Origin of the sequence: Paraburkholderia strydomiana (assembly GCF_046030495.1) — a bacterium.
GTDB lineage: Bacteria > Pseudomonadota > Gammaproteobacteria > Burkholderiales > Burkholderiaceae > Paraburkholderia > Paraburkholderia strydomiana_A.
The window spans coordinates 1-57,299 of sequence record NZ_JAQQCJ010000024.1 but is presented as its reverse complement, the minus strand read 5'-3'; the positions used below and the strand labels follow the sequence as shown (position 1 = coordinate 57,299).

Below are 57,299 nucleotides of genomic sequence, written 5' to 3'. Positions count from 1 at the left end.
TTGCGCGAGCCGGTCGGCGTGGTCGCCGCGATCGTGCCGTGGAATTTCCCGCTGATGATCGGCATGTGGAAGATCGCGCCGGCGCTCGCGTGCGGTTGCACGCTGATCGTCAAGCCCGCGGAGATCACGCCGCTCACCGCGTTACGCATCGGCGAGCTGGCGCTCGAAGCGGGCGTGCCGCCCGGCGTGCTGAATATCGTCACCGGCAAAGGACGGGTGGTCGGCGATGCGCTGGTGGCACACCCGGGTGTCGACAAGGTGACCTTCACGGGCTCGCCGTCAGTCGGGCGCGGCATTTTGCAAGGCGCGGCCGGCAATTTCAAGCGTGTCACGCTCGAACTCGGCGGCAAGTCGGCGAACCTGATTTTCCCCGATGCAAATCTCGACAATGCGGTGCGCGCCGCAGCATCGGGGATTTTCTTCAATACCGGTCAGGTGTGTTCGGCGGGCTCGCGCATTCTCGCCCATCGCGACGTGTACGACGAAGTGGTCGAGCGTCTCGCCGCGCGTGCGAAGTCGATCAAGGTCGGCGATCCGTCGGCGCGCGAAACGTCGATGGGCCCGCTCATCTCCGCCGCGCAGATGAAGACCGTGTTGGGCTATGTCGACGCGGGACGAGCCGAAGGCGCGTCGCTCGTGACCGGCGGTGCGAGAATCGGCGAGCGCGGCTTCTTCGTCGAACCGACGGTGTTCGCCAACGTCGAGCACGAAATGCGCATTTCGCAGGAGGAGATTTTCGGGCCGGTCGCCAGCGTGATTCGCTTCAACGACGAGGCCGATGCGTTAAGGATTGCCAATGGTACGGCGTATAGCCTCGCGGCCGGTGTATGGAGCGCAGACATTGGCCGGGTGCATCGGGTGGCGCGGGATCTGAAAGCGGGCACCGTGTGGATCAATACCTACGGCTATACCGACGTGCGGCTGCCGTGGGGTGGGTCCGGCGATTCAGGCTTCGGCCGCGAACACGGCGACGTCGCGATTGAGAACTTCACCGAGCCGAAGGCGGTGTGGCTGGCAATCGATCAATAGCGGCATAGTAAAAAAGAAGGATCGAACGCGCCAGGCGTTCGATCCTTTTTTATTGCAGCGGCAACAGGAATAGCCGAAAAGCCCGCGACGTTCGATCAGTTGCCCTGCAATGCCATGCGCTCGCGCAGTTTGATCAGCGCCAGCACCACGTCGATAGTGGGCGTGGGTTCGGCGACGAGACGTCCCATCTCCTGCACGACCGTCAACAATGGATCGATCTCCATCGGACGGCGATTCTCCAGATCGACCAGCGTCGACGTCTTATGCGCGCCGACCGCGCCCGCACCGTCGATCCGCGTTTCCACATCGACGCGAAAGTGCACGCCGAACTGATCGGCAATCCGCTTGGCTTCGAGCATCATCGTGCGGGATACCGCGCGCGTGCCCGGGTCGCTGGTGAGCACGTCGAGCGTGGCGTGCGTCAATGCGCTGATCGGATTGAAGCACAGATTGCCCCACAGCTTGAGCCAGATTTCGTCGCGGATGTTGTCGCGAATCGGCGCCTCGAAACCCGCCGCCTGCATGATGTCGTGCAGTTGCTGAATGCGCGGCGTGCGCTCGCCGCTTGGCTCGCCGATCGGGAATTTCTTGCCGTACACATGTTTGATCACGCCCGATTCGACGATCTCCGCAGCGGGATACAGCACGCAACCGATCGCGCGTTCGGGGCCGAGCTTCGTCCATTGACCGCCGTCCGGGTCGACGCTCGCGAGGCGCGTGCCGGCGAAGCGCCCGCCATGTTGATAGAAGTACCAGTAGGGAATGCCGTTGACGCCGGTGACGATCGCCGTGTGTTTGCCGAGCAGAGGCTGCATGGCGTCGACCACGCCAGGCAGCGAATGTGCCTTTAGCGTGACGATCACGAAGTCTTGCACGCCGAGTTCGCGCGGGTCGGACGTACAGCGAACCGGTGCGCTGTATGTCTCGCCGTCCATGATCAGACGCGCGCCATGCTCGCGCATGGCCGCCAGATGCGCGCCGCGCGCGATGAAACTCACGTCCGCGCCTGCACGGGCGAGTTGCACGCCCATCAGGCCGCCAATCGCCCCCGCTCCAAAGATGCAGATCTTCATGATGCCGCTCCAATGACTGTGAGAAGTCGGTCGCCCGTAGCGTAGCCAACGGGTCACTGTTCGAGGATAAGGGGGGGCGACGAAAGCAGATAGTTAAAGTTTCTGGTCCGATGCATTAGGTATCGGTTATGGAAGGACGATGCGCATCGGCGCAGCATGGCGAGTTTGCCGGACGCAGGCTTTCGTGCGGTGGCGACGTTCAACACGCGAGGCACGACGCAGCCGGGCGTGCATGATTTGCCTTATTCGCAGGTCTGCGCGAATTCGACGAATTCAGCGGCGACCTCGTCAATGTGCTCTGCATGTCCGATGTGCGCGGTCTCGCGATGTTCGATTGGAATGTGGCCGATCCTGAAAGGCTGGGGCTTTGCGCCTTCCCTCCCATATTCACCTTCAACCCCGCCTCACCAACAAAAAACTCACCCCGATCGCCGCCAGAAACCCGCCGCAAAAGCGATTAAACCACCGCCTGACCCGCGCCCGCACCAACCATTTCCCGAGATACATCCCGGCCCACGAATAGAGCGCAATCGCTACCCATTCGAGCACCAGAAAACTCGCGCCGAGCACCGAGAACTGCGGCACGATTGGCCTCGCAACATCGACGAACTGCGGCAGAAACGCGGTAAAGACCAGAATCGCCTTCGGATTGCCGGCCGCGACGAGGAACTCACGCCACGCAATTCGACCGAGTGACGTGTCCTGCGGTTGCGACGTATCGATGGTGGGCGCATCGCTGCGCCACAGTTGAATGGCAAGCCAGATCAGATACGCTGCGCCAGCCAGTTTGATCGCAAGAAAGAACCACTCCGACGCGTGCAGCACGACTGCAAGACCGGTTGCGGCGAGTACCAGCATCATCGCGAATGCAACCAGACGCCCGGTGCCGCCGACGAACGCCTTCAGGAATCCATGACGCGCGGCCACATTGATCGACAACAGGTTGTTGGGCCCGGGCGCGAGGTTGATAGCAAAACAGGCGGGCAAAAAGAAAAGCCAGGCGGTGATGGACATGATGGCTCGCGCGATGAACGGCAGATTGCAGGGGGAATCGCGCGGCGCGATGGCCGTCATGGCCGTCGGGGCCGGCGCGCCACCCGTGGTCATGCAATTGTAGCGAAACGCGCGTGCACCCCACGCCGACGGGTTCAATTCACCGCTTTGACAAATCCGGGATCGCTAATCAACGAATCGACGCTCAGCTTGACGGTATCTTCGATCGCGATCGTACTACTGGTAAATTTCGGCGACTTCTGTTTGACCGTCTTGACGGTCGTGAACACGATTTGACGGGTAGCGGAGTCGGTAACCACGTAGCGCATCTTCAGCGTCCAGAACGCCGGCGAGCGCGCATCGTCGACGGTGAACATCTCGATGCTGCCGCTCAGCACCCGCTTGCGATCGTTGAGACGAAACCCCGCGACCTGCAAACTGTTCGCCACGCCGTTGCGCACGGTTTCGTTAATGTCGTCCTTAAGTACGATGCCGGTCATCGCGGTGTTCTCGATGCGGTTCGGCGAAACACGTCCGCTGCGAGCGGGCACGTAGGCGAACTCGTGGGCAGGGGCGACGCTGAGCGATCCGGTGGAATGCGCGGCCGCGCGCGGTGCACTGCTATTCAGGCCGAACCACGACCATGAGCACGCCGACAGCATCAACGGCAACGCAATGAGGCCGCAACCCCTGAGCAGGGTAGTGCTCAACGTTGAATCCATGGCACTGGCCGGGCGCGGCAGAGACGGGCTCCGTCGCGGCGATTCAGGCGTTGTGCTGGAGAAAGCGGCGGTCGAGGTCAGAGGCGTTGCCCTTTTTAATGGAGACATCCGGTAGAGAACAGCATGGTAACAGTGAGCCGACGTCGGAGCCCTTCTGGGTGACACGGTTCGCGCTCCCTGTCGTATCGGCGCGAATCGCTTCATCATACAGAGCCGTTTTTTCAATAGACACCGCGTCATTAAAGCGTTGTCATATTTTTACCATTTACGTACCGTGCAGTCCTGCTCCCTGCTTCCTACTTGCGGTCTCGCAAAGGAGAGCAACACCGGTGGACCATCAAAAGAAACCCGCTTTTCCCTGAGTCATATCCACCAGCACTCGCTGAGCCTCTTCGAGCTTATTGACGGGTAACCGGATCGTCATCTTCACCAGCATGCCATATGCGCTATCCACAAGCGTATATTCCTCGGCTTCGATCCATCGGCGAACCTTGGCTTCATCGGCATAACTCACTTCGACGATTAACGAAACCTGAGCAATCCTCTCGATTCGAGGCGCATCCAGCAGGGCGGAGGCGATTGCATCCGTGTAGGCGCGCACGAGACCGCCGGCGCCGAGTTTCACGCCGCCGTAGTAGCGCACGACGGCGGCCAGCACGCCGTCCAGATCATGATGACGCAATACTTCGAGAATCGGCCGTCCCGCGGTACCGGACGGTTCGCCGTCGTCGGACATACCGGACTGGCCGCCGGCCAGCAACGCCCAGCACACATGCGTCGCGGCAGGATGTTCGTCGCGCAGCCGACGCAGCTCGGCCATTGCTGCATCACGGTCGGCAACCGGTATTGCATAGGCAATGAATCGGCTCTTGCGAATCTCGAGTTCCGCGCTCAGCGCTGCGGGCAAGGTATAGGTGGGCAAGGCAAAGACTTCAGTAAATGAACGAGTACGAGCCGCAGGCGGCTCTGTGCTCGCCATGGTAACGGATCGCCGGCGCATTACCCACGAGGACCTTCGGCTTGGCCGCGGCACGGCACGTCCGCGCCGCACAAAGATCGAATTCACGCATTCGTCTACAATTGCCGGCTGAACGCGCGTCAGTTCGCTGAATCCAGCGCGTCGACAAGGAGACGACATGCTTGACCTATCCACGTTGGGGACTTTCGTTGCAGTCGTGCTCGGGCTCTTCCTGATTCCGGGCCCGGCGGTGCTGCTGGTGTTGACGCGCACCGTGCATGGCGGGCGCAAAGCCGGCATTCTCACGGGCCTCGGTATCGCGGCCGGGGATTTCATTCACACGCTGGGCGCAGCGGTCGGCCTCTCTGCATTGCTGATGACTTCCGCGCTCGCGTTCAATGCGGTGAAATACGTCGGCGCAGCGTATCTCGTCTATCTGGGCATTCGCGCGTTGCGCGAGAAGCAGGCGAGCGCGCATTTGCCGGTGGTCGCGCCGGTATCGGGATCGAAAGCGTTCCTTCAGGCGATTCCCGCTGAAGTGTTGAATCCCAAGACCGCGCTGTTTTTTCTCGCGTTTCTGCCGCAGTTCGTGCGCCCCGAACACGGTTCCACGTTTCTGCAGTTCACCACGCTGGGACTGATCTTCGTCGGCATGAGCGCGTTGTATACGACACTGATCGTATTGACCATTCGGCCGCTGGGCAAATTCGTCAAGCGTTTGACGTGGCTGGCGCGCTGGCAGAACAAGATCATCGGGTTGCTGTTCATTTCGCTCGGCCTGCGCGTGGCTGCGCAGACGCGCTGATCGATCCGCGCGTCTGTTTCGTCTCGTTGTGCACTAGGTGCGTTTGCGCTAGATGTTGCGGCGTTGCCGTTGCAGACGGCCTTCGCGGGCGTATTCCATCTGGCTTTGCGTGCGAACGGCGACCTTGTCCCGTTCGGCGCGGCTTGCTTGCTGCGTATCGTCGATGTCGCCGACCCGCAGCACTTCCTGCGCGATCCTGATGCGTAGCGTCATCAACGGTTCGCCGCGTTCGACCAGTGTGCGATCCGTGGCGCGTGCCTGCTGAACGCCGCTATCGATCAGATTGCGCAACTCCAGCAGCGTGAGCCGCTGCCGCTGAATCTCGAGGATGAGCCGTTGGACGGCCCGCTCGTCGCGCGTTCGCCACCAGGCGCGCAACTCGGCGAGCGTGGGAGATTCGAAGGGAGGAAGACGCATTGCTCAGACGAAAAATACTGTATATATGTACAGTATAGCTCGTCTTATTTCGAAGCCGTGCGGCGTGCGTCAACGGCTTCTCGCCAAACCGTGCGAGTGGCTTCAGTGAGGTCAGGACAGCGCGAGCAGAATCGATGACGACACGGCGATGATGAAAAGACAGACGGCGGTGAGCATGTCGTACGGATAGTTCATTGCGGACCGTCAACGTGGCATGTGCGGGAGGTTCATCATAGGGAGAACCGTCACACGCGACTGTTAAGCATTGCAAGGCATAGTCCATCGGCGGCAACGAGTGGGCATGCTTGATATAGGAGGCAACATGAATGGCGCCGCGTCTTCTTCAACGCCTTCCTTCGCACCGGGGGTCGAGTTCTGGTTCGACTTCGGCAGCAATTACAGTTACCTCAGCGTCATGCGAATCGAGGCGCTGGCAGCCGCGCATGGCGTGCGGATTCAATGGCGACCGTTCTTGCTCGGGCCTGTGTTTCGCGATCTCGGCTTCACCAACTCACCATTCGTACTGCAGAAGGAAAAGGGCGCATACGTCTGGAAGGACATGGAGCGGCAATGTCGCAAATACGATATTCCGTTCGTGCGGCCCAGCACCTTCCCGCGTGCGGCGCTGCTGGCGATGCGCGTGGCGCTGCTGGGCGCGGATCAGCAATGGATGGCTGGCTACTGCCGCAAGATCATGCAACTGAATTTTGCCGATGACCGCGACATCGGCTCGACGGAGGTAGTGAGCGACGCGCTTGCCGAACTCGGCTTACCCGCTCGGCAAATCATCGCCGACTCGCAAAGCGACGCCAACAAACTGCGCCTGCGCGAACAGACGGAAACGGCTGCGGCCAGAGGGATATTCGGTGCACCGACGTTCTTCGTCGGAAACGAAATGTTCTGGGGCAACGACAGGCTGGATGACGCGTTGGCGTACTGCGATTCGACGCGTGCAGCCCAATGAGTGGGGAGCGCGGCAGCGCTTATTCGTTACCTTGCTGGCAGAAGCGGCGGCCGGGAACGTGTGAGACGACGGCCTGAGCGATTTCGAGCGGTGTACTTTCGGCGGGCACGACCCGGCGGCTCGATTCGGGCGTGTGTTTCATGGTCCATTCGACGAGACGGTACGAACGTCCCCAAGGCGGTTGCAACGGGTCGGAGACTCTGCAGGTGTGGATCTGGCTGACCCATTCAATGCCGGGCATGGCGCGCAAATGCTCGAATACTGTCTTTTCAACCATGATTTGACTCCTTCTCGCGGGCCTGCAGCCCGTCTTTTGGCGCGTCGTCGACACCCTTAAGAAAAAAGACCGCCGATGTTCTGGCGGCTTAACAGGGGATGGTGTGCGCATGGTTGCAGGGAAGAATTAAGCGAAACTTAAGAGGCGCATCGGCGTCCGCGCCGTATTCTCACCCTCAAGACCGCGCGGGATAGGCCGTTATTAGAGCGGTTGGGGCCGCCATCCCCGCTTCGCCTTCGGGCTCGCATCCTGATAACGTGACGAATCTCGCCCAAACGCCGCTCTCCGACCGCCTTCGCTCGCTAGTCGATACCGTGCAACATAACGAGCGCACGTTGCGCCGTTTCCAGAATGTCGAGTTGCGATTGATCGGCGCGCAGGATTTCGCCTCGTTTCTCGACACCCTGTTCAGCCATTTGCCGCAGGAATTCTCGCTGGCGAGCGTGACGCTATGGCTCGACGACCGCGCTCCGATGCTGCTCGACCTGCTCGAGCCCGTCGCGTTGCGCGCGCTCGATCAGGCGAATCTGAAGACCTCGCGCGAAGGCGGACTCGCCGCGCGAGACCTGTGCGAGGAGGGCCGGCCGTGGCTCGGCAAGCCAGGCGAACTGAGCGACACCGTGCGTCACGCGTTCTTCGGCGCCGCGCCACCGCCGGCGAGCGCGATTCTGTTGCCGCTTGCCGCGGGCGACACCGTCAGCGGTTATCTATGCCTCGGCAGCGACGACCCCGCGCGTTTCGGCGACGGCATGGCCACGGACATTCTGGAGCGCTTCGCGAGTGTCGTGACGGCGAGTCTCGACAATGTCGCGCATCGCGAGCGACTCAAGCAGCTCGGTATGACCGACTCGCTGACCGGCCTCGCCAATCGCCGCTATTTCGACGAGCGGCTGCGCGAGGAACTCATGCGCGCGGTCCGTTATGGTGTACCGGTGGCATGTCTGTTCATCGATATCGACGGTTTCAAACGCATCAACGACACCTACGGCCATCAGACCGGCGACCGCGCGTTGGCGGTGGTGGCGGCCTGCGTGCGGCAACAGGTGCGGTTGGGCGATACTGTCGCGCGTTATGGCGGCGAAGAGTTCGCCGCGCTGCTGCAAGGCGACCGGGATGATGCGCTCACCGTCGCCGAGCGCGTGCGGCTGGCGGTCGAACGGCTGGATCTGCAGGATGATCATGGCCAACGCATCGCATTGACCGTGTCGATCGGCGTGGCGGCGCGCAGGGTCGGCGGGACGGCGGCCGGGGCCGTGTCGCTCGGGCGCGAGATGATCGAGGAAGCCGATCGTGCGATGTACCAGGCCAAACGCAATGGCCGCAATCGCATCGAGGCGCTGGTGAAGCCGGGCGACGATCAGGCGGAACACTGAGTTTGCCGGTCAGGCATGGGTGGTGCTGGCGAGGCGTCAAATGCCCGGCGCATCCGGCGGCACGCCCAGCAACTGCAATGCGCCGCCGGTCACCTCGCTGAACACCGGCCCAGCCACCGTTCCGCCATAGAACGCCTTGCCCGCCGGGTCGTCGATCATGACCGCGACGATCAGCCGTGGGTCGCTCATCGGCGCCATGCCGACGAACAGCGCGCGATAGCGGTTCTTCGCATACGTTGCGCCGACCTGTTTGCGGGCCGTGCCGGTCTTGCCGCCGATCCGGTAGCCGGGCACCACCGCCGCCCGTCCCGTGCCGCCTTCGCCGGTGGCCATCTCCAGCATCGCGCGGATCGCCCGCGCGGTGGCCGGCTTCGTCACGGCGAGGTCGGTGTCCACGGAGGGCGCGGCGGCATGCGCCCCGTTGCGCAGCAGACTGACGCGTTGCATCGTGCCGTCGCCCGCATAGGCGGTGTAGATCTGCGCCATCTGCAGCAGCGAGGCGGACAGCCCGTAGCCATACGCCATGGTCGCCTGCTCGATCGGACGCCAGCGTTTGTACGGGCGAACCTTGCCGGACGCCACGCCCGGAAAGGTCAGCTCGGGTCTCAGTCCGAGCCCGTATTGCTGATACTTGGTCCAGATCGTCTCTGCCGGCAGATTCAGCGCGAGCTTGGCGAGCGCGATATTGCTCGACTTCTGCACCGCTTCGGAGACCGTCATCACGCCGTGATTCGAGGTGTCGTGAATCACGGCCGGCCCGATCTTGTACCAGCCGGGGGCCGTGTCGATCACGCTTTGCGGCCGCACCTTGCCCTCGTCGATCGAGAGGGCGACGACCAGCGGCTTGATCGTCGATCCGGGTTCGAAGGTGTCGACCACCGCGCGGTTGCGCAGTTGCCGGCCGGTCAGGCGGGCGCGGTCGTTCGGATCGAAGCTCGGATAGTTGGCGAGCGCGAGAATCTCGCCGTTGCGCGCGTCGAGCACCACGACGCTGCCGGCTTCGGCGTGATGCTTCGCAATCGCTTCCTTCAGTTGCCCATAGGCAAGTTGCTGGATGCGCCGGTCGATCGTCAGATGGATGGTCTCGCCGTTGCGCGCCGGCACCAGCGGCCGGGTCTCGGACACCACGCGGCCGAGCCGGTCGCGGATCACTTCGCGCTGCCCGGGCACGCCGAGCAGGTGCTCGTTGGCGGCCAGCTCGACGCCTTCCTGGCCGTTGTCCTCGATATCCGTGAAGCCGACCACGTGCGCCGCCGATTCGCCTTCGGGATAAAAGCGCTTCGAATCGGCAATCTGCGTGATGCCGGCGAGGCCGAGGCGGGACAGTTGGGCGGCGGTGTCGGCATCCACCTGGCGCTTGAGCAGGACGAAGCTCTTGTCGCCGTTCAGACGCCGGCGCAATTCCGCGAGCGGCAGGTCGAGCAGCTTCGCCAGCGGCACGGCGGCGGTTTCATCGACCTGTCTGGGGGTGGCCCAGATTTCGTACGTGGCGAGGCTCACGGCAAGCATCGAGCCGTTGCGATCGACGATCCGTCCGCGCGTCGCGTCGAGTTCGATGGTGCGCTGATAGCGCTTTTGTCCCTGGTCGATATAGAAATCCCGGTTCACCACCTGCACCCACAGCGCGCGGCCCGCCAGCGCCGCGAACGCGCCGAACACCAGCAGGACGATGAACTTCGAGCGCCAGGTGGGCAGGCGAGCGGCCAGCAAGGGGTTCTTCGCGACGGACGCGTAGGGATCATGCGACTGCGATTTTTTCTGCTGGATCATTGGTTGCGGGTAATGAACTCGAGAACGCGATTAACTTGCGCCGTCCGGATCGGCGGCGCTCGACATTTTGAGATGCCAATGGGCGCGCACGACCGGCATGTGTATCGCGAAGCCTGCGGCCGACATCACGATCGACGCCGGTCCTCGCGCGATGCCGCACGCCTGTCACGACCTTGGCCGCCTCGATTGTAATGAGAACGTAATCTGTATGCGAGATCCACGCAAGTGGAGAGTGACCGGGCAAGACGTCTCGCACCGTGCCGCCGCCCAGCGTGGCAACGGTGCCGACGGGGCGCAAACCCAGGCGTTCCATACTGCGGCGCATGCCCATCAGCACGCCGGACACGGCTTCGCGGCGATGGCGAGCAGGGAGGGGACGGTGCAGCAGCATGACGGCCAGTCTTGACGGAGCGCGCTCATGAGCGGCTTCGTCGGCGAAGACCGCTGTGGGGCTCGCGTTGTAAAACGGCGATTATCGTAAGCGTGTTGTTGGTTTGAAAACGGTTAAGCCGAATCCGGTGATACCCAATTCGGCTCAAGTTCGTTGCGTTGTCGAGCGGGGTGGACGTCGGCAGAATGCGAGGCAACTAGACCGCAATGCGCCACGCGAGGCAGCCACTCATATGGCCGTAAAAAAGCCGCGTGGATTTGAAAAATCCGCGCGGCTGGCTCGTTCGATTGATGCGTCGACTCCGACGCGGCGTGTTAAAGGGGCGCTCTCCGCCTGTCGAGCGCCTTCTTTTTTATGGGCTTCCGATCCTGCTTGCACGTGGCGAGCGCCGGGCAAGCCACCCACGCCAGCCACGCCGGCCCCAACACCCTCAACCCGGCAACGCGAAGCTGGAAATCGCCTCGCGCAGCACACCCACCTGATCCTTCAGCGAATGAGCCGCGGCCGCGGCCTGCTCGACGAGCGCCGCGTTCTGTTGTGTGACCTGATCCATCTCGCCCACCGCGCGATTGACCTGCTCGATGCCCGCGCTCTGCTCGCGCGAAGCATGGCTGATTTCCTCGAGAATTTCGTTGACGCGACGCACCGAGTGCACGATCTCGCCCATCGTCGAGCCCGCATTGGCGACCTGCGACGCGCCCGTTTCGACCGTATTCGTCGAGGTTTCGATCAGCGCCTTGATCTCCTTGGCCGCCGTCGCCGAGCGCTGCGCGAGACTGCGCACTTCGGCGGCGACCACCGCGAAGCCGCGTCCCTGTTCGCCCGCGCGAGCCGCTTCGACGGCCGCATTGAGCGCGAGAATATTAGTCTGGAACGCAATGCCGTCGATCACGCCGATGATGTCGCCGATCTGCCGCGAGCTGGCGGTGATCTCGCCCATCGTGCGGACCACGTCGTCGACCACGCGGCTGCCGCGCGTGGCTACGTCCGCCGCCTGGCCGGCGAGCTGCGCGGCCTGCATCGCGCTGTCCGCGTTCTGCTTCACGTTGACGGTCATCTGATCCATGCTCGACGCTGTTTCGACGAGCGCCGCAGCCTGTTCCTCGGTGCGTTGCGAGAGGTCGGTATTGCCGGCGGCGATTTCTGTCGCGCCGATGTTGATGTTCTCGGTGCCCAGACGCACGCGCGACACCGTGTCGACGAGACCGGCCTGCATGGTTTGTAGCGCGTGCAGCAGGCTGCCGTTGTCGTGCGGGCCGACCGGTACGCGCGTCGCGAGATTGCCTTGCGCCATCAGTTGCGCATGTTCGACGGCCACTTCGAGATCGCCGCCGAGCGAGCGGCGAATGCTGCGCAACACCAGCAGCATGACGGCCGTGGCAACGGCGCCGAGCGTCACCGTGATCGCGAGCCAGCGCAGCAGATTCGCGTAGAACGCGCTCTGCACGTCGTCCATGTACATGCCGGTGACGAGATACCAATCCCACGGCGCGAAGTGCATCGAGTAGCTGGTTTTGGCGACCGGCTGCTCGCTGCCGGGCTTCGCCCACAGATAGTCGACGAAGCCGCCGCCGTCGTGATTGCCCGCGTTGACGATCGCGACGAACAGATGGTTGCCCGCCGGGTCGGCGAACTGCGCGAGGTTCTTGCCGACCAGTTCCTGCTTGAACGGGTGCATCAGCATGACCGGCTGCGAATCGTTGACGGAAATGTAGCCGTCCTTGCCGTAACGCATGGCCGCCAGCATCTCGAGCGCCTGCTTTTTGGCGTCGGTCTCGGAAAGGGTGCGCTGCTGGGCCAGCGCGTAGTAATGGGCGACGATGTGGTTGCCCTGGTCGATCAGCGCGGTCAATTGATCGCGGCGGTCCGAGATCATCGACGCGCGGTTTTGCCATGCGCCGAAGCCGCCGATCAGGATCAGGCCGATCCACAGCACGGCGATCATGGACGTCAGTTTTTTGTTCAGAGTCATAGCAATGAGAGTGGCTTTTGCAGGTGATCGGGCGGAGTTGAGTTTGCCTGGCAGCGATTAGCTTGTCGCTAACGTTGTTTACGGCGCAACACGGTGTGCTCCGCAGGCAGGGGAAACCCGTTGTTTCAGGTTGTTATTCGTCTGATCTATAAGCCGTTTGGCTCGCCCGGGCGGCAGCTTTCACTGCGCGATCCGCGACGGTTTTAATCTGGATTTTCCATTGCCGGCTTATTGTTATTCGCGTCGTTTAATGCCAATGACGACTTGAGAGCGCGGTCATGAAATTAATCGGTCTGCGTCAATAACAAGCGATATAAAAAAGCGACCCGCTACGGCTATTAATGACTCAGGTAAAGCCTGAAACAGGCCGGCCCGGCGCCAACCCCGTGCTCACCACGAAAGCGCGTCAAACCGCCACAAAACGCCAATCAAATCCAAAACCCGCTGCAGTATTGCGGAAAACGCAAAAAAAGACACATTTTTCCACTTAACGGCAACGCAGAAAAACGCGCTGTCATCGAAAAGACGAATAAATAAAAATTCCGCTATAGTCGCGATTTTCCCGTCGCCAGGCGGGCAATAAGAGCACCAATAAGCCCGCTATCAGGAGTAGAAAATGAACGCCCGCCAACCCGCCTTCGTCTCCGTATCCCGCAGCGCACGTCTGCGCCAGATGCTCCTTAGCAACGAACTCGAATTCATGATGGAGGCCCATAACGGCTTGTCCGCGCGAATCGTCCGTGAAGCCGGCTTCAAGGCGATCTGGGGTTCGGGGCTTGCGATCTCCGCGCAATACGGCGTGCGCGACAACAACGAAGCAAGCTGGACCCAGGTTGTCGACACGCTCGAATTCATGGCCGACGCGAGCGATCTGCCGATCCTGCTCGACGGCGACACCGGCTACGGCAACTTCAACAACGTGCGCCGCCTCGTGCGCAAGCTCGAACAGCGCGGCATTGCAGGCGTCTGTATCGAAGACAAGCAATTCCCGAAGACCAACAGCTTCATCAACGGCGAAGCGCAGCCGCTCGCCGATATGGACGAGTTCTGCGGCAAGATCAAAGCCGGCAAGGACTCGCAGTCCGACGAAAATTTCTCGATCGTCGCGCGCGTCGAAGCGCTGATCGCGGGCTGGGGCATGGACGAGGCGCTGCGCCGCGCGGAAGCCTACCGGCAAGCCGGTGCGGACGCGATCCTGATTCACAGCAAGCTCTCGCGTCCCGATGAAATTCTCGAATTCGCACGCGAATGGGCCGGCCGTGGTCCGCTCGTGATCGTGCCGACCAAGTACTACAGCACGCCGACCGAAGTGTTCCGCGAAGCGGGCATCAGCACGGTGATCTGGGCGAATCATCTGATCCGCTCGGCGACCTCGGCGATGCAGGCCGTCGCGAAGGAAATTCATTCGAGCCAGACCCTCGTGAACGTCGAAGACAGCATTGCCGCCGTCAACGAAATTTTCCGTTTGCAGGACGCCGACGAATATTCCGAAGCCGAAGACCGCTATCTGTCGAGCGGCCGCGCGGCCGGCGCCGCGGTCGTGCTCGCCGCGAGCCGCGGCAAGGGCCTCGAAGCCGTCACCGAAGACCGGCCGAAAGTCATGCTGCCGATCGCGGGCAAGCCGCTGCTGCGCTGGCTCGTCGACGCGTTCAAGAAGCAGGGCGTCAACGACATCACCGTGGTCGGCGGCTATCGTGCCGATGCGATCGAAACGGCGGGCATCAAGCTCGTCGTCAACGAACAGCATGCGCAAACCGGCGAACTCGCGTCGCTCGCGTGCGCGCTCGACAAGCTGAGCGGCGATACGGTCGTCTCGTACGGCGATCTGCTGTTCCGCAGCTACATCCTGCGCGACCTCGTGGAGAGCGAAGCGGCGTTCAGCGTCGTGGTGGATTCGTCGCTGACCGATACGGAAAACGCCAGCGTGCGCGATTTCGCGTGGTGCTCGGCCGCCGACGATCGCGGACTGTTCGGCAACAAGGTCGTGCTGCGCCATGTGTCGAGCGGGCAGAACGCATCGGCGGAGATTGCCGCGCAAGCGCCGCATGGCCGCTGGGTGGGTCTGCTGAACGTGCGCGACGCAGGCCGCGAGCGTCTGCAGGCGGTGATGAGCCGGTTGCAGGCGCGCGCCGATTTCGCTTCGCTCGACATGCCCGCGCTGCTGAACGCGCTGATCGAAGCGGGTGAATCGATCGAGGTGCAATACGTGCATGGCCACTGGCGCGGCGTGAACGATCTGGACGACTTCCGCCGTGCGGGCGACTTCGCGCATGCGCAAGCGCCATTCGCGGCGGCGGGCGGCAGCGCGATGCAAAGCGCGGCGAAGAGCGCCGCGAACGGAGCGGCGCAATGATCGAAGCCGCACAGTTTGTCGAGGCGGCGCGTGAGCGCGGCTTCGACTGGTACGCAGGGGTGCCGTGCTCGTATCTGACGCCGTTCATCAACTACGTGTTGCAGGACGAGTCGTTGCACTACGTGTCGGCGGCCAACGAAGGCGATGCGGTCGCGCTGATCGCGGGCGTCACGCTCGGCGCGAAGCATGGCCGGCGCGGCATCACGATGATGCAGAACTCCGGCCTCGGCAACGCCGTGAGCCCGCTTACGTCGCTCACGTGGACCTTCCGTCTGCCGCAATTGCTGATCGTCACGTGGCGCGGCCAGCCCGGTGTCGCCGACGAACCGCAGCACGCGCTGATGGGTCCGGTCACGCCCGCGATGCTCGAGACTATGGAGATTCCCTGGGAGACTTTCCCGACCGAGGCCGACGCGATCGGCCCGGCGCTGGATCGCGCGATCGCGCACATGGACGAAACCGGCCGCCCGTATGCGCTCGTGATGCAGAAGGGCAGCGTGGCGCCGTACGAGTTGAAAGCCGGCGGCGCGAGTACGCGCCGTGCGCCGGTGGCGCCGCGCTCGCAGTTCCATGACGTCGCGGCGGGCGAACTGGCTTCGCGTCACGACGCGTTGCAGAAGGTCATCGCGCACACGCCGCTCGAATCGACGGTGGTGCTCGCGTCGACCGGATTTTGCGGCCGCGAACTCTATGCGATCGACGACCGGCCGAACCAGTTGTACATGGTCGGCTCGATGGGCTGCGTGACGCCGTTCGCGCTCGGGCTCGCGCTCGCGCGTCCCGACCTGCACGTGGTCGCGCTCGACGGCGACGGCGCCGCGCTGATGCGCATGGGCGCGTTCGCGACGCTCGGCGCTTACGGTCCGGGCAATCTCACGCACGTGCTGCTCGACAACGGCGCGCACGATTCGACCGGCGGCCAGGCGACGGTGTCGTCGCAAGTGTCGTTCGCGGGTGTGGCCGCGGCGTGCGGTTATGCGTCGGCGGTCGAAAGCGACAACGCAGCGGTGCTCGATCAGGTCTTCGACGCGCCGCCGCTCGACGGCCCGCGCTTCGTGCGCCTCGCGATTCACCGCGGCACGCCGGACGGCCTGCCGCGTCCCACCATCACCCCGCCCGATGTGAAGACGCGCCTGATGCGCCACATCGGCGCCGCTTGAAATCACAGTAAAGGAGCGCCCATGCTGCTGCTCAATCCCGGTCCGGTGACGCTCACCGAACGTGTTCGCCATAGCCTGTTGCAGACGGATCTGTGCCATCGCGAAAGCGAGTTTTTCGACTTGCAGGAAGATGCCCGCACGCGCCTCGTCGATCTGTACGGTCTCGATGCGAATGAATGGCAGGCGGTGTTGATGACCGGCTCCGGCACGGCCGCCGTCGAAAGCATGGGCGCCGCGCTGGTGCCGCAAAACGGCAAGCTGCTGGTGGTGGAAAACGGCGTGTACGGCGAGCGCATTTCGCAGATCGCCATGCAATACGGCATCGCGCATGAATCGCTGAAGCACGACTGGATGCACGCGCCGGACCTCGCGAAGATCGCCGAACGCCTCGATGCGGACAAGGCGTTCACGCACGTCGCGGTGATTCATCACGAAACGACCACGGGCCGTCTGAACGACCTCGCGCCGCTCGGCGCGCTGTGCCGCGCGCGCGGTTTGCGTCTACTGGTGGACGGCGTGAGCAGTTTCGGCGCCGAAGCGATCGATTTCGCCGATGCGAGTCTCGACGCGGTCGCGGCCACCGCGAACAAGTGTCTGCACGGCGTGCCGGGCGCGTCGTTCGTGCTGGTGCGGCGCGTGGCGCTCGCCCAGGCGGCGAGCCGCACCTACTACCTCGATCTCGGGCGGCTCGCGCGTTTGCAGGATCAGCGCAACACGCCGTTCACGCCGTCGGTTCACGCGTACTACGCGCTCGTCGAAGCGCTGCGCGAACTCGCCGACGAAGGCGGCTGGCGCGCGCGTCACGCGCGTTATGCGGCGCTGGCCGAACAGGCTCGGGCGGGGCTCGCCGAGCGGGGCATCCGCAGCGTGTTGCCAGCGGAGCAATCGTCGGTGGTGCTGCGCGCGTACCGGTTGCCGGACGGCGTCGCGTATGCGCAATTGCACGACGCGCTGAAGGCGCGCGGCTTCGTCATCTATGCGGGGCAGGGCGGCTTGTCGGCCGAACTGTTCCGCATTTCGACGATGGGCAATATCCACGCCGCCGATATCGACCGTTTGCTGCAGGGCTTCACCGAACTGACGCGTTGATTCGGGCGTCGCGGTGCAGGGCGCGGCGGCTTTCACCGCGCCGCGCCGTACCGCGCGATGCAATGCGCCCGGTCACACGGGATCCTTGTCAGGCGGCCCGTCGGGCCGCTGCGGCTCCTCCACGTGATGGCCGGGCGACGGCGGCACCAGCGGGTCGGCTTCCGGGTCGCGGTTCGGATCGGCATTGGGGTCGGGAATTGGACTGGTATGCATGTCGTAGCTCATCGCATCACCCTGTAGTTGAAACGCATGCGGTTCGAGCGCTTCGGACAATCCGCGCTCGAACCGACGCCGGCAATCATCTTCAAGCGTAGGCGTTTTTGCCGCGCGCCGCGCTGCTCAGTGTTGTCACTTTCTTCCGCGACGGCCAACGCTGAGCTGCCAGTAACGCTCGGTGGCGAAAACGTCGTCGTAATTGCCCGCGCCGAATGCGCGCAACTGGCTGGCGTACGCATTGACCGCCTCGCGTTTGAGTTGCGCGCGGCGCTGGACGTCGATCGTATGCGCTGCGCTCGGATGCGCCGGCGTCGCCACGATGCCGCGCTGCGCAAGATCGGCGAGGCGCGCCTGCACGACGCCGGGCGTGCGCCGGTGAATCGCTTCCTCGTAGCCGAACCAGACCAGATGCGACAGCCGCGGCAGGATTTCGCAGCAGGCTTCGAAGACCCGCACGTGATCGTCGTGATAGAGGCCGAGCGGCATCAGCAGCGTATTCGCGGTGCTGCGATAAATGATTTCTTCGAGCATTGCCGCCATCCGGCTGATCGACGGCGAGTCGGCATACTGGCTGTCGCGAAACGGCATGCGCAGCGGAATCGCGTCGAGCACCTCCAGCGCGCGGTTGTCCTCAAGCGTGCGCTCGTGGATGGCTTCGTAGGCATTCGCGAAACCCGACTTCTGATCCCATTCGGTATGCATCTCGTGCTCCGGCGGCGCGGCGAACACCGTGCAGACCGAGGCGTCGGGGTGAGCGGCGAGCAATGCGCCGCAGCTGAAAACGGCGTCGTCGAAATGGGGCGAGACGATGAACAGGCGTGGGCTGGTTTCGCTCATTGGGGCGGTAGGGTTGGGCGCGGGCGGCCGGCTAATGCGTGAGCTAGAGCTCTCAGGGCCCGGTCCGCGCGGAAAACATGGGCTCACATCAGCTTAGGCCGAATCGATGCGGCTTGCGCGGCGGTTGTGGGGCCGCAAGTGGTGTGCCTGGGTGTGCCTGGGTGTGGCTGGCTGTGTTGGACTGTGTTTGGCGGGCTCCCGTAGAGGCTCACCGGTTGGGAGCGTGGGGGCTCCTGAATTGACTCACCGTCGGTTGGCGGTGGAAGGCGGGATTTTCGTTGGCGGGATAAGGCGGTACGCATCGGCATGCGACTCGCGCGAGGAAAGTGCCCGGGCATCGCGCTGCTGCTGCGGCCTGTCGCGTCAGCCCATGAGCCCGTTTGCAGGGAGTCAATCGCACCTTTTTCTGACCGTTTCATCCGGATCAGAAAAACTACTCGCCCCCACCGCCAGCGCCGCTGCCCGGCGAAACGTCGTCACGATGCTCTCCACGATGTCCGCGCGCAAGCGCGCGTCTGCCGTTCTTAGCGCATACACCGGATGCCACGTCGGCACGATCAGGCGTTCGCGATGAGCAATGGTCTGCCCGACATATTCGGACAGATTGACGTGCGCGCCGGTCAGCGCTTTCAGCGCGGTCGCGCCGAGCGTCACGATCACGCGCGGCGCGACGCGCGTCAGTTCCTGTTCCAGCCAGTGCCGGCAAGCCTCCACCTCGCGGCGCTCCGGGGTGCGGTGGACGCGCTGCTGGTCGAGCGTTTCCCACTTGTAATGCTTGACGGCATAGGTCAGATACAGCGCCGCGCGGTCGAGACCGGCGCGCGCGAGTACCGCGTCCAGCAGTTGGCCGGCGGGTCCGGTAAAAGGTTCGCCGTGCTGGTTTTCATATTCGCTGGGCTGTTCGCCGATGGCCATGATCGTCGCGTGGGCCGGCCCGGCGCCCGCGACGGCCTGCTTCGCGTTGCGCCACAGCGCGCAACGCCGGCACGCGGCGAGCGGGCCGACCGCCTCACGCAAGGGCGGCGTGAGCGCTGAATATTCGACCGGCGGCGTCTGCGGCACCGTGACAGTGACGGCTTGCGCGCCGAGACGGCTGCGCTTGCGCGCGAGGTGCGCGGGCAGCGGCGGACCGGCGGGCGGTGTGCGCCAGTAGGAGAGCCGCGCCGGCGTCGGCAGCGCATTGACGACGCTTGCGTAGTAGGCGAGCCAGAGTGCTTCGGCGGGCTCGCTGGTGGTGGCTTCGCCCGCCATGACGTCAGGCGGCACAGCCTGCGCAGCCTGCTGGTCTTCTTCCGTTGCGCACCGGTCGATACGCAACAGCATGCCGTTCCAGAACACCGCGCCGTGCGGGGTGGCTAGCATCCACGTGGAGTCGCCCATGGGTTGGGCGAACCGCGCGGCGGCGCGCTTCAGGATATCGTGCCGCGGCTCGTACCAGCCGACGAATTCGGGCAGGCCCATCGAGGGATCGCGCAGTCTGAAGCGAGTGAAGCTCAGCAGCTCGTCGGTTTCATGTTCGATCGACTGCACGCGCAGCGCGAGTTGCGCGCCGTCGGGGTCAGCCGGATCGACGACGTGGCGCTCGCCGTGCGTCCAACGCCACAGCACGCGATAAAGCAGAGCCCAGCGATCCGGCGCGCGGAAGCAGGACGCCGTCTGCAACTGGGCGAGGAGGTCGCGGGGAATGGCGGGCGCCGTGAGAGGAGGGGCGGTGGTCAGGGCGTCGAGGGCGGCGGCGGTATCTACGGTTGTCTGGGCCGCACCCGGAAGCCGCGCATCGCGCCCAGCCTCCGACTCGCCTTCTCCAGCCATCTCGCCTTCAACCTCGACCCACTCGATCGACCCCGGCTCAGCACCCTGACGCAGTAGCTCTCGCGCCGTGCGGCGCCATGCGGCAAAAGACGGTTCGATCGGAATGCGCTTCATGCGGACGCGCCGTGGGCGCGCGACGAGAAGCGGCAGCCCATGCGGACAAAAATACTGTATGGATATACAGTATGCACTCAAACCCGCGCCGGGATCAAGGCCGCACTACGAGCGGCGCCTGCACGCCGCTCACTCACGCTAGACGTTGCGCAAATCCTCCGGCGTGTCCACGTCCCGCAGGATCCCCGGGTCGTCGACCTCCACCTTTGTCACACACTGCGACATCAGCAAGGATTTCGCGCCGGTGTCCCCGTCGAGCGCCAGCAGTGCCTCGCGATGCTCGATGCCGAAGCCGACCGGATGCCCGCGCTGTCCCCGATAAAACGGCGCGACTAACGATGCGCCCTTGTCGAGCGTGATTGCCACGGTCTCGATCGTCGAGGTGGCGATGCGCGGCATGTCCGCGAGCGCGACGATCCAGCCTTCGGCGTCGTCGCTCGCTTCGATGCCGGCGGCGAGGCTCGCGCCCATGCCGCGTTCGGCGTCGGACGCGAATACCACGTCGCAACCGGCGTCGTTCAGCAGACGCGCGAGGGCGTCCGAACCCGGTCGCACTACGGCCAGCACGCGCGTCACGACGTGTAGCAGCCGATGCGCGGCTTCGTGCGCGACCGGCGTGCCATCGGGCATCCGGGCAAGGAGTTTGTTGTGCAGGCCGTCCGGATCGAAGCGCGAACCGAAGCCGGCGGCGAGCAGCACGCCAGTGGCGAGCGAGGCGTAGGCCATGGACGGACACCGGTGGAGGGAATGAAGCCGATTGTGCGATGCAACGCGGTCGCAGGCAAGCGCCAATGTGGGTGCATGGCGCCTCGCCGCGCTACCTGGCCGGCGGACGTGAAGCGCGGCGCCGCGTCATTTTGGTGCGGCGCGAAGGTTGTCGCGGCGACGGGGCGACTGACGAGCGCGGCTCACCCGTGCATCGGCGAAACTCAAATCGACGCACGTGCCCGTCACAATCAACCGGCAGCCCTCGCTGCCGCTCGCAAAAGGATCAGCCCGTCCCCATCACCTTGTCCAACGTGAGCGGCAAATCGCGCACCCGTACTCCGGTTGCGTGATACACCGCGTTCGCGATCGCCGCCGGCACGCCCGTAATGCCGATCTCGCCGATCCCGCGCACGCCGAGCGAGTTGATATACGGATCGGGCCGATCGATGAACGTGATATCGAGCGCGCCGATATCCGCATTCACCGGCACGTGGTACTCCGCGAGATTCGCGTTGGTGAAGCGTCCATAACGCGTGTCCACCGTGGACTCTTCCTGCAGCGCCGCGCCGATGCCCCACACGATGCCGCCGATCATCTGGCTGTGCGCGGTCTTGTGATTGAGTACACGGCCCACGTCGTACACCCCGACCACCCGCGGCACGCGAATCGTCCCGAGTTCGGCGTCGACATGCACCTCGACGAACACCGCGCCGAACGAGTGGAACGAGTACTTCTGCTTCTCATCGCCGGGCTTGACCGTCGAGGTCGCTTCGATCGGCTTGCCGCCCGAGCGCGCGATGATGGCGGCCGCCGGATCGCGTTTGCCCGGCTGCGAGCGGCTCACCACCCAGCCGTTATCCACGGTGATGTCGTCGAGCGCGATGCCGTGCACCGGCGAAGCCGGGTCGGCCAGCGCCAGCGCGATCAACTGGCTGCGCGCCTGGCTCGCCGCCTCGCGCACGGCGGGCGACACGCTCGCCGCCGACTGCGAGCCGCCCGACACGGGCGCGCGCGGCAGCGTCGAATCGCCGAGCGCGAAGTGGATGTTTTCCGGCGCGAAGCCGAGCGCGTCGGCGGCCACCTGGGTCATCACCGTGTAAGTACCGGTGCCGAGGTCCTGGGTGCCGGACGCGACCATCGCCGTGCCGTCCGGCAGAATCCTCGCGATGGCCGCCGCTTCGCTGCGGTTGGCCGGATAGGTCGCGGTCGCCATGCCCATGCCGATCAGCGTGCGGCCCGCGCGCATCGAGCGTGGCGCGGCGCTTCTGCGCGACCAGCCGAATTTCTCCGCGCCGATCTGATAGCACTCGCGCAACGACTTACCCGACCACGGCTTGTTTTCCTGGGGATCGGCCTCTGCGTAATTCTTGATGCGCAGCGCGAGCGGGTCCATTTTCAATGCGGCCGCGAGTTCGTCCATCGCCGATTCGAGCGCGAACGAACCCGTGGTTTCGCCTGGCGCGCGCATGAAGGTCGGCGTGCCGAGATTGAGCGGCACGATGCGATGCGTCGTCACCTGGTTGGGCACCGCGTACAGCATTCGCGTGACCATGCAGCAGGTCTCGGTCCAGTCTTCGATCGTCGAGGTGTTGGAAAAGCTGTCGTGGCGCATGGCGGTGAGCGTGCCGTCGCGCCGAGCGCCGATCGTGAAGTGCTGCTCGGTGCGCGGACGCGCGCCGACCGGCCCGAACATCTGCGGCCGTTCAAGCACGAGGCGCACCGGACGCCCCGTCTGTTTCGCCGCCATCGCGCACAACGACACATGCGACCACGACGAGCCCTTGCACCCAAAGCCGCCGCCGATGAACGGCGAGATCACGCGCACGTCGCCGGGCGCGATGCCGAACACCTTGGCCACCGCCTGCGCGGCGCTGCTCACGCCTTGCGTCGAATCGTAGAGCGTGAGTTGCGGTCCGTCCCAGCGCGCCATCGTGGCGTGCGGCTCCATCGGGTTGTGATGCTCGATGGGCGTGGTGTACGTCGCAGTCACATGGACCGCGCCGCTTTGCATGCCGTCTTCGAAGCTGCCGCGTTGCGTGTCGGTTTGGCGGCCTTGCGGCTTGTCCGGCGCGTGCGCGTTCGGTTTGGCCTGCGCGAAGTCCACGGTCGCGGCACTCGCCTGATAGACGATGCGCAATTGACGCGCGGCGTCGGTCGCATGTTCGAGCGTGTCGGCGACCACCACCGCGACCGGCTCGTTGCTGTAGTGAACCTGGTTGTCCTGCAGCAGCGACAGCCGCCTGCCGGCGGGCGGCGCGAGCGCGGGCCTGCCGCCGTTCGGCAGACGCGGCGCGTTCTGATACGTCATCACGAGCAGCACGCCGGGCAGCGCCTGCGCGCGGCTCGCGTCGATCGACGCGATCGTGCCGCTCGCAATCGTGCTGGTGACGAGCACCGCATGCGCGAGACGCGCTTCGGGGAATTCGGCGGCATAGCGTGCTTCGCCGGTGACTTTGAGCAGACCGTCGACGCGGTCGACCGGTTGACCGATCAGATTCATGCGACACCTCCCGCGTGGCCGGCGGCCTGGTTGACTGCGCGCACGATCGCGCGTTGCGCGAGCTGCACCTTGAAACGATTGTCTTGCTGCGGGCGTGCGTCCCTCAACGCGGCGGCCGCGGCGTTATTCAACGACGCCTGCGTGAGCGGCTGACCGTTGAGCATCTGTTCGGCGACGCTCGCGCGCCACGGTTTGTGCGCGACGCCGCCCAGCGCGATGCGCGCGGTCCTCACGCGTTCGCCGTCCATCTGCAACGCGGCGGCCACCGACACCAGCGCGAATGCGTAACTGGCGCGGTCACGCACTTTCAGATAATGGGAATGTGCGCTGAAAAGCGGCGGCGGCAGATCGACCGCCGTAATCAGTTCGCCAGGCTGCAACGTGGTATCGACGTCGGGCCGGTCGGCGGGCAGGCGGTGGAAGTCGGCGAACGCGATCGTGCGCTCGCCGTTGGGACCGCTCACGCGCACGACCGCTTCGAGCGCGGCCAGCGCCACGCTCATATCCGAAGGATTCACCGCGATGCATTGGGCACTCGCGCCGAGAATCGCATGCATGCGGTTGTGGCCGCCGAGCGCCGCGCAGCCGCTGCCGGGCATGCGCTTGTTGCATTGCGTGAAGGCCGTATCGTAGAAGTAGCCGCAGCGCGTACGTTGCAGCAGGTTGCCGCCGACCGTCGCCATATTGCGCAACTGCGACGACGCGCCCGCGAGCAGCGCTTGCGACAGCAACGGGTATTGCTCGCGCACCAGCGCATGGTTCGCCGCATCGCTGTTGCGCACCAGCGCGCCGATGCGGATGCCGCCGTCGGGCAGCGTCGTTACCGTATCGAGTCCGCTGATGTGCGTGATGTCGATGAGCCGCATCGGCCTCGCGACACCGCCCTTCATCAGATCGAGCAGATTGGTGCCGCCGCCGATGAAGACCGCGCCCGGTTGCTGAACCGCGCGCACTGCGCTGGCGACGTCGCCGGCGCGTTCGTAAGAGATCGCATCCATGCTGGTCGCTCCGTCAGGCATTGCCGGGTTGGGGGGCGCCGCTCGAGCCACCGCCTTCATGCACCGCACGCACCGCGGCCACGATGTTCGCGTAGGCGCCGCAGCGGCAGATGTTGCCGCTCATCCGTTCGCGGATTTCCTCGTCGGACAGTTGGGCGGGACGGCTGCGGACATCGGCGGTCACGGTGCTCGCCGTGCCGTTGCGAAATTCGTTCAGCAGAGCCGTCGCGGAACACAACTGCCCCGGTGTACAGTAGCCGCACTGGAACGCATCGTGTTCGATGAACGCGCGCTGCATCGGACTCAATGCGCCGTTGGCCGCGAGTCCTTCCACGGTGGTGATGTTTTCGCCTTCGTGCATCACCGCGAGCGTCAGACACGAGTTGATGCGGCGGCCCTCGACGAGCACCGTGCACGCGCCGCACTGACCACGGTCACAGCCTTTTTTCGTGCCCATCAGATCCGCGTATTCGCGCAGCGCATCAAGCAGGGTCACGCGCGGTTCGAGTTGCAGCGTATAGGCGCGGCCGTTGACGGTCAGTGTGACCGGGCGCGGCGGCACGGCCTGGTTGAGTTGAGCCGGCGGCGCGGCCGGCGTTTGGGTTTGTGCGCGCAGATGCGGCGCCGCGCCGACCGTCGCGGCGGCGGCGGCCGATTGCAGAAAGCGGCGGCGTGCGGGTTGCTGTGGGGTGGCGTCTGAAGCGCCTGAATCCTGACATTCGTTATGCGTGGACATGACGTTCTGTTGACTCCAGTGAAAGGTCAATGCAGGCTAGCGATGCATCGGTATCCGAAGCGTCGCGTTCTAACAAAGCTGACGCAGCAATTTCGGTGCCGTTGCAACTACAACGGTATTAGAAAATGACGGAGACAGCAAAAATGACTTCAACGATCAGAGTCTGGCCGGCTTCGCGTAAGGCTTCACGCGTTGCTTCGCCTATGCGTACCGTGGCCGTCGTGATGATGGCGGCAATTGCGCTGACTGCCTGCCATAGCGACGATGAAAACAACGCTCCACCTTCACCGCCAGCCAACGTGCTGCCCGGCTTCATCAAAAGCGCCGTGACCACCCAGTCCTATGACGGCAACACCGACGATCTGCTTACTGCGGGTCTCGGCAAGAGCGGCCTTGCGCTGGCCACCGTGCCGGCGATTGCGAACCCTGCGCAGCCCACGGCCGCCGAGTTGCGGCGCGTGGCGATCTGGTCGAACTATCGCGCGCTCGTCGACATGAGCGCGAACGGCGGCTATGGACGCTTCTGGGGACCCAACGTCGACCTGAACGGCAACGACACGCTGGGCGAAGGCAAGATCGCGGGCAAGGAGTACCTCGCGTTCGCCGACGACGGCAGCGGCGCGCAGAACGTCAGCATGCTGGTGCAGATTCCGGCGAGCTTCAATCCGGATCAGCCGTGCATCGTCACGGCGACGTCGTCGGGTTCGCGCGGCGTGTACGGCGCGATTTCCGCGGCTGGCGAGTGGGGCCTCAAGCGCGGCTGCGCGGTGGCCTATACCGACAAGGGCAGCGGCAACGGTGCGCACGAACTGTCGACCAATCGCGTCACGCTGATCGACGGCACGTTGCAGGATGCGTCGGCCGCCGGCAAAGCGAGTCTCTTCACCGCGAACCTGAGCGGCAGCGCGCTCACCTCGTTCAACACGCAGTTCCCCAATCGCTATGCGTTCAAGCACGCGCACTCGCAGCAGAATCCGGAGCAGGACTGGGGCAAGAATACCTTGCAGGCGATCCAGTTCGCATACTGGGCGCTCAACGATTCGTACGGCGCGCTGAACGGCTCCGCACGCGCCGTGCGTTATGCGAGCGGCAGCATCACGACGATTGCGGCGTCGGTGAGCAATGGCGGCGGCGCGTCGCTCGCGGCGGCGGAGCAGGATACGTCCGGCCTGATCACCGCGGTGGTGGTCGGCGAGCCGCAGATCAATTTGCGGGTTGGCACGCAAGTCTCGGTGGAGCAGGGCGGCGTGCCGGTCGGCGCGGTCGGCGAGCCGCTTGCCGACTACATGACGCTCGCCAACCTGTTGCAGCCGTGCGCCGCGCTCGCGCCCGCCGCCGCCGGCGCGCCGTATCTGAGCACGTTGCCGACCACGACCACCACGGCGATCCGCGTCGCACGCTGTGCGTCGCTCGCGGTCGCTGGTGTGATCGCGGGAACGGATGTGACGACCAGGGCGGTGAACGCGCTCGCGCTGCTGCATCAGAGCGGCTACCAGACCGACTCGGATCTCCTGCACGCGCCGATGTGGGATTCGCAAGCCGTGCCCGCCGTCGCTGCGACCTATGCGAATGCGTACGCGCGCGCCAGTGTCGCCGACAACCTCTGCAACTTCAGCTTCGGCACGACCAGTGCGGCCGGGGCAGCGGGTGTGACGCCGGGCGTATCGCCGATGCTCACGGTGTTCGGCAACGGCAACGGTGTGCCGCCGACCAATGGCATCAATCTCGTCTATAACGCAGGGGCATTCGGCGCGGCGGATCACCGGCTGGCGACCGCCGATGCGAGCTACGCGGGAGCGGCGTGTCTGCGTGCGCTGTGGACCGGCGGCGCGCTGACCGGCAGTGTGGACGCCGTCCGCGTGAATGCGAATCTGCATGGCAAGCCGACGATCATCGTGCAGGGCCGCGCGGATGCTCTGGTGCCGATCAATCACGCGTCGCGGCCGTACCTCGGGATGAATCAGCTGATCGAGGGGGGGGCGAGCAAGCTGTCGTTCTACGAAGTGACGAATGCTCAGCACTTCGACGCGTTTCTCAGTGTGGCCGGTTTCGATACGCGTTTCGTGCCGCTGCATTACTACAATCTGCAGGCGCTCAATCTGATGTGGAGTCACCTGAAGAGCGGCACGCCGCTGCCGCCGTCGCAGGTGATTCACACGACACCGCGTGGCGGTGTGGCTGGCGCGGCGCCCGCGCTGAGCGCGGCGAATTTGCCGGCGATTGCGGCGAGCCCGGGGAGCAATGCGATTACGGCGGCGGGTGGGGCGGTGAACGTGCCGAATTGAGAGGTGCCTGTTCCGGGTGCGATGGCGTTGCGCGCGGCTTCGCTTATTGCATCCGGCCAGGTACGGCCGATGCTACCGCTGAATAGATTTAATTCGATCAGAGCAACTATTGTGCGTGTTGGCTGCAACAGGTTGCGTGGGACCGGAGTAAGTGCGTTGCATGGGACCGGAGTAAGTGCTGAAGCACTAACTCCGGTCGACAGCTAAAGCGCTAACTCCGGTCGACAGGAGAGTCCATGCAGTTCGACTACAGGCATTTCCACATCGATTGCCGCGCACGCCATGCGGAAGACGGCGTCTACTACGCGAGAGCGAAAATCACGCACGTGCCGCGAAAAAACGAGCATGTGAAGTCGCACGATTCCGGCGACATCGATTCCTTCGCCAACGAAGCCGATGCCATTGCATGCGCGAGGTCGTGGGCGATCGAGTGGTGCGACGTCGCGGCAGAACGGAGCGCGTGACAGGAAGAACAGACCCAGGGAGAACACACCGTGGCGAAGCTTCGAATTGCGACGTTCAACATCAACGGTATCCGTTCGCGTTTGCCCGCACTGCTGCAATGGCTGGAGCGTGAAGCGCCGGACATCGTGTGTCTGCAGGAACTCAAGGCGGTCGACAGCGCGTTTCCTGTCGAGCAATTGCGCGACGCGGGCTACGGTGCCATCTGGCAAGGACAGAGCGCATGGAACGGCGTGGCGATTCTGTCGAAAGGCGATGCACCGCTCGAGAACCGCCGCGGTCTGCCCGGCTTCGAGGTCGATACGCACAGCCGTTATCTGGAGGCGGCGGCCGGCGGCGTACTGGTGGCTTGCCTGTATCTGCCGAATGGCAATCCGCAACCGGGCCCCAAGTTCGACTACAAGCTCGCGTGGTTCGATCATTTCATCACGCATGCTGCCAAGCTGTTCAAGAGCGGCCATCCGGTGGTGCTGGCGGGCGACTTCAACGTCGTGCCCACCGACGAGGACATCTATAACCCCCGTTCATGGCTCAAGGACGCGCTCTTGCAACCGGAGAGCCGCGAACGTTATCGGCGGCTGCTGGCGCAAGGCTGGACCGACGCGCTACGCACGCACTTCGGCGACGAACGGGTCTACACGTTCTGGGATTATTTTCGCCGCCACTGGGAGACGAACTCGGGCTTGCGAATCGACCATCTATTGTTGAGTGCTGAGCTCGCACCGCGTTTGCGCGACGCGGGCGTCGACCGCTGGGTGCGCGGCGAACCGCACGCGAGCGATCACGCACCGACGTGGGTGGAACTGGAGATGGGTAGCGGGCGCAAGAAGAAGGGCGGGTAGTGACGAGCGGCGAGTGAATCAGAGGCCAGTCGGAACGAGGCACCACGGAACCAGCCGCGAGACAACGCACGCGACTCCCAGAAGCGACTCACAGATGCGCAGCAAAGGGGCGATCCAGAAGAAACGCCTCTGGATCCGAAAGAATCGCCTCCACACGGATCGGGCGATCTCCGTCCAGGCAGATCGCCCGTCACTCCGGTCTAACCGTGCTTATCGACTACCGGCGATAGTCGCGATTCGCCGGGCCATGCGACCAGATCGCACCGGCGACAAATCCCGCGAGCGCGACCACCGCAATGGTGGTAAAGGGGCTTTCGGCCGTCGTGTCGCGCACCAGACTCGTCGTGCTCGCGCAAAGTTGCTGCGCCTTGCCGCTGAGTTCCTTAGCCTTGCCGGCCACTTGCGTACCGGTATCGCCGAGTACTTCGCCGACCGCGCCCTGAACCTTACCCGCGACTTCCTTCACTGCGCCTTCCGCTGAATTGGTGTCCATACGAATGTGCTCCCGTTGTCATATTTACGTGCGAGCGCGCTGCAATTGCAACGCCGTCACACACAAGGGTCGCGCAGGCCGCCCCGCGCCGGAGGCCGCTTACGTCCAGCAAACAGCGCGCAAAAAGCGCGCCCGCACCGCAAACAGATTGAGGGCAGTGGAAATGAGGCGTCAGCGTCGCCGCCGGGAATTGATGCCGACGAACACCGCCATCAACATCAGAAAGCCGCCGAACAGCAGCGCGGAGTTGACCACCACGTGCCGGATGCCGAGTTCATCGACGTTGATGAAAGGGTAGGGATAAAAGTCCGACAGACTGCCGCGCCAGAACGTGACGCCCAGATACGTCAGTGGATAGATCAGCCACAACAGACAGTGGCGCCACCGCAAATGAAAACGCGGCACGAACAGCACCCAGTAGAGCGCGCAGAGCATCGGCAGCACACTGTGCAGCGATTCGGTGAGCAGCCGTCTGAGCGGCGCAGGCGACCACCAGCCGCGCAACAGCAGGTTGTACGCGATCCCGACGAAAACCATGTACACGACCACCGCCGTCACGACGGTGGGCTGCCGGAAAAACCGCACGAGCGGCGAACGGTGCTTACGCAGCGCCACGCAGGTGAAGCAGATCGCGCACGCGAGCACAGTCAGATTCGTGAGATAGCTGCTCATGCGAGCGAGGCCGTCGAACACGGTCAGCCCGCGGGCGAGCGTGCGATCGATCGTGACATTGGCTTGCGCGAAGAGGGCGACCCAGCTGATCGCGGCGATCACCGCGGCCAACGTCACCGACGAAACGCTTGGCGTATGCAGCGGAAGCTCGGGCTCCCGCTGCTGATGAGGGAAAGGGCGCATGCGTGCGATTTTATACGCGCTTTGCAGCAGTGTTGAAGAACCTGCCCGGCGCGGCCGCATCGCGCGCAGCCACGCTAAAAGATACCAGGTAAAAATTGGCCGCTTGCTGCGCGGCCAGGCCCCGCGCGCCTCATACGGCGGGCGCAGCGCAGACGTTGCCGGCGGCGACGATCCGGTCCGCCGAACCACGCAGGAAGGCCAGAAACTCCGAGGCCGGCAACGGCCGGCTCAACAGGAAGCCCTGCACCTGATCGCAGGCCAGCTCGCTGAGCGCGTGGAATTGCGACTCCGTCTCGACACCTTCCGCGACGACCTCGATCCGCAGCGCGCGCGCGAGCGCCACGACAGCCGACAGCAACGCGCCGCCGCGCTCGCCGCCCGCGTCGAGGTCGCGCATGAACGAGCCGTCGATCTTGATCTGGTCGAATCTGAAGCGCTGCAGATAGCCGAGGCTCGAATAGCCGGTGCCAAAATCGTCGACGGCGACGGTATAGCCGTGCGACTGCAACGTTTCGATCGTGCGGCTTGCCTTCTCGACGTTCTGCATGGCCGCCGTTTCCGTGATCTCGAACATCAGGCGGCACGGATCGACGCCGGCCGCGCCAAGCAGCGCGTCGATGCGTGCCACCAGGTCCGGCACGTTGAACTGGATCGGCGAGAGATTCACCGCGACGGAAATCGCGGGCAGCCCTTGCGCGTCCCATAGCACGATGTTGCGGCAAACCTCGCGCAGTACCCAGTCGCCAATGTCGACGATCAGGCCGGAGCGTTCCGCGAGCGGGATGAATTCGAGCGGAGCAATCTCGCCGAGTTCGGGATGACGCCAGCGGATCAGCGCTTCGACGCCGGTCACCGATTGCGACGCCACGCGGAACTTCGGCTGGAACGACACGCTGAGTTCACCATCGCTCAACGCCCGGCGCAGGTCGCGCTGCAGGATCAGCGACTTGAGCGCGGTCTGGTTCATGTGCGGCTCGAACACGCAGAACGTGTTGCGCCCGCTTTGCTTGGCGGCATACATCGCGGCGTCCGCGCAATGCAGCAGTTCGTCGGCATTGCCGCCGTCACGGGGATGGAAGGCGATGCCGATGCTCGCGCTCACGCGCAGCGGCAACCCGTCGACAACGATCTCCTCGCTCAGGCGCCGCAGCACGCCGGCGGCGCTCGCCTCGGCGCACGACGCCTCGGCCACGATCACGAATTCGTCCCCGCCGAGCCGCGCGACCATGTCCGTCTGACGCAAGTCCTGACTCAATCGCTCGGCGCACACCTGCAACAGATCGTCGCCGACGGCGTGGCCGAGCGAGTCGTTGATCGCCTTGAAGCCGTCGAGATCGATGAAGAGCACGGCGAACGACGTTTCACGGCGCGCGCATTCGGCGACCGCCCGTGCGATGTGCAGCGAAAGCTGCTGACGGTTCGGCAGATTCGTCAGCGCGTCGTGCGTACCGAGATAGTGCAGTTGCCGGTTCGCGCGCTTCAGCGACACGGTCAGGCTGCCCGTATGGAAGCCGAGAAAGGCGAGCGTGCCGACCAGCACGATGAACGACGTCGCGCTGACGATCAGCGCGAGCCAGTTGGCGTCGAGCTTATCGCCGGACAGGCAAAGGCTGCCGGCGGCGAAGTTGGCCGCGCTCATGCCGACATAGTGCATGCCGGTGATCGCCATCGCCATGATGAAGGCCGCACCGAGCCGCTTGACCACGCGGTTTTGCACGCCCGAGCTGCGCAGTGTGAAGGCGAGCCAGAGCGCGGCGATGGACGCGGCAATCGCCACGCCCACCGAGAGCGCAACTCGCCACAGCGTGTAGTCGATGGTCGGCGACATCTGCATTGCCTGCATGCCGGTGAAGTGCATGGCGGCCACGCCGACGCCCATGATTGTTCCGGCGGCGCACAGGCGGCGCCGGGACAGCGCACCTCGGCTCGCGGTGGCCAGCGCGATCAGCGACACGCCGATTGCGAGAATCAGCGACGCGGTGGTGATGACAAGGTCGTAGCCGATCGCCACCGGCAGCGTGAAGGCGAGCATGCCGATGAAGTGCATCGACCAGATGCCGAGGCCCATCGACAATGCGCCGCCGGCGAGCCAGGGCGGCCGCCGTTTCGCGCTGGCGAGCGCATTCAGGCCGGCGGACAGTTCCACGGCCGTATAGGACGCGAGAAATGCCACCACCAGCGACAGCCAGACCAGCAGCGGGTTATAGATCCCAGTCATCGGCCCTCTCTCTCTCTCGTTCGTAGCAGTCTCTTGCGACTGCTTTTCTTGCAGCGCGCCGGATCAGCGCGGGCGGCATGCTCTCTGCCCTTCTATCGACAATCCCGCGGACAACTTTATGCTTGCTGCGATATGGCGGACTGGCGTCGACATCGGCTCTGGAAATGCTGCGCTGCGTTGCGCGAATCACGACGCCCGCCATCGCAGAACGGCTGCGGGCTTTCCCGAGGGTCAGCAAGGAGGCCGGCGCATGTCCTATTCCGCAGATGTTTAGGCCGAAAACGTCGGTGCTGGATCCGCACGACAGGCTGCAATGCCCGGATTCGTCGTAGATAATCCCGTGGACGTGCGGCGGTTGGACTAACGCGACCGGGAAGCTGAAACTCCCGCCCTTTGCACGTCCAGCGCGGCAAGCGACACGATCCACAGGCGACAAGGAGACGTGATGAACCATGTTTCGCCGGTATCACATGCTGGACCTGTATGTGGACCTTTACGTCGCCGCAACGCGCTCGCCGCGTTGCTCCCCGTTGTTGCCGCCGTCCTGTGCTGCGTCACACCACAGCCTGCGCGAGCGGCCGGCGCGCTGCCGGCCGGCGGGCACTTCGCCGGCGGAACCGGATCGATCGGCGCAAGCGGCGCCACCTTGACGATCAACCAGACTTCCAGCCGCGGCGTGATCGACTGGGACAGCTTTTCGATCGGCGGCAAAAACCATGTCGTATTCGCCAACGGCGGGGGCGCCACGCTCAATCGCGTGACGGGCGGCTCGCCGTCGGCGATTCTCGGCACGCTCACCGCAAGCGGCAGTGTCTACCTGATCAACCCGCAAGGCGTTCTGGTCGGACCGAAGGGCGTGATTTCCACCCACGGACGCTTTGTCGCCTCGACGCTCGACGTGGACAGCGCGGCCTTCATGAACGGCGGCCCGCTGATGTTCTCCGGCGACGCCGATGCGGGCATCGTCAATCTCGGCACGATTGCGTCCAGCGGCGGCGACGTTTTTCTCATCGCGCGCAGCGAGGTGATCAACAGCGGCACCATCAGCGCGCCCAACGGCACGGCCGAACTGGCCGTCGCGCAGCAGGTGCTGCTGCAGGATTCCTCGTCGGGCAAGCAGGTGTTCGTGCAGGCGGGCACGGGCGGCACGCTGCAGAACAACGGCGTGATTCGGGCCGCTCAGGTCAACCTGCAGGCGATGGACGGCAACATCTACGCGCTCGCCGGCAATCACGAAGCCATTCGTGCGACCGGCACCGCCACGCGCGACGGCCACGTCTGGCTGGTTGGCGGTCATGGCGAGGTACGGCCCGGCGGCTTCATCGAGGCGGCCGGCGGCACCGTCGACATGAGTGCGGACACCGTCACCTTCCCCGCCGGCGGCACGTCGGTGAAGGCAGGTCAATGGAACATATCGACAGCGGGCTTCACGGTCGACGACAGCGCGGCTCGCGCCCTTTCCAGGAGCCTCGCCAAAGGTACGTCAGTCGAGCTGCAAACGACGGGCGCAAACGGCAATAGCGGCGAGCTCAACGTGAATTCGGGGATCACCTGGCACGGAGGCGCATCGCTCACGCTCGCCGCGTATCGCACGCTGACGGTCGGCCAGGACGCGACCATCGGCAATCGGGGCAGCGGCAACCTGACCTTGCGAGCGGATGCGGCGAGCCTCGATAACGGCGGCGCAGTCGTCAACCACGGCGTCATCGACTGGTCGCGCAGCACCGGGATCGTCAATGCGCTTTACGACATGAACGGCACCTACAACGCGGGCACGGTGCTTGCCAATCCGGCGTGGACCCGCGCGCCGGGCAGCGGCCAGATCACGCAGATCACCGCGTACAAGTTGATCAACAACGTCACCGACCTGGAAAACATTGCGCAGGACCTCGCGGGCCACTACGCGCTCGGCAAGGACGTGGACGCCGCGGGCGTCACGCTCGCGCCGATCGGCAACCACACGACGCCGTTCACGGGCCAGTTCGACGGCATGTGGCATAGCGTGCTCAACGCCAATGTCCAGATCGCCGATTTCAGTCACGACTACTCGGCTGGATTATTCGGTGTGGTCGGACAGGCAGGCGTGCTGCGCGACGTGGGTGTGGAGAGCGGTTCGGTCGGAACCAGCTTTCTCGGCAGCGGCATCCTGGCCGGCCTCAACGAAGGCCTGATCACGGCGGCGCACACCACGGGCGTGGCGTCGGAACCGACTCAGGAAGGCACCACGTTCGGCGGGCTGGCGGGACGCAACGAGGGCGTTGTCGAACGCTCGTGGAGCAGTGCTTCCGTATCGGGCTCTGACGCGAACGGCGGGCTCGTAGGCTACAACCTGGGTTCGATCACGCAGTCGTATGCGACCGGAAGCGTCAGTCCGACCTATTCGACGGGATTCGGCGGCGGGCTGGTTGGCATCAACGATGGGACGATCAGCCAGTCGTTCGCCACCGGCGCGGTTCAGACGCGGCTGATGCCGACGCACGGCGTGATCGCGTTCGGTTCCGGCACCCTCGCGCCGGACGTCCACTGGAACACGGAAACGACGGGCCAGGCCTTGAGCGGCGGAACATTGCCGCCGTCGAACGGGTTCACCACCGCGCAGATGAGCGCCCCCGCCAGCTTTGCCGGTTACGACATGGGTCCGAACGGCGTATGGGCGATGCCGGCTGGCTCGACCCACCCCGTGCTGCGCTGGCAGCTTGCGCACTAGCCCGTTCGGGTCGTCGAGAGCCGAACCGGCGGGCGTATCGCGACGCGTGTTCGAGCCTCTGCATCTCACGCTGGTCGCGCTAGGCGTCGCGCTCGCCGTTCAGTGCGCGCCGGCGTCGGCGCAGGCGTGGCGGGATCTCGCGCCGCAGCCGACCCCGCCGACGCCGCGCAGCGCGCCGCCCGAGCAGACTCCGGAAGCCGGCGCGCAGTCCGCGCAGATCGCCGTCAGCCGGCTCGAAGGACTGGTCTTCGAGCCCGCGGGAACAGATTCGGCCGCGCAGTCGCTTGCGCCGCAACGCATCGCGGCCACCGGTCTGCCGGTACTCGACGCCTCATTTCTCAGCACCTTCGACGCGGATCTCGACAAGCCGCTGAGCTTCGCGCGTCTTGCCGAGATCCGCCGCGCGGTGGTCGAGCACTATCGCGCGGCGGGCAAGCCGCTCGTGGATGTCTACGTGCCCGAGCAGGACGTGAGCTCGGGCATCGTGCATATCGCCGTCGCCGAATTCCGGCTCGGTCAGGTTCGCGCTCGCGGCAACCGCTACTTTTCCGATGCGCTGCTAGAGCGCGAGATGCCGCTCGAACCCGGCGGGGCGATCCTCCAATCGGCGGTGTCGTCGGGGCTTGCCGTGCTCAACGCGAACCCGTATCGGCGCGTGGACGCGGTCTTTACACCCGGCGATGCGGCGAACTCGACCGACGTCATCCTGCAAACCGAAGATCGCCTGCCGCTGCGCGTGAACGCGGGCTACGACAATGCCGGCGTGCCCGATCTCGGCCGCGATCGCTTCTTCGCGGGCATCGGCTACGGCAACCTGTTCGGACTCGATCAGCAGATCGCGTATCAATTCACCGCCAGCAACGATTTCTTCAGCGGCAATCCGGACATCGAAGGGCGCCCGAACCGCGCGCGCTTCATGGCGCATGCGCTGAACTACGTCGCGCCGCTGCCGTGGGGCGACAGCATCGAACTGTTCGGGGTCTACGCGCAAAGCACGCCGCGCTTGCCCGACAGTTATGGACAGACCGGCATCTCCGCGCAGATGAGCGCGCGCTACGATTGGCGTCTGCCGGGCACGACCGATACGGCGCAGCAGATCCAGTTCGGTTACGACTTCAAGCGCAGCAACAACGATCTGGAATTCGGCGGCTTCCAGGTGTTCAACTCGAACACCCACATCCATCAGTTCCTGCTGACTTACGACATCAGCAAGCCGACCGACGCGGGAAACGCGCACGCGTCGGCGACACTCGTCGGCAGTCCGGGCGGATTGGCGAGCGAGAACGACGACGCCGCCTTCAACGCCGCGCGGCAAGGCGCAACCGCGCGCTACATGTATCTGCAACTGGCGGCGCTGCGCACGTTCGCGCTCGGCGCCGGTTTCACGTTGAGCGCAAGCGGCGCGTTCCAGTGGACGCCGAACACTTTGTTGCCCAGCGAGGAGATGGGCCTCGGCGGAGAGTCCAGCGTGCGTGGGTACACGCCGTACGTCGCGCTCGGCGATCGCGGCTGGAACATACAGACCGAATTGCGCGCGCCCGGACTGCCGTTCGGCACGAGCAGCGCGATCATTCAGGCTTTCGTCTTTTTCGATGCCGGGCACGTGTGGAATCGCATCGATCAGCCGGCGGAAACCAGTAGCGGCACGCTCTCCAGCGTCGGCGCGGGCGTGCGTTTCCAGTGGTCGCGATTCGTCGACTTTCGCTGCACGTACGGGGTACCGCTGCGCGCGCCGACGCCGGGTGGATCGAAAGCGCCGATGGTGCTGCTGTATGTTTCGATCGGCAGCTGATCAGCCAGGCGGCGGCGCGGAGCGCGTGCGCGCGGTCCGGCTTCGCTCACGCTCGCGGCCTACCACAATGTCTCCATCGCGACCGGCGCGACGATCGCTAATCTGGGCGTGGGCAACCTGAGCTTGCGCGCGAACGCTTCGAGACCTCAGTTCGAGCGGCGTGTGGGCGATGCCGGCGCGCGCGCCGCATTCTGTTTTGCGCTGGCAGCTTGCGCACTGAATCACAGGTGTCTTATGTCTCGACGAAGGGCTTGAAGCGACACTGCGCCACCGAAGCTCGCGCCATATCGAGGTGGAAGTGCGTTCGATGCAACGCGTTGCAGTCCGGACCGGGCACTGCATGGAACACAGCGCATGCGCCGTCATGAGAGCGTCGCACGAAGCTGCCGGCGCGGGTATCACCGCACCAGTCGTGCGCAATGCCCTTCGCAACTCAAGGCGTGCCACGCGAGCCGCTCACCGGCCGCAAGCGTCCGACGACGTCAGGAATGGCGGAACTCGCCGGCGAGGTTTCGTCGATCGTGGTTCGCCCTCCATCGTGGAAGAACGCCAGCTCCGCCGCCTTGTTCAACACGAGAATGCTGATGCGCCGATTGGTCGGCTCGTCGGCGACATGGCTGTTGAGCGGCAAGACGTCGGCGAGCCCGCGCACCTGCAGCAGCTTCTCGCCGTGCATGCCGCCCGCCACCAGCGCGCGGCGCGCGGCGTTCGCGCGTTCGGACGACAACTCCCAGTTCGAATAGCCTTCCGGCCCCGCCGTGTACGGTACTGCGTCCGTATGGCCCGCAATCGAAATGCGGTTGTCGACGTCGTTCAGCGCGGCGCCGATCTGCGTGAGGATCGTCACTGCGTAGGGCTGCAGCTTCGGGCTGCCGGAGGCGAACATCGGCCGGTTCTGTGAATCGACGATCTCGATGCGCAGCCCTTCGTTCGTGATCGAAATGCGGATCTGATCCTTGAATGCCTTCAACGCCGGGCTCTGCTCGATCAGCGCGGTGAGCTTCGCCTTCAACTGCTGCAAGCGGGCCGCGTCGGCAGGCGGCGTCACGCTCGGCGTAGCGGCGGACGGCGGGGTCGGCTCGGTCTGGCTCTTTCTGCCCTCGGCGGGGCGCGTATCGGCGATGTCGCGGCCGCCGCCTTGCACCACGCTCGGCCGCGCCGCCGCCGCGCCCTCGTTGCCGCCGAGCAGGCTCGACAGCGGCGTGTTGAAGTAGTCCTCGATGCCCTGCTTGTCGTACTTCGACGTTGAGCCGAGCAACCACATCAGCAGGAAGAACGCCATCATCGCGGTGACGAAATCGGCGTATGCGATCTTCCATGCTCCACCGTGATGCCCACCATGATCGTTGCCCTTTTTCGAGCGGCGCACGATCACCGGCGCAGGCGTCTCGACCTGCTGCAACGCGCGCGATCTTCTTTCGCTCATCGTGTCGCTCCGCGTCAGGCCGACTTCGGCATCTTGGTGGCGCGGACTGCGTCGTCGAGTTCCTGGAAGCTCGGGCGGTCGGCGGTGAACAGCACCTTGCGGCCGAATTCGACGGCGATCGGCGGCGCGTAACCGGACAGCGATGCGAGCAGCACGGCTTTCACGCATTGGTACGGCTTGGCTTCGGCGCGGCCCTTCGCGTTGAGCAGATCCGCCACCGGACCAATGAAGCCATACGCGAGCAGGATGCCGAGGAAGGTGCCGACCAGCGCGCCGGCGATCATCTCGCCGAGTACGGCGGGCGGCGCACCCACGGAGCCCATCGTGTGAACGACACCCATCACCGCGGCGACGATGCCGAACGCGGGCAGGCCGTCGGCCATTTTCTGGATCGCGTTGGCCGCGACCGAGGCTTCCGCATGATGCGTGGCCAGTTCCTCGTCCATGAGGTCCTGCACTTCCAGTACGTTGACGTTGCCGCCCGACATCATGCGCAGATAGTCGACGATGAAATCGAGCAGATGGTGGTCGTTCAGCACGTGCGAATACTTCTGGAAGATCACGCTTTCCTCGGGTGTGGCGACGTCGGTTTCGAGCGCCATCATCCCTTCCTTGCGCGCCTTCTGCAGCAGTTCATAAAGCAGGGCGATCAGTTCGAGATATTTTTCTTTAGTGTAGCCGCCACCCTTGAAGCACGAAGGAATCGCCTTGAGGGTTTTCTTCAGCGTAGAAGTCGGATTGCTCACGACGAACGCGCCGATTGCCGCGCCGAAAATACACAGTAGTTCGAACGGTTGAACGAGCGCCGGCAAATGGCCCCCCACGCCGATAAAGCTACCGATTACGGAAGCGATGACCACCACCCAGCCGATTGCGACAAACATACTCTCTCCGTTTCTCTCGCGCGACGCACGTCCGTTCAGAACAGGCCCTAATTCAAGGGCTTTTTTCACGCGTCATAAAAGTTCTGTATGGATGGGTAAACGGCTGGATTCGCTATAGCTGAAGTGTGTCGGGCAAGGAAAAAATGGAAATTCACCAAATGGTTAGTTTGAAACGTACGCTCCGGTAATTTTGCCCGCTGCTTGCATGAGAAATTGGCCACGACGTCGGTGGCAACCCGAAGTGAGCGACCGTCATGGTCGAATAGAGCGAGGCAACATTTTTACCGATTGCCTGTCGCAGGCCGCTATGATCGCGGTTCGAAGCCCGAAGGTGATTTCCCGCGAAGGGCTCCGTTCGACGATGCCTCGCGCGCCTGATGATTTGCTTTGTCGTGCCAGTAAAAGCAGTCTTTGCAACCGCCGGTCAAGACTCGCCCAAAACGGAGAAGCGCATGAAAGCCAGCACCATCGCTGAACGGGAGGCCCGTGGCCGTGCCGCCCGTGAGCATTCGAAACGTTCGAGCCATCGCACGGTAGGCGAACTGCATCGCAACCCGATCGACCTGCTGAAGCAAAGCAGCGAAGGCCGGGTCGCGAGTCTCGTGCCGCTGCGCCATGGGCGCATGGCTGCATCGCCCTTTGCGTTTTTTCGCGGCGCGGCGCTGCTGCAGGCGCACGATCTCAGCAAGGTTCACGACAGTGGCCTGACCATGCCGATCTGCGGCGACGGCCATCTGATGAATTTCGGCGGCTTCGCCACACCCGAGCGGCAACTCGTGTTCGACCTGAACGACTTCGACGAAGCGTCGGTCGGTCCGTTCGAATGGGACCTGAAACGGCTGAGCGCGAGCCTCGTGGTGGCCGCGCGTCATATGCGGCTGAGCCGCGGCACCGCCGAGAACCTCGTGATGACCGCCGTGCGCGAGTATCGCGAGCGCATGGCGCAGTACGCGCAATTGGGTGCGCTCGAACTCTGGTACGACCGCATCACGTTCGACCGCATGGCGGAAACCACGCTGTCACCCGAGCGGCGGCGCAGCGTGCGGCGCGGCATGGAAAAGGCGGCCGCGCGAACCCACGAAAGCGCGCTCGAAAAAATGGCTTTGCACGAAGGCGATCACTGGACGATTCGCGACGCACCGCCGGCGTTCTTTCACGTGCACGGCACGAACACGCTATTCACACCGGAAGAGACCGAGATGTACGGAGGTGCCCACTGGCGCAAGCTGCTCGAACGCATGTGGGGCGAGTACCTGCAGACGATGCCGCACGACCGGCGTGAATTGCTGGATCATTTCTCCGTGCAGGACATCGTGTTCAGGGTAATGGGCGTGGGCGGCGTCGGTACGCGTTGCCTCGCGCTGCTGCTGGTCGATCACATGGGAAAGCCGCTGTTCCTGCAAATGAAGGAAGCGCGGCCGTCGGTGATCGCGCGGTTTCACACGTCGCGACCGCTCGCGCACGAGGGCGAGCGTGTCGTGCAGGGGCAGCGCATGTTGCAGGCGACGAGCGACATCTTTCTAGGCTGGGCCGCAAGCCCGCTCGGCCGGCATTTCTACTTTCGCCAACTGCGCGACATGAAGCTGTCGGCGAATCTCGAACTGTTCGATAACGACTTGCTGGAGGGCTATGCGCGACTATGCGGCTGGATCATGGCGCGCGCGCATGCGAAGGCGAGCGGCCAGGCGATCGAGGTGAGCGCGTATATCGGCCGAGGCGATCAGTTCGCGGAAGCGCTGACCGGGTATGCGACGAGCTACGCGGACCAGGTGGAACGCGACTACGGCGTGTTTCTGAAGGCGTGCCGCAGCGGTGAACTGGAGGTGCGTACGGATGAGGATATGGCGGCGGATTTTGGGCGATGACGGGAGTGGGGCGGATGCGGTCGCCCACAACCCGCTCGCCTCACGCGTCGATCCGCGCTTCTCTCAACGTAACGAAGCGCAACTCTTTTTGCCGCGCTGCATCGATCACCCTCGGCAGCACCGCGAGAATCAGCGGCGTGCCTTCGATCGTGAGCGCGGCATTGCCGTCGTGCAGCAGCAGAATGTCGCGCGCCGCGAGACCGTCGAGCAGCCGTCGCGTGACCACGCGAGGATCGCGCTCGCGCGTGTCGTAGCCGCGCCGTGTCCATGCCGCCAGCCGCAAATCGAGCTTGCGCAGCACGGGCTCGAGAAAGATGTTGCGCAAGCCCGCGGGGGCGCGGAAAAACATCGGCCGCTCGCCGCACACCTCTTCGAGCGTGCGTTGCGCGGCGTCGATCTCACGCGTGAGCGCGCCTGGCAGCGTCACGGAAAAGGTGTGCACGTGAACCTGCGAATGATTTTCGAGCGCATGGCCTCGCGCGACGATCTCGCGGGCGAGTGCCGGATAGCGCTGTACGTTCGCACCGATGCAGAAGAAAGTGGCGCGCACGTCGAACGCGTCGAGCAGGTCGAGCACTCGCGGTGTGACCACGGGATCGGGGCCGTCGTCGATGGTCAGCGCGATGGCGTCCGCGTTGTGCGCGCCGGCCGGCAGGCGCGTCCAGTTCGGGCCCAGCAGCGAAGTGCGCGGCAGCAGGCCGGTCACCGTGAAAATGGCGTGGTTCACGAAGATCGCGGCCAGCCACCAGAGCCACGCGGCGGGCGCCAGCAGCCAGCCGGCCAGCACGATGACGTGCCATGCGGCGGTCGCGGTGAGCATCGCGGGATAGCCGGTTAGCGGCCAGCGGCGCGGCGGCGCGGGCTGGACGCCATGCGGCGTCGTGGAGAATTCGTTCATCAAAGCGTGCTTCCTGTCTGCCTTCTTCCGTCCGGGAAGGCCATGAATCCTGCGCATCACGCGCAGCCGCGAAAGATACCATTGATGCGCGCCGGGGCGCGCGGGTGTCAGGAATGGTTGCAAATGAAAGCACGATGAAAGTTGAGGCGCTGTGGTGGGGCCTTTGCGATTGGCAATCCGCTGCTGTATGGTGCCGGGGCAGGAGCGCGTGCGTGTCCGCCGTTATAGGGTCGAGGCGGACCGGTGAGCACGCGCAGTTGCGAGCATTGAGGTCGACAGGAGACACACAGTGACGGAAACGGAAATCGGAAAGATCGCGCTGGTAACCGGCGCGGGCAGCGGCATCGGACGCGCGTGTGCGCTCAGGCTGCTGGAACACGGTTATCACGTCGTGCTGGCCGGGCGCCGTCAGGCGGCGCTCGATGCCGTGGCGCAGGAAGCACAACACCTGAACGGCGACGCGCTCGCCGTCGCCTGCGACGTGGCGGACGCCGCCAGCGTCGCGGCGCTGTTCGCTCAGATCCGCGAGCGTTTCGGCCGGCTCGACGTGCTGTTCAACAACGCGGGCCGCAACGGCTCGCCCGTCGATATCGATCAACTCGATATCGATGAATGGCGCTCCATCGTCGACACCAATCTCACTGGCGTGTTCCTCTGCACACGGGCCGCCTTCGGCCTGATGAAAACGCAGAGTCCGCGCGGCGGCCGCATCATCAATAATGGCTCGATTTCCGCGCATGCGCCGCGGCCCAACAGCATAGGCTATACGGCCACCAAACACGCTATCACAGGTCTCACGAAAGCCGTGTCGCTCGATGGCCGCCAGTACGACATCGTGTGCGGGCAGATCGACATCGGCAATGCCGAAACCGAAATGGCCGCGCGGATGGCGCGCGGCGTGCGGCAAGCCAACGGCGAAATCGCCGTCGAGCCGCTGATGGACGTGCGGCACGTCGCCGACGCGGTGCTGCACATGGCCGAATTGCCGCTGTCGGCGAACGTGCAGTTCATGACCATCATGGCGAGCAAGATGCCGTTCGTCGGCCGGGGCTGAGGTTGCGCGCGCGGCAGCGCGCCATGCGGGATCAACTTATACTGGGCGCTTCCTGTTTTTCACGGAACGCGATTCGCCGTGCCCCAAGCCACACCCAGCGACGACCCGCAGCCGTTGCCGCCCGAGCAGCCCGATCTCAACGACTGTTGTCATAGCGGCTGCAGTCCCTGTATTTTCGATCTCTACGACGAAGCGCTCGCGCGCTATCGGACCGCGCTCGCCGAGTGGCAGGCGCGGCACGCGACACCCACGCGGCAAACCAGGCCGCGCCCGCCTCGTTGAGCGGCATGCGAGGTGACACGTCCAGGCCGCCGTCTTTCACCGTGCTCCGTCATGACCGATCTTCAGCCCGCGCCACTCGAACCTTTGCCTGACTCGCACACGCTCGACGACCTGCATCGCTTCGTGCAGCGTTATCCGCGCCTGTTCGTGCTGACCGGCGCGGGCATCAGCACCGACTCGGGCATCCCCGGCTATCGCGACGACAACGGCGAGTGGAAGCGCTCGCCGCCGATCACACTGCAGGAGTTCCTCGGCACGCTCGCGATGCGCCAGCGCTACTGGGCGCGCAGCATGGTCGGCTGGCCGGTGGTCGCGCGGGCGCAGCCGAACGCCGCGCATACCGCTCTGGCCCGGCTCGAAGCGGCCGGCCACGTGCCGACGCTGGTGACGCAGAACGTCGACGGCCTGCATCAGCGCGCGGGCAGCCGCGCGGTGATCGAACTGCATGGCGGCATCGACGGCGTGACGTGCCTCGATTGCGGGTTGCAGCATGCGCGCGCGTCGATTCAGCAGGTGCTGGAAGCGGACAATCCTGCGCTGCTGGACGTGAGCGCCGAAACCGCCGCCGATGGCGACGCGCATCTCGAATGGCACGGTCTCGGCGGCTTCCGCATTCCGGCGTGTCCGAACTGCGGCGGTCTGCTGAAGCCGGCCGTGGTGTTCTTCGGCGAAAGCGTGCCGAAGGAGCGCGTCGAAGCGGCCTCGCACGCGCTCGATGCGGCGGATGCGTTGCTGGTAGCCGGCTCGTCGCTGATGGTGTATTCCGGTTATCGCTTCTGCGTGTGGGCGCAGAGGCAGGGCAAGCCGATCGCCGCGATCAATCTGGGGCGCACGCGCGCCGATCCGTTGCTGTCGTTGAAGCTCGCCGCGCCTTGCGGGGACACGCTGAGCGCGCTGGCCGGCCGGCTGGCGCTGGATTGAGCGACGGGCACGCGAGGAGCGGTGGCGTGCGGGGCGGCTCACCCATTGGGCTGCTCCGACAAGCCGCTTCGCTTCTGCCGCGCGCGCCGCTCGCGTGCTGCTCGTGAGTCGCCCCGAATAACAACGCAACTCGAAAGGAAACGCCGATGTTGACCACGATCGAACAGCTCGAAGCCCTCTACGGCCAGCCGCACGAGCGCGCGCTGCGCAAGGAGATCGCGTACGTCAACGAAGACTATCGCGCGTTCATCGAAGTCGCGCCGTTCGCCGTGCTGGCCACCGCCGGTCCGGACGGCCTCGACTGTTCGCCGCGCGGCGACGCGCCGGGCTTCGTGCGGGTCGTCGACGAACGCACGCTCGCGCTGCCGGACCGCATCGGCAACAATCGCCTCGACAGTCTGCGCAATATCATCGTCGAGCCGCGGCTGGCGTTGCTGTTCATCATTCCCGGCGTCGGCGAAAGTTTGCGCGTGAATGGCCGCGGGCGGATTACCAGCGACGCCGAATGGCTGGACAGTTTCGCCGTCGAAGGTAAACTGCCGCGCACCGTGCTGCTGATCGACGTCGACTCGGTGTATTTTCACTGCTCGAAGGCGCTCGTGCGTTCGAAACTGTGGGACCCGGCGCGGCACGTCGAACGCTCGCAGTTGCCGAGCGCGGGCGAGATTCATCGGCGCCTGAACGGCGCCGGCTTCGACGCCGCCACCTACGACCGCGAGTTCGCCGAACGCGTGCGCACGACCCTCTATTGACACACAATCCAACCATGACTGATTCCCATCCGGCGCTGCGGCAACGTTCGCCTTCCGCGGAGCGCAATCGCGAACCGATCCTCGCCGTGCTGCGCGACACGCTGCCGGCCACCGGCCGCGTGCTCGAAATCGCGAGCGGCACGGGCCAGCACGCGATGTGCTTCGCCCGCGCGCTGCCCGGGCTGGACTGGCAGCCGAGCGACGCCGACGCCGACGCGCGCGCGTCGATTGCCGCGTGGATCGCGCACGAGGGTCTGCGCAACGTGCGCGCGCCGCTCGCTCTGGACGTGCATCAACCGGACTGGGGCGTGGATGCTGCGCTCGACGCGGTGATCTGCGTCAACATGATTCACATCTCGCCGTGGAGCGCGGCCGAGGCGCTGTTCGCCGGCGCGAGCCGCCGTCTCGTCGATGGCGGTGTACTGTATCTGTATGGTCCGTACAAACGCGGGGGTGCGCATACGGCGCCGAGCAATGACGCGTTCGATCAGCAGTTGCGCAGCCGCGACCCCGAGTGGGGCGTGCGCGACATGGAAGCCGTGATTGCGCTGGGCGCGTCGGTCGGCTTCGCGTGCGACGAGCCGATCGCGATGCCGGCCAACAATTTCAGCCTTGTGTTCAGGAAACGCCCGGACGCGGCGCAAGTCTGACGGACGTCGCATTCGGCCACGGCGCGGCTCCGGCAAACGGTTTTTTCGCGGGCTGAAACCGGCCTGCTTCATGAGTCGCGGCGACGTGGCGGCACGCATCGAGGCTTCATGAAGGGCCGCCGCGAAGCGAATCATGAAGCGGCGCCGCGCCGGCCGCATGCAGTGGAACACACCGCCCGTTGTCCGCCAACGAGCGGCAAGTGCGCATTTCTTTTATCCTTTCACCCTCGACGCCGCGCCGACCTTCCTTCCGGCGCGGCGTCACGACATTTTTGGACTCTGGAGAATTCACATGGGCAAACAGGCAATCGGCGTGGTGGGGCTGGCGGTCATGGGCCGCAATCTGGCGCTCAACATCGAGAGCCGCGGCCACGCGGTGTCGGTGTACAACCGTAGCCGCGAGAAAACCGACGAACTCATCGCCGAATATCCGGACAAGAAGCTGGTGCCGGCCTTCACGCTGGAAGACTTCGTGGAGTCGCTGGAAAAGCCGCGCCGCATTCTGCTGATGGTCAAGGCCGGTGAAGGCACCGACGCCACCATCGCCTCGCTCAAGCCGCTGCTCGACAAGGGCGACATTCTGATCGACGGCGGCAACACGCATTTCACCGACACCATCCGCCGCAATCAGGAACTCGCGAAGGCCGGTCTGCATTTCATCGGCACCGGCGTCTCCGGTGGTGAGGAAGGCGCGCTGAAGGGCCCCTCGATCATGCCGGGCGGCCAGCGCGAAGCGTACGACCTGGTCGCCCCGATCCTCACCGAAATCGCCGCGAAGGCGCCGGACGGCGAGCCGTGCGTCGCCTACATGGGTCCGGATGGCGCGGGCCACTTCGTGAAGATGGTGCACAACGGCATCGAATACGGCGACATGCAGCTGATTGCCGAAAGTTATGCGGTGCTCAAGCAGGTCGTCGGCTTGTCGAACGAAGAGCTGGGCAAGGTCTACACCGAGTGGAATCAGGGCGAGCTCGACAGCTACCTGATCGAAATCACCTCGAAGATCTTCGGCAAGAAGGACGAGGAAACCGGCAAGGATCTGGTCGACGTGATTCTCGACCGCGCCGCGCAGAAGGGCACCGGCAAGTGGACCAGCCAGAACGCGCTCGACCTCGGCGCGCCGCTGCCGCTGATCACCGAGGCCGTGTTCGCGCGTGTGCTGTCGTCGCTGAAGGATCAGCGCGTGGCCGCGAGCAAGGTGCTGGAGGGACCGCAGGCGAAGCCGCTCGAGGGTGGCAAGCGCGACGCGTTCATCGAAGCGGTGCGCCGCGCGCTGTACTTCAGCAAGGTGATTTCGTACGCGCAAGGCTTCGCGCAACTGCGCGCCGCGTCGCAAGAGTACAAGTGGGACCTGGATTTCGGCACGATCGCGAAGATCTTCCGCGCCGGCTGCATCATCCGCGCCCGTTTCCTGCAGAAGATCACGGACGCCTACACGAAGGACAAAGCGATCGCGAATCTGCTGCTCGATCCGTACTTCCGCGACATCGCGAAGAACTACCAGTCGGCATTGCGCGAGGTCGTGGTGGCCGCGATCAATGCGGGTGTGCCGGTGCCGGCTTTCGCGTCGGCGGTGGCGTATTTCGATGCGTATCGCTCGGAACGCCTGCCGGCGAACCTCGTGCAGGCGCAGCGCGACTTCTTCGGCGCGCATACGTTCGAGCGCACCGATAAGCCGGGCAGCTTCCACGCGAACTGGAGCTGATCGTTCGAATCGCGACCTGCCGCGCCTTCGTCGTAGGGCAGGGCGGGTCGCGTCGTTGTTCGAATGCCGGCCGCCGCATATTGTTGCTGGAATTCGCTGAACCATTTCGCATACTGGTTAATGATTTCAGCACTATTGCAAAAACAACAATAGAGTTTCGTTGTTTTAGGTGTTTACCCTAGGTATCAACCCTCCTAAACTTGTTTTCAAGCGCTGCAGGAGAACAAACCCAAAGCGCACTACACAACAAGTTATGGAGGTTTAATCATGAAGACCCTGATCTCTGCAGTTGTCGTCGCCGCCGCTCTGGTTGCTCCTGTCGCGTCGTTCGCCCAATCGAATCAGCCGGTCACGCGCGCTCAGGTTCGCGCTGAACTGGTGCAGCTCGAAAAGGCCGGCTACAACCCGTCGAACGACAACTTCGCTTACCCGGCGAGCATCCAGGCTGCGCAAGCGCGCGTCGATGCACAAAACGGTACGGCTCAAGCTGCGAACAGCGGCTACGGCGCGCCGATGGCTGGCACCTCGCAAGCCGGCCGTCCGGTGAGCAACACCGACCGCAACTCGGTCTACTTCGGCAACTAAGCTGCGCCGAAGCTCATGAAGGCGCCGCCTGATCGATAAGGCGGCGAGCAATAAAAAAACGCCATCCGCTTTGCTGGATGGCGTTTTGTCGTTTACGGCGCTGGGCCAGTCTCGGTCGAGGCTCCAATGCGGCTGTCTGCGATTGGACAAGGGCTTGATCCCTTGGCCGGCAGCCAGATTGAGTCACCGGACCGGCCCGCGCGTGCTGTCCACCTACGCCTGCCTGCAGCGCTCCCTCCGCGCAGCTGGTGAAGCGAGCGACAGCGCGGGATGTATAGGCACTTCGCAAACACCCCCGCTAATGCAACGTACGATGCCGGCGGCCGATTTCATCGAAGAGTGCGCGGCTGGGTTCCAGGGCGAGCAGCCAGGATTCGTCGTAGCCGCTCAGGTTGTCTAGCGCCTCGCGCAGCCGCTCGATCGCCAACGCCGGAATCTCGACGCTGGCTTCGACGCCGCTCGATAGCCCCGCGATGCTGGCCAGTTGCACCAAGGCGTCGGCGGCTTCGGCCACGTCGGCGGCGAAAACGAGGTGCGTATTCAGCAACTCGACCAGACCGGGCGACGCCGCAACATCGTCGACGTTCAGTTGCACGGCCAGAAAGGTGGCTTTGTTCATGCTCCGCTCCTCGCAGGATCCAGACGTAGGCGCAGGGTGTGCTCCGCGCAGCTTGAGGGAGTATAGGCGAGGCCTCAAAGGTTTCAATAATCACACGAATGGGTCAGATGACCTTGTCGCGGAGGGCGCCAGAGCGGTCCGACCCGCTGTCCGACCCGCTGTCCGACCCGCTGTCCGACCTATAATGGGGCCAGTCGAAAGCCTGTTGCGCCAGCTTGCGCCGCTGCGGTATGCGCGCGAGGAAAGCACTCGGCGGCGTCCGTTTTTCTCAACTGCCCTTTGACCATGAAGATCATCCGCAGCAAGAGCTTTACCGCGACGCGTCCCTGGGGCGCGCTCGACATCGCCAGCATGAACGGCATCACGACGCGCCTGCATTGGACCGATCAGCCGTACAAGTGGCACGTCAACGACGGCGAGGAAGTGTTCGCCGTGCTCGATGGCCGCGTCGAGATGCGCTATCGCGAGGACGGCGTCGAGCGCTCGGCCGTGCTGGAAACGGGCGATGTGTTCTACGCGTCGGTAGGCACCGAGCACGTGGCTCATCCGATCGGCGCGGCGCGCATCCTGGTGGTCGAAGCGCAGGGCAGCGTCTGAACGAACTTCGGCAGGTTTGAGGCCATGCCCACACCGTCGCCCGTGGGCATGGCGGCATAATGGAGAGCCATTGCCGCGCCGGTCCGCGAGACACGGCGGCACGGTAAATGCTTGGGCATCGATTGAATCCGATTGAAACAGGTGTCGAGGAAAATCACATGACAAGACAATGGCAATTGGCGGGGACGCGCTGGCTGACAGTGGCCGCGCTCGGCGTGATGTTTAGCGGCTGCACGTCGATGCCGTGGGAGAGCACGCCGTTCTACAGCAGCGCGCCGTCCAGCCCGACCACCCTCAGCACGGTGCCGGTTCCCGCCGGGTTCTACCGGGTCAATGCGGGCGATACGATTGGCGGCATCGCGTCGGCGTATGGCCGCAAGCCGCAGGAGATCGCCGCGTGGAACGGTCTCGCGGTCAACTCACCGGTCACGCCGGGCCAGGTATTGCGCGTGTCTCCGCCGATGGCCTCCGGCAGCGTCGTCACGCCGCCGGTCGGCGTTGCCCCGGCCGCGCCGGGTGCTGCGCCCGCTGCGCCCACTGCCTCCGCCGGTCCCCAGCAGGGCGTGCTGCAATGGCCGCTGCGCGGGCCGATCCTGAAAGCCTTCGCGCAGGGTAAGTCGAACGGCATCGTGATCGGCGGGCGCCCCGGCGATCCGGTCAAAGCCGCTGCGACCGGCCGCGTGGTCTACGCAGGCTCCGGTATCGAAGCGTATGGTCCGCTCATCATCATCAAGCATGACGACTCGCTGATCACCGCGTACGGTCAGAACAGCACGCTGCTCGTCAAGGAAGGCGACGCGGTCGCACAAGGGCAGACCATCGGCGAGGTAGGGGTGGATAGCCGCGGCGTCGCGTCGATCCAGTTCGAAGTCCGCTACAACGGTCAACCTGTCGACCCACTCACCTGGCTGCCGAAAACAGGTGGATGAGCCTTCGTAGCCCGGTTTGCGCGTGGCGTGTTTTGGCACTGCGTCGATGAACGCATCGGCGTGGCGCGCAAGCGGGTTTGAAGCATTGCGTGCGGCTACCGGAGCCCGTAGCCGTCGCACTCAACGCATGAAGCGCATGAAGCATGCGGAAACAGGGCTCCTCCCGGTGACATCCAGGTCCGTATCAACGATCGCATCGGATCTGGACTGCGACCGCCAGCCAGGCGCGCGACGATCATCCGGGAGACACCTCATGAAGTGGCTCAACGTTACTCTGTTCGGGGCGCTGACTCTGGCCAGCCAGGCTGGCCATGCGCAAAGCGCCGGCCCCACCGATCCTCAGAGCGCAGCGATTCGGGCAGCACCGCGCCGAACGCTTCATGGAGTTACGTGGCGAGCAAGCCGGGCAGCTATCCGTATCTGTGCAACTTCCATCCGACGATGCATGGCACACTGAATGTCCGGTGATACAACCTGACGGGCGCGCTATGACGGCCGGCGTCTGTATCGTCTGGCGCGCGCAACACTCCATAACGACGCCGAGGCCGAGGACGCGTTGCAGGAAGCGTATCTCTCGGCATATCGATCGATCGGCCAGTTTCGCGGCGAGTCCGCGCTCCTCACGTGGCTGTCGCGGTTGGTGCTCAACGAATGCTTTGGCCGTTTGCGCCGCGAGGCCAGGCGTCAGAACGTGATTCCGATGGTGGACCCCGGCATGTATGCCGACTTCGACGTGATGAAAGCAGACGATTCGAATTCCCCGGACAGAGCGGCGGCGCGCGCTGAATTACGCGCGTTGCTCGAACGCAAACTGGACGAACTGCCTGATGTGTTCCGCGTCGTCTTCGTGCTGCGCTCGGTCGAGGAAATGAGCATCGAGGAAACCGCGCAATGTCTCGCGATTCCGGAGGCGACGGTGCGCCGCCGGCATTTTCGCGCGAGAAATCTGCTGCGCGAATCGCTGGCTCGGGAAGTCGATTCGATCGAACGGGACCTGTTCGAGTTCGGCGGCGCTCGATGCGACCGGGTGGTCGCTGCTGTGCTGGCAAGTCTGATTGGTGAGCGTAACGGCGTCGGCCGTTGTTAACCGGTGCAGTTCGGTTCGCTAGGTGATTTGCAGGGAGGCGAGAAATGATCAGCGTCCCTAAGTATTCGTGCGGGAAAAGGGCTTTCCCCGGCGGAAGCATTCGCTGTATGTTGACCGTGTCGGTCATCTGCGTTCTGGTTGCAAGCCGGGAAGCGAAAGCGGAAGGGCGAACTATCCGCATCGTATCGGGCACGTACGGCCAGAACTGCGGAGCGCTACACGGCAACGTCACCCATGACCTGGCGCATCGTTGCGACGGCCGGACGACATGCGAATATTCGCCGCGCGCGCCGCGCAAAGGCCGCGTGGCCGCGGCGTGCAGCAATGACTTCGTGGCCGAGTGGCGTTGCGGCGGGGCCGAGTTCCACACCGCCGCACTCGGCCCCGCAGTGAGATGGGGTGACACACTCGTGCTGAGTTGCGCAAGCGAGCGCGGCGCGGGCAAATAGCGCCGCACCGCGTAGCCGGCAGGCCGCAAGCGGCCTCGATTCCAATGTGCCTGTGTCAGCCCGCTCTGCGAACCGGCGCAAAGCGCCGCTTGCCGCGCGCCGGTGTCAGGCGCCGAAAACGCTCCCGCTTATGCTCTTCTTCGAAATGGCTGAGCGACGGTTTGACCAGATCACTCCGCGACACGATGCCAACGAGGCGCATGCTCTTGTGGTCGGCCACCACGGGCAATCGTTCGAGATTGTGCACGGCCAGCCGCGTCGCGACGAGACGACAGGTTTCCGACGGCAACGCGGAGGCCGGGGTGGTCTGGCCGAACACATCGGTGAGCTTCAGCGCGCGTTTCGCCGCTTTGCTTTCACCGTCTTCGGCGCACAAGCGTTCGAGCATGGCGCGGTCGGCCACGCCGATCACCGCGCCGTCAAGGACCACGGGATAGGCCCGGCGCAGCTGGCTGGCGCCGAAAAACGCCGTCAGCGCGTCGCCGGCCGTCATGTCAGCATCGATCGATTCGACCGTGGTCGTCATCACCTCGTCGACGTAATGACGCTCGAGCGGGTCGACGCCATACTCGCGATAGATGTGATAACCACGGCGTGCGATTTTCTCGGTCATGATCGAGCGACGCATCACCACGGTGGAAAAGCCGTGTGCGATCAGCGTCGCGGTCAGGAGCGGCAGCAGCGCGTTGCTGTCATGAGTGAGACCGAAGGCGAACACGATGGCCGTCAACGGTGCACCGAGGGTGGCGCCGAGCGTGGCGGCCATGCAGACGAGCGGCCACAACGCCGGCTGGTTGCCAGGCAGCCAGTGCGAGAGCACCGCGCCGAGCCCGGCGCCGAGCATCAGCAGCGGCGCGAGTACGCCGCCCGAGGTGCCGGAGCCGAGCGCGACGACCCACATGACGGCCTTCACCGCCAGCAGCAGGAGTGCGACCTGCAACGCGATGTGCTGATGCAGCAGATCGCCGATCACGTCGTAACCGACGCCGAGTGCGCGCGGTTCGAGCCATCCGCCGATGCCGACCACGATCCCGCCCAACGCCGGCCACCACATCCAGTGGATCGGCAGTTTGCCGAACAGGTCTTCCGTCTTGTACAGCGCCGCGGAAAGTCCGGAGGCCAACGCGCCGGACAGCAGCCCGGCGATCACGCAGGACAGCAGCGACCAGCTATCCGGTGCGGCCGTTTCGAGCGGGAACAACGGGCCCGTGCCGAAGAACAGCGCGCGGGCGAAACCGGCGACCGCACAGGCTACCGCCACCGGCAGGAAGCTGCGCGGGCGCCACTCGAACAGCAGCAGTTCGACCGCGAGCAGCACGGCCGCCACCGGCGTGCCGAACACGGCGGTCATACCGGCAGCGGCGCCCGCCACCAGCAGCGTCTTGCGTTCCGCCGCCGTGACCTTGACGCATTGCGCGATCAGCGAGCCGAGTGCGCCGCCGGTCATGATGATAGGACCTTCCGCGCCGAACGGGCCGCCGCTGCCGATCACGATGCCTGACGACAGCGGCTTGAGCACCGCCACCTTCGGCGACATCCTGCTCTTGCCGAACAGGATCGCTTCGATCGCCTCGGGAATGCCGTGTCCGCGAATTTTCTCCGAACCGTATCGCGCCATCAGCCCGACGATCAGGCCGCCGATCACCGGCACGCCGATCACCCATAGGCCGAGTGTGTTTTCGGCGGGCGAACGTTCGGCGAACGACAGCGTGCCGAAGAAGAACAGATTGGTGAACAGATGAATCAGGTTCAGCAACACGAATGCAGCCAGCGTGCTGACTATGCCGATGCACGCGGCCAGCGCAAAAATGCCAGGCAGCCGGGCGTTAGCCGAAAAGTCACGCTTATGGGAATCCATGCTCATGATTAGTCGAGGTCGATCTGTGGAATCTGGAAAGCGCCTTCGAGCGATTTCAATTCGGCGCGGTGCAGTTCCGCGAGTCTCGCGAGCACGCGTTCGCCCGCTTTTTCAAGGTGCACTTCCACCTGCCGGCGATCGGTTTCGCTGACCTGGCGGCGCACCAGATTGAGCGCCTCGCAGCGCGACACCAGCGCGACGACGCCGTGATGCTGCGACTGCAGGCGCTCGGCGAGCTCGCCGACGCTCGCCCAGTCGCGCCCGGGGTACCCCTTGATATGCAGCAGCAACAGATACTGCAACGGCGTGATGCCCTCGCTCTGGGCGGCCTGTTCGGAGAAGCGCTCGAAGCGCCGCATCTGATAGCGAAACTCCGAGAGTTGCTCGAAGTCGGGTTTCGTCAGTCCGCGAGTCCGTACTTTCATGGGACGCCTGTGCATGCAGATGAAACGCTGAATATATCACGAAGTGATGTATTCATTCCTGCTGCCGGATGCCGTCAGGCAGTCTGCTGAGCCTTCATCACGGTTTGCCGGTAGAGGCCGGAGATCAGGTCCACCTGCGTAATCATGCCGATCAAATGCCCGCCGGCATCGAGCACCGGAATGTGGTGGTGGCCGTGATGGGCGAACATCGGCACGAGGTCGGTGATCGGCGCCGTGGCCGCGATGGTGCGGACCTCGGTACTCATCACGTGGCCGACGCTCGGAGGACGGCGCGGGTCGCCGCGCAGCCAGCTGTCGATCTGCGTGATGATCGGCGCGAACTTGCTGAAAACCCGCTTATCGACGAGGTCGGTTCGCGTCACGATGCCGATCAGGTTCTGGCCGGCATCGATAACGGGGAGCGCCTTGACCTTGTTGCGTTTCAACAGGCCCCACGCGGTCGTCGCGCGCGTGGTCACGGAGACCGTCACCACATGGCGGGACATGATGTCTTCGCAGCTCAGCTCGTTGAAGCTGCGCGAAAAGGCCTGAAGCTGCGTGTCGCGCAGCAGCGATTCGAGGTCGTCCGGGTCGATGTCCAGCATTTCGCCACGGCGCTTCAAAACCGTGTCGAGATCGGCCCGGGTGAAGCCGCCGCGCGACGCGTCGTCGACCGGGGCGCTGCGGTTCTGCCGCCCCGCGTGCGGGTAGCGGTGGCCGGTGACGGCGTGGTAGGCGAGCGCCGCGGCGAGCAGCGCAACCGACTGGATCGCAATCGGCTCCAGCACGAACCGGTAGCCCAGCGCGTGAATGGCCGGTCCACCCACCACCGCCGTCAATGCGACCGCGCCCGAAGGCGGGTGAACGCAGCGCAGCGCGAACATCCCGCCGATCGACAGCGCGACCGCCAGCGCGGCGGCGAGGGTCGGATCGGCGATTGCATGGGCACAGGTCACGCCGATCGTCGCCGCCACCAGATTGCCGCCGATGATCGACCAGGGCTGCGCGAGCGGACTGGCGGGCACGGCAAACAACAGCACGGCGGATGCGCCCATCGGCGCGACGAGCAGCGGGATGCTCGCCGCCGGCCCGAGCAGCAGATACATGGAACCGCCAGTGAATGCGATGCCGAGCAGCGCGCCGAGGCACGAGCGGCCGCGCTCCTGCCATTTCACGGCGACCGGTGCGGGAATGAAGCTGGCAAGCCAGCGCAGGGCAATGGAGCGGGACAAGATCTGGACAGGAAAAGGAGTTGATGATGCGGGCCGGCATGACCGGGGAAACCCTGGCGACGCGCGTGCCCTGTGGCGGTGATTATATTGCATTGTGATATAAAAACTGACTCCTGACCGGTTCAAGGGTGAGCGGCAATGTCGTTTCGTCCTGCAGATCAAGTTCAGCGATGCGCGACCTGGAGCAATGACAATTGAGCATTGCCCGCCGAGTTTTCTTGCACCCATTTTCACCTTCGGATGCCAGGCGGCTCATATGTCACAAAGTGACATACAATGAACTGGGAATGTGCTGGCCTTGCGGCTATGCAGCTGTTGGCGTCGAGCGTGGCGGATCCGTTTTCGCCTCTGTCGTTTGAGTTGCGGGTTGCCGTGCTGTCGCGTTTCGCAAACGCAAAGCACAGGGAGAAATGACATGCCGACATTCAACCGCATTCTTCTCTGTTACGACGGAACCCGGGAGGGACAGCACGCATTGAAGGACGGCGCTTCTCTGGCTCAGGAGCTTCACGCGGAAGTGCACGTGCTCTCCGTCCTCAACAATCTCCCGTGGATGCAAGGCGCCGACGTTGCCTCCGCCGTGCCGATCGATCTCATCACCGATTCGGCCAGAAGTTTGCTCGACGAAGGGTTGCAGAAGCTCGCCGCGCGCGGAATCATCGCGCGCGGACATTTCGCCATCGGCGATCCGCTCGATCAGATTCCGCTGCTGGCAAACGAACTGAAGGTGGACCTGATCGTCGTCGGACATCGTCATTCGAGCCGCCTCGCGCGCTGGTGGGGCGGCAGGAGCAACGGCCTGCTGCTGGACCGGGTCAGTTGCAGCGTGCTCGTCACGATGGGACCGGAAATCGATCCGCACGCAGCGGTGAGTGGAAGCTCGGACGCCGGCGAGACGACGCATCGTTAGAGCATTCCTGGCGCAATCTGATGGCGCGAGCGCGCCGGCTTTGCTGCAATCGCATCCCACGGGAGCGGGCCGCCGCGCTCGGTTCACCGGACATCCCTGCCGGTGGGTGCTGCGCTGCACCAGTGACAAAACAAAAAGCAAAAAGCAAAATACACGGCTGACCCGCCAACGCCGCATTCCCTCTTCGCAAAATTGAAGGGCGCGCCGCCGGCGGTCATAGGCTGTCATTCATGGACGCACAGGGACACACAATGATCGATTTGCGCAGCGATACCGTAACCCGCCCGACTCCGCCGATGCTCGCGGCCATGTCGGCCGCCGAAGTCGGCGACGACGTCTGGGGCGACGACCCCACCGTACTGCGTCTGCAAGCCACGGTCGCCGAACGCGCCGGCAAGGAAGCCGGCCTGTTCTTCCCGAGCGGCACGCAAAGCAATCTCGCGGCATTGATGGCGCACTGCGCGCGCGGCGACGAATACATCGTCGGCCAACTGGCGCACACGTACAAATACGAAGGCGGCGGCGCGGCGGTGCTCGGCAGCATCCAGCCGCAGCCGCTCGAGAACGCCGCCGACGGCTCGATCCCGCTCGAGAAGATCGCCGCCGCGATCAAGCCCATCGACAACCACTTCGCGCGCACGCGTCTGCTGGCGCTGGAAAACACCATCGGCGGCAAGGTGCTGCCGGCCGGTTACGTCGCCGAGGCGGTGCAACTCGCGCGTCAGCGGGGCCTCGCGGCTCACCTCGACGGCGCGCGCGTCTACAACGCGGCAGTCGCCTCGGGCAAGCCGGTCGCGGCGCTGTGCGAGCCGTTCGATTCCGTCTCGATCTGCTTTTCGAAGGGACTGGGCGCGCCGGTGGGCTCGGTGCTGGTCGGCAGCCAGGCGCTGATCGACGTGGCGCACCGCTGGCGCAAGGTGCTGGGCGGCGGTATGCGCCAGGCCGGCGTGCTGGCGGCGGCGTGCCTGTATGCGCTGGATCACAACGTCGAGCGTCTCGCCGACGACCACGCGAACGCAGCGCATCTGGCAGCGGGTCTGGAGTCGATCGAACAGGTGAAGGTGCAGTCGGTCGCGACGAACATGGTGTTCGCGCAGTTTCCGCAGCAGCATTGCGTGCCGCTCGAAGCGTGGCTCAAGGAGCGCGGCATCCTCACGCAGATGCTGTATGCGTCGCGCTTCGTCACGCATAAGGACGTGTCGCGCGCCGACATCGACACGTTCATCGCCGCCGTGAAGGGGTATTTCGCG

The 57,299-nt window shown here is 64.6% G+C and carries 51 protein-coding genes and 2 pseudogenes (1 of these 53 running past the window's edge); 25 read left to right on the top strand and 28 right to left on the bottom strand.

What is annotated here, in order from left to right:
* Positions 1-1,029, top strand: the 3' portion of a protein-coding gene (locus tag PQQ53_RS26805) for an aldehyde dehydrogenase family protein (RefSeq protein WP_408148993.1). 423 nt of this gene lie to the left of the window's left edge; the window shows 1,029 of its 1,452 coding nt (coding positions 424-1,452); its start codon lies beyond the left edge, outside the window; its stop codon occupies positions 1,027-1,029.
* Positions 1,030-1,124: 95 nt separating this feature from the next.
* Here PQQ53_RS26805 and PQQ53_RS26800 read toward each other — a convergent pair whose 3' ends face one another.
* From PQQ53_RS26800 to PQQ53_RS26785, 4 genes are all read right to left on the bottom strand, one after another.
* Entirely contained in the window at positions 1,125-2,102 is a 978-nt protein-coding gene (locus PQQ53_RS26800) for a 2-dehydropantoate 2-reductase (RefSeq protein WP_408327369.1), read from the bottom strand.
* A gap of 393 nt (positions 2,103-2,495) precedes the next feature.
* Complete coding sequence (locus tag PQQ53_RS26795; RefSeq protein ID WP_408148999.1) at positions 2,496-3,116, bottom strand: LysE family translocator; 621 nt, start codon at positions 3,114-3,116, stop codon at positions 2,496-2,498.
* Positions 3,117-3,250: 134 nt separating this feature from the next.
* A complete protein-coding gene (locus PQQ53_RS26790; protein WP_408149069.1) occupies positions 3,251-3,793 on the bottom strand; it encodes a hypothetical protein in 543 nt (180 codons plus the stop codon).
* 361 nt (positions 3,794-4,154) lie between these two features.
* Positions 4,155-4,739 carry an IMPACT family protein gene (locus PQQ53_RS26785; protein WP_476120378.1) on the bottom strand — a complete coding sequence of 195 codons (585 nt, stop codon included), beginning with the start codon at positions 4,737-4,739 and terminating at the stop codon, positions 4,155-4,157.
* A gap of 214 nt (positions 4,740-4,953) precedes the next feature.
* On the opposite strand from PQQ53_RS26785, the gene PQQ53_RS26780 reads away from it, so the two are divergent.
* Positions 4,954-5,580: a LysE family translocator gene (locus PQQ53_RS26780; protein WP_408149003.1), complete on the top strand. Its 627-nt coding sequence runs from the start codon at positions 4,954-4,956 to the stop codon at positions 5,578-5,580.
* Positions 5,581-5,628: 48 nt separating this feature from the next.
* Here the strand turns inward: PQQ53_RS26780 and PQQ53_RS26775 are convergent, their stop codons facing one another.
* A complete protein-coding gene (locus tag PQQ53_RS26775; protein WP_408149005.1) occupies positions 5,629-5,997 on the bottom strand; it encodes a hypothetical protein in 369 nt (122 codons plus the stop codon).
* Between the two features lie 322 nt (positions 5,998-6,319).
* Between PQQ53_RS26775 and PQQ53_RS26770 the strand changes: the two genes are divergently transcribed.
* Positions 6,320-6,961, top strand: a complete 642-nt coding sequence (locus PQQ53_RS26770; protein ID WP_408156269.1) for a 2-hydroxychromene-2-carboxylate isomerase — start codon at positions 6,320-6,322, stop codon at positions 6,959-6,961.
* A gap of 19 nt (positions 6,962-6,980) precedes the next feature.
* Here PQQ53_RS26770 and PQQ53_RS26765 read toward each other — a convergent pair whose 3' ends face one another.
* Positions 6,981-7,238: a DUF2866 domain-containing protein gene (locus tag PQQ53_RS26765; RefSeq protein ID WP_175160068.1), complete on the bottom strand. Its 258-nt coding sequence runs from the start codon at positions 7,236-7,238 to the stop codon at positions 6,981-6,983.
* Positions 7,239-7,495: 257 nt separating this feature from the next.
* On the opposite strand from PQQ53_RS26765, the gene PQQ53_RS26760 reads away from it, so the two are divergent.
* A complete protein-coding gene (locus tag PQQ53_RS26760; RefSeq protein ID WP_408149007.1) occupies positions 7,496-8,611 on the top strand; it encodes a GGDEF domain-containing protein in 1,116 nt (371 codons plus the stop codon).
* Positions 8,612-8,647: 36 nt separating this feature from the next.
* On the opposite strand, the gene PQQ53_RS26755 is transcribed toward PQQ53_RS26760, so the two are convergent.
* The 3 genes and pseudogenes from PQQ53_RS26755 to PQQ53_RS26745 all read right to left on the bottom strand — a co-directional run bounded on the left by PQQ53_RS26755 (position 8,648) and on the right by PQQ53_RS26745 (position 12,744).
* On the bottom strand, positions 8,648-10,381 hold the full coding sequence (locus tag PQQ53_RS26755) for a peptidoglycan D,D-transpeptidase FtsI family protein (protein ID WP_408327366.1): 1,734 nt from the start codon (positions 10,379-10,381) through the stop codon (positions 8,648-8,650).
* A 175-nt stretch (positions 10,382-10,556) separates the two neighbouring features.
* Positions 10,557-10,772: pseudogene (locus tag PQQ53_RS26750) on the bottom strand (TRIC cation channel family protein); the annotation flags it as partial.
* A gap of 430 nt (positions 10,773-11,202) precedes the next feature.
* The gene (locus tag PQQ53_RS26745) at positions 11,203-12,744 is read right to left on the bottom strand and encodes a methyl-accepting chemotaxis protein (protein ID WP_408149011.1); all 1,542 of its coding nucleotides are present in this window, start codon (positions 12,742-12,744) and stop codon (positions 11,203-11,205) included.
* Positions 12,745-13,360: 616 nt separating this feature from the next.
* Between PQQ53_RS26745 and aepX the strand changes: the two genes are divergently transcribed.
* From aepX to PQQ53_RS26730, 3 genes are read left to right on the top strand one after another with little or no spacing between them, the layout of a single operon-like run.
* Positions 13,361-15,097 carry a phosphoenolpyruvate mutase gene (gene aepX, locus PQQ53_RS26740; protein WP_408327364.1) on the top strand — a complete coding sequence of 579 codons (1,737 nt, stop codon included), beginning with the start codon at positions 13,361-13,363 and terminating at the stop codon, positions 15,095-15,097.
* Positions 15,094-16,257, top strand: a complete 1,164-nt coding sequence (gene aepY / locus PQQ53_RS26735; RefSeq protein ID WP_408327361.1) for a phosphonopyruvate decarboxylase — start codon at positions 15,094-15,096, stop codon at positions 16,255-16,257. Before aepX ends, aepY begins: the two co-directional genes overlap by 4 nt.
* A gap of 21 nt (positions 16,258-16,278) precedes the next feature.
* A complete protein-coding gene (locus PQQ53_RS26730; RefSeq protein WP_408327359.1) occupies positions 16,279-17,346 on the top strand; it encodes a 2-aminoethylphosphonate aminotransferase in 1,068 nt (355 codons plus the stop codon).
* A gap of 72 nt (positions 17,347-17,418) precedes the next feature.
* On the opposite strand, the gene PQQ53_RS26725 is transcribed toward PQQ53_RS26730, so the two are convergent.
* The 8 genes from PQQ53_RS26725 to PQQ53_RS26690 all read right to left on the bottom strand — a co-directional run bounded on the left by PQQ53_RS26725 (position 17,419) and on the right by PQQ53_RS26690 (position 25,583).
* Entirely contained in the window at positions 17,419-17,619 is a 201-nt protein-coding gene (locus tag PQQ53_RS26725; RefSeq protein WP_408149081.1) for a hypothetical protein, read from the bottom strand.
* A 75-nt stretch (positions 17,620-17,694) separates the two neighbouring features.
* Complete coding sequence (locus PQQ53_RS26720) at positions 17,695-18,399, bottom strand: PIG-L deacetylase family protein (protein ID WP_408149019.1); 705 nt, start codon at positions 18,397-18,399, stop codon at positions 17,695-17,697.
* 390 nt (positions 18,400-18,789) lie between these two features.
* The gene (locus PQQ53_RS26715) at positions 18,790-20,325 is read right to left on the bottom strand and encodes a UdgX family uracil-DNA binding protein (RefSeq protein WP_408327356.1); all 1,536 of its coding nucleotides are present in this window, start codon (positions 20,323-20,325) and stop codon (positions 18,790-18,792) included.
* A 138-nt stretch (positions 20,326-20,463) separates the two neighbouring features.
* Complete coding sequence (locus PQQ53_RS26710) at positions 20,464-21,051, bottom strand: nucleotidyltransferase family protein (RefSeq protein ID WP_408156185.1); 588 nt, start codon at positions 21,049-21,051, stop codon at positions 20,464-20,466.
* 265 nt (positions 21,052-21,316) lie between these two features.
* Positions 21,317-23,533: a xanthine dehydrogenase family protein molybdopterin-binding subunit gene (locus PQQ53_RS26705; protein WP_408149024.1), complete on the bottom strand. Its 2,217-nt coding sequence runs from the start codon at positions 23,531-23,533 to the stop codon at positions 21,317-21,319.
* Positions 23,530-24,531 (bottom strand): FAD binding domain-containing protein, encoded by a 1,002-nt coding sequence (locus tag PQQ53_RS26700; protein WP_408149026.1) that lies wholly within the window; start codon positions 24,529-24,531, stop codon positions 23,530-23,532. Before PQQ53_RS26700 ends, PQQ53_RS26705 begins: the two co-directional genes overlap by 4 nt.
* A gap of 13 nt (positions 24,532-24,544) precedes the next feature.
* Positions 24,545-25,267 (bottom strand): 2Fe-2S iron-sulfur cluster-binding protein, encoded by a 723-nt coding sequence (locus PQQ53_RS26695; RefSeq protein WP_408149027.1) that lies wholly within the window; start codon positions 25,265-25,267, stop codon positions 24,545-24,547.
* A gap of 118 nt (positions 25,268-25,385) precedes the next feature.
* Positions 25,386-25,583, bottom strand: a complete 198-nt coding sequence (locus tag PQQ53_RS26690; protein WP_408149083.1) for a hypothetical protein — start codon at positions 25,581-25,583, stop codon at positions 25,386-25,388.
* Between PQQ53_RS26690 and PQQ53_RS26685 the strand changes: the two genes are divergently transcribed.
* From PQQ53_RS26685 to PQQ53_RS26675, 3 genes are all read left to right on the top strand, one after another.
* On the top strand, positions 25,492-27,552 hold the full coding sequence (locus PQQ53_RS26685; protein ID WP_408327442.1) for a D-(-)-3-hydroxybutyrate oligomer hydrolase: 2,061 nt from the start codon (positions 25,492-25,494) through the stop codon (positions 27,550-27,552). The genes PQQ53_RS26690 and PQQ53_RS26685 overlap by 92 nt on opposite strands.
* 236 nt (positions 27,553-27,788) lie before the next feature.
* On the top strand, positions 27,789-28,016 hold the full coding sequence (locus tag PQQ53_RS26680) for a hypothetical protein (protein ID WP_408149029.1): 228 nt from the start codon (positions 27,789-27,791) through the stop codon (positions 28,014-28,016).
* Positions 28,017-28,046: 30 nt separating this feature from the next.
* Positions 28,047-28,856: an exodeoxyribonuclease III gene (locus tag PQQ53_RS26675; protein WP_408149031.1), complete on the top strand. Its 810-nt coding sequence runs from the start codon at positions 28,047-28,049 to the stop codon at positions 28,854-28,856.
* A 217-nt stretch (positions 28,857-29,073) separates the two neighbouring features.
* On the opposite strand, the gene PQQ53_RS26670 is transcribed toward PQQ53_RS26675, so the two are convergent.
* The 3 genes from PQQ53_RS26670 to PQQ53_RS26660 form a co-directional block, all read right to left on the bottom strand.
* On the bottom strand, positions 29,074-29,349 hold the full coding sequence (locus PQQ53_RS26670) for a CsbD family protein (protein WP_408149032.1): 276 nt from the start codon (positions 29,347-29,349) through the stop codon (positions 29,074-29,076).
* A gap of 171 nt (positions 29,350-29,520) precedes the next feature.
* Positions 29,521-30,204 (bottom strand): Pr6Pr family membrane protein, encoded by a 684-nt coding sequence (locus PQQ53_RS26665; RefSeq protein WP_408149034.1) that lies wholly within the window; start codon positions 30,202-30,204, stop codon positions 29,521-29,523.
* Between the two features lie 130 nt (positions 30,205-30,334).
* Positions 30,335-32,422 (bottom strand): putative bifunctional diguanylate cyclase/phosphodiesterase, encoded by a 2,088-nt coding sequence (locus PQQ53_RS26660; RefSeq protein ID WP_408327353.1) that lies wholly within the window; start codon positions 32,420-32,422, stop codon positions 30,335-30,337.
* A gap of 445 nt (positions 32,423-32,867) precedes the next feature.
* On the opposite strand from PQQ53_RS26660, the gene PQQ53_RS26655 reads away from it, so the two are divergent.
* Together PQQ53_RS26655 and PQQ53_RS26650 are read left to right on the top strand one after the other, a co-directional pair.
* Positions 32,868-35,129 (top strand): two-partner secretion domain-containing protein, encoded by a 2,262-nt coding sequence (locus PQQ53_RS26655; RefSeq protein ID WP_408327350.1) that lies wholly within the window; start codon positions 32,868-32,870, stop codon positions 35,127-35,129.
* 70 nt (positions 35,130-35,199) lie between these two features.
* Complete coding sequence (locus PQQ53_RS26650; protein WP_408327439.1) at positions 35,200-36,921, top strand: ShlB/FhaC/HecB family hemolysin secretion/activation protein; 1,722 nt, start codon at positions 35,200-35,202, stop codon at positions 36,919-36,921.
* Between the two features lie 232 nt (positions 36,922-37,153).
* Here PQQ53_RS26650 and PQQ53_RS26645 read toward each other — a convergent pair whose 3' ends face one another.
* The 3 genes from PQQ53_RS26645 to motA are packed head-to-tail and all read right to left on the bottom strand — an operon-like array spanning position 37,154 to position 39,231.
* Positions 37,154-37,342: an extensin family protein gene (locus tag PQQ53_RS26645; RefSeq protein ID WP_408327436.1), complete on the bottom strand. Its 189-nt coding sequence runs from the start codon at positions 37,340-37,342 to the stop codon at positions 37,154-37,156.
* 12 nt (positions 37,343-37,354) lie between these two features.
* On the bottom strand, positions 37,355-38,347 hold the full coding sequence (motB, locus tag PQQ53_RS26640) for a flagellar motor protein MotB (RefSeq protein ID WP_408149038.1): 993 nt from the start codon (positions 38,345-38,347) through the stop codon (positions 37,355-37,357).
* A gap of 14 nt (positions 38,348-38,361) precedes the next feature.
* Positions 38,362-39,231, bottom strand: a complete 870-nt coding sequence (gene motA, locus PQQ53_RS26635; RefSeq protein WP_408149040.1) for a flagellar motor stator protein MotA — start codon at positions 39,229-39,231, stop codon at positions 38,362-38,364.
* 452 nt (positions 39,232-39,683) lie between these two features.
* On the opposite strand from motA, the gene PQQ53_RS26630 reads away from it, so the two are divergent.
* Complete coding sequence (locus PQQ53_RS26630; RefSeq protein WP_408327347.1) at positions 39,684-41,096, top strand: DUF2252 domain-containing protein; 1,413 nt, start codon at positions 39,684-39,686, stop codon at positions 41,094-41,096.
* A 40-nt stretch (positions 41,097-41,136) separates the two neighbouring features.
* Here the strand turns inward: PQQ53_RS26630 and PQQ53_RS26625 are convergent, their stop codons facing one another.
* Positions 41,137-41,994 (bottom strand): polysaccharide deacetylase family protein, encoded by an 858-nt coding sequence (locus PQQ53_RS26625; RefSeq protein ID WP_408156175.1) that lies wholly within the window; start codon positions 41,992-41,994, stop codon positions 41,137-41,139.
* Positions 41,995-42,283: 289 nt separating this feature from the next.
* Between PQQ53_RS26625 and PQQ53_RS26620 the strand changes: the two genes are divergently transcribed.
* The 7 genes from PQQ53_RS26620 to PQQ53_RS26590 all read left to right on the top strand — a co-directional run bounded on the left by PQQ53_RS26620 (position 42,284) and on the right by PQQ53_RS26590 (position 47,943).
* Positions 42,284-43,048, top strand: coding sequence for an SDR family oxidoreductase (locus tag PQQ53_RS26620; RefSeq protein ID WP_408156173.1), 765 nt, complete (start codon positions 42,284-42,286; stop codon positions 43,046-43,048).
* A gap of 78 nt (positions 43,049-43,126) precedes the next feature.
* Complete coding sequence (locus tag PQQ53_RS26615; RefSeq protein ID WP_408327344.1) at positions 43,127-43,330, top strand: oxidoreductase-like domain-containing protein; 204 nt, start codon at positions 43,127-43,129, stop codon at positions 43,328-43,330.
* Positions 43,331-43,381: 51 nt separating this feature from the next.
* Positions 43,382-44,251 carry an NAD-dependent protein deacetylase gene (locus PQQ53_RS26610; protein ID WP_408327341.1) on the top strand — a complete coding sequence of 290 codons (870 nt, stop codon included), beginning with the start codon at positions 43,382-43,384 and terminating at the stop codon, positions 44,249-44,251.
* Between the two features lie 146 nt (positions 44,252-44,397).
* Positions 44,398-45,003, top strand: a complete 606-nt coding sequence (locus PQQ53_RS26605) for a pyridoxamine 5'-phosphate oxidase family protein (RefSeq protein ID WP_408327338.1) — start codon at positions 44,398-44,400, stop codon at positions 45,001-45,003.
* A 14-nt stretch (positions 45,004-45,017) separates the two neighbouring features.
* Positions 45,018-45,653 carry a DUF938 domain-containing protein gene (locus PQQ53_RS26600; RefSeq protein WP_408149051.1) on the top strand — a complete coding sequence of 212 codons (636 nt, stop codon included), beginning with the start codon at positions 45,018-45,020 and terminating at the stop codon, positions 45,651-45,653.
* 292 nt (positions 45,654-45,945) lie between these two features.
* Positions 45,946-47,358 (top strand): NADP-dependent phosphogluconate dehydrogenase, encoded by a 1,413-nt coding sequence (gnd, locus tag PQQ53_RS26595; protein ID WP_408149053.1) that lies wholly within the window; start codon positions 45,946-45,948, stop codon positions 47,356-47,358.
* 267 nt (positions 47,359-47,625) lie between these two features.
* Positions 47,626-47,943: a DUF4148 domain-containing protein gene (locus PQQ53_RS26590; RefSeq protein ID WP_408156167.1), complete on the top strand. Its 318-nt coding sequence runs from the start codon at positions 47,626-47,628 to the stop codon at positions 47,941-47,943.
* Positions 47,944-48,241: 298 nt separating this feature from the next.
* Here PQQ53_RS26590 and PQQ53_RS26585 read toward each other — a convergent pair whose 3' ends face one another.
* Complete coding sequence (locus tag PQQ53_RS26585; RefSeq protein ID WP_054041885.1) at positions 48,242-48,562, bottom strand: hypothetical protein; 321 nt, start codon at positions 48,560-48,562, stop codon at positions 48,242-48,244.
* Between the two features lie 285 nt (positions 48,563-48,847).
* Here PQQ53_RS26585 and PQQ53_RS26580 point away from each other — a divergent pair, with 285 nt between their 5' ends.
* The 3 genes and pseudogenes from PQQ53_RS26580 to PQQ53_RS26570 all read left to right on the top strand — a co-directional run.
* Positions 48,848-49,159 (top strand): cupin domain-containing protein, encoded by a 312-nt coding sequence (locus PQQ53_RS26580; protein WP_168662846.1) that lies wholly within the window; start codon positions 48,848-48,850, stop codon positions 49,157-49,159.
* Between the two features lie 158 nt (positions 49,160-49,317).
* The gene (locus PQQ53_RS26575; RefSeq protein ID WP_408327335.1) at positions 49,318-50,088 is read left to right on the top strand and encodes a peptidoglycan DD-metalloendopeptidase family protein; all 771 of its coding nucleotides are present in this window, start codon (positions 49,318-49,320) and stop codon (positions 50,086-50,088) included.
* Positions 50,089-50,572: 484 nt separating this feature from the next.
* Positions 50,573-51,175: pseudogene (locus PQQ53_RS26570) on the top strand (RNA polymerase sigma factor); the annotation flags it as partial.
* 504 nt (positions 51,176-51,679) lie between these two features.
* Here PQQ53_RS26570 and PQQ53_RS26565 read toward each other — a convergent pair.
* From PQQ53_RS26565 to PQQ53_RS26555, 3 genes are all read right to left on the bottom strand, one after another.
* The gene (locus PQQ53_RS26565) at positions 51,680-53,488 is read right to left on the bottom strand and encodes a chloride channel protein (protein WP_408149061.1); all 1,809 of its coding nucleotides are present in this window, start codon (positions 53,486-53,488) and stop codon (positions 51,680-51,682) included.
* A 2-nt stretch (positions 53,489-53,490) separates the two neighbouring features.
* Positions 53,491-53,907 carry a MarR family winged helix-turn-helix transcriptional regulator gene (locus PQQ53_RS26560; RefSeq protein WP_408149063.1) on the bottom strand — a complete coding sequence of 139 codons (417 nt, stop codon included), beginning with the start codon at positions 53,905-53,907 and terminating at the stop codon, positions 53,491-53,493.
* A 74-nt stretch (positions 53,908-53,981) separates the two neighbouring features.
* Complete coding sequence (locus tag PQQ53_RS26555; RefSeq protein ID WP_408149078.1) at positions 53,982-55,139, bottom strand: HPP family protein; 1,158 nt, start codon at positions 55,137-55,139, stop codon at positions 53,982-53,984.
* A 415-nt stretch (positions 55,140-55,554) separates the two neighbouring features.
* Between PQQ53_RS26555 and PQQ53_RS26550 the strand changes: the two genes are divergently transcribed.
* Both PQQ53_RS26550 and ltaE read left to right on the top strand, forming a co-directional pair.
* A complete protein-coding gene (locus PQQ53_RS26550) occupies positions 55,555-56,049 on the top strand; it encodes a universal stress protein (RefSeq protein WP_408327332.1) in 495 nt (164 codons plus the stop codon).
* Positions 56,050-56,300: 251 nt separating this feature from the next.
* Positions 56,301-57,299, top strand: a 999-nt coding sequence (gene ltaE, locus PQQ53_RS26545) for a low-specificity L-threonine aldolase (RefSeq protein ID WP_408156158.1), incomplete at its 3' end; no start/stop codon positions are given.

Coding starts and splice junctions, on each gene's coding strand:
- PQQ53_RS26800 (WP_408327369.1), bottom strand. CDS start 2,102: ATGAAGATCTGCATCTTTGGAGCGGGGGCGATTGGCGGCCTGATGGGC.
- PQQ53_RS26795 (WP_408148999.1), bottom strand. CDS start 3,116: ATGTCCATCACCGCCTGGCTTTTCTTTTTGCCCGCCTGTTTTGCTATC.
- PQQ53_RS26780 (WP_408149003.1), top strand. CDS start 4,954: ATGCTTGACCTATCCACGTTGGGGACTTTCGTTGCAGTCGTGCTCGGG.
- PQQ53_RS26775 (WP_408149005.1), bottom strand. CDS start 5,997: ATGCGTCTTCCTCCCTTCGAATCTCCCACGCTCGCCGAGTTGCGCGCC.
- PQQ53_RS26770 (WP_408156269.1), top strand. CDS start 6,320: ATGAATGGCGCCGCGTCTTCTTCAACGCCTTCCTTCGCACCGGGGGTC.
- PQQ53_RS26765 (WP_175160068.1), bottom strand. CDS start 7,238: ATGGTTGAAAAGACAGTATTCGAGCATTTGCGCGCCATGCCCGGCATT.
- PQQ53_RS26755 (WP_408327366.1), bottom strand. CDS start 10,381: ATGATCCAGCAGAAAAAATCGCAGTCGCATGATCCCTACGCGTCCGTC.
- PQQ53_RS26745 (WP_408149011.1), bottom strand. CDS start 12,744: ATGACTCTGAACAAAAAACTGACGTCCATGATCGCCGTGCTGTGGATC.
- aepX (WP_408327364.1), top strand. CDS start 13,361: ATGAACGCCCGCCAACCCGCCTTCGTCTCCGTATCCCGCAGCGCACGT.
- aepY (WP_408327361.1), top strand. CDS start 15,094: ATGATCGAAGCCGCACAGTTTGTCGAGGCGGCGCGTGAGCGCGGCTTC.
- PQQ53_RS26730 (WP_408327359.1), top strand. CDS start 16,279: ATGCTGCTGCTCAATCCCGGTCCGGTGACGCTCACCGAACGTGTTCGC.
- PQQ53_RS26720 (WP_408149019.1), bottom strand. CDS start 18,399: ATGAGCGAAACCAGCCCACGCCTGTTCATCGTCTCGCCCCATTTCGAC.
- PQQ53_RS26715 (WP_408327356.1), bottom strand. CDS start 20,325: ATGAAGCGCATTCCGATCGAACCGTCTTTTGCCGCATGGCGCCGCACG.
- PQQ53_RS26710 (WP_408156185.1), bottom strand. CDS start 21,051: ATGGCCTACGCCTCGCTCGCCACTGGCGTGCTGCTCGCCGCCGGCTTC.
- PQQ53_RS26705 (WP_408149024.1), bottom strand. CDS start 23,533: ATGAATCTGATCGGTCAACCGGTCGACCGCGTCGACGGTCTGCTCAAA.
- PQQ53_RS26700 (WP_408149026.1), bottom strand. CDS start 24,531: ATGGATGCGATCTCTTACGAACGCGCCGGCGACGTCGCCAGCGCAGTG.
- PQQ53_RS26695 (WP_408149027.1), bottom strand. CDS start 25,267: ATGTCCACGCATAACGAATGTCAGGATTCAGGCGCTTCAGACGCCACC.
- PQQ53_RS26685 (WP_408327442.1), top strand. CDS start 25,492: ATGATGGCGGCAATTGCGCTGACTGCCTGCCATAGCGACGATGAAAAC.
- PQQ53_RS26690 (WP_408149083.1), bottom strand. CDS start 25,583: ATGAAGCCGGGCAGCACGTTGGCTGGCGGTGAAGGTGGAGCGTTGTTT.
- PQQ53_RS26680 (WP_408149029.1), top strand. CDS start 27,789: ATGCAGTTCGACTACAGGCATTTCCACATCGATTGCCGCGCACGCCAT.
- PQQ53_RS26670 (WP_408149032.1), bottom strand. CDS start 29,349: ATGGACACCAATTCAGCGGAAGGCGCAGTGAAGGAAGTCGCGGGTAAG.
- PQQ53_RS26665 (WP_408149034.1), bottom strand. CDS start 30,204: ATGCGCCCTTTCCCTCATCAGCAGCGGGAGCCCGAGCTTCCGCTGCAT.
- PQQ53_RS26660 (WP_408327353.1), bottom strand. CDS start 32,422: ATGACTGGGATCTATAACCCGCTGCTGGTCTGGCTGTCGCTGGTGGTG.
- PQQ53_RS26655 (WP_408327350.1), top strand. CDS start 32,868: ATGAACCATGTTTCGCCGGTATCACATGCTGGACCTGTATGTGGACCT.
- motB (WP_408149038.1), bottom strand. CDS start 38,347: ATGAGCGAAAGAAGATCGCGCGCGTTGCAGCAGGTCGAGACGCCTGCG.
- motA (WP_408149040.1), bottom strand. CDS start 39,231: ATGTTTGTCGCAATCGGCTGGGTGGTGGTCATCGCTTCCGTAATCGGT.
- PQQ53_RS26630 (WP_408327347.1), top strand. CDS start 39,684: ATGAAAGCCAGCACCATCGCTGAACGGGAGGCCCGTGGCCGTGCCGCC.
- PQQ53_RS26625 (WP_408156175.1), bottom strand. CDS start 41,994: ATGAACGAATTCTCCACGACGCCGCATGGCGTCCAGCCCGCGCCGCCG.
- PQQ53_RS26610 (WP_408327341.1), top strand. CDS start 43,382: ATGACCGATCTTCAGCCCGCGCCACTCGAACCTTTGCCTGACTCGCAC.
- PQQ53_RS26605 (WP_408327338.1), top strand. CDS start 44,398: ATGTTGACCACGATCGAACAGCTCGAAGCCCTCTACGGCCAGCCGCAC.
- PQQ53_RS26600 (WP_408149051.1), top strand. CDS start 45,018: ATGACTGATTCCCATCCGGCGCTGCGGCAACGTTCGCCTTCCGCGGAG.
- gnd (WP_408149053.1), top strand. CDS start 45,946: ATGGGCAAACAGGCAATCGGCGTGGTGGGGCTGGCGGTCATGGGCCGC.
- PQQ53_RS26590 (WP_408156167.1), top strand. CDS start 47,626: ATGAAGACCCTGATCTCTGCAGTTGTCGTCGCCGCCGCTCTGGTTGCT.
- PQQ53_RS26585 (WP_054041885.1), bottom strand. CDS start 48,562: ATGAACAAAGCCACCTTTCTGGCCGTGCAACTGAACGTCGACGATGTT.
- PQQ53_RS26580 (WP_168662846.1), top strand. CDS start 48,848: ATGAAGATCATCCGCAGCAAGAGCTTTACCGCGACGCGTCCCTGGGGC.
- PQQ53_RS26575 (WP_408327335.1), top strand. CDS start 49,318: ATGACAAGACAATGGCAATTGGCGGGGACGCGCTGGCTGACAGTGGCC.
- PQQ53_RS26565 (WP_408149061.1), bottom strand. CDS start 53,488: ATGAGCATGGATTCCCATAAGCGTGACTTTTCGGCTAACGCCCGGCTG.
- PQQ53_RS26560 (WP_408149063.1), bottom strand. CDS start 53,907: ATGAAAGTACGGACTCGCGGACTGACGAAACCCGACTTCGAGCAACTC.
- PQQ53_RS26550 (WP_408327332.1), top strand. CDS start 55,555: ATGCCGACATTCAACCGCATTCTTCTCTGTTACGACGGAACCCGGGAG.